The sequence below is a fragment of the Stutzerimonas stutzeri genome, assembly GCF_002909485.1.
Lineage (GTDB): Bacteria > Pseudomonadota > Gammaproteobacteria > Pseudomonadales > Pseudomonadaceae > Stutzerimonas > Stutzerimonas stutzeri_AH.
On sequence record NZ_PPXG01000005.1, the window covers coordinates 113,291 to 168,341 of the forward strand.

The 55,051-nt window shown below is 61.4% G+C and carries 58 protein-coding genes, 4 tRNA genes and 1 riboswitch (2 of these 63 cut by a window edge); of the genes, 47 read left to right on the forward strand and 15 right to left on the reverse strand.

The window, feature by feature from the left end; translation table 11 throughout:
- Positions 1-442: the 5' portion of a Yip1 family protein gene (locus CXK91_RS13180; protein ID WP_103456590.1), read on the reverse strand. Its footprint begins 158 nt before the window's first position; only the first 442 of its 600 coding nucleotides appear in the window; it begins with the start codon at positions 440-442; the stop codon falls past the left edge of the window.
- 139 nt (positions 443-581) lie between these two features.
- Positions 582-1,175, reverse strand: coding sequence for a DNA-J related domain-containing protein (locus tag CXK91_RS13185; RefSeq protein ID WP_103456591.1), 594 nt, complete (start codon positions 1,173-1,175; stop codon positions 582-584).
- 134 nt (positions 1,176-1,309) lie between these two features.
- On the opposite strand from CXK91_RS13185, the gene ttcA reads away from it, so the two are divergent.
- The 15 genes from ttcA to nhaD all read left to right on the forward strand — a co-directional run bounded on the left by ttcA (position 1,310) and on the right by nhaD (position 13,544).
- Positions 1,310-2,134, forward strand: a complete 825-nt coding sequence (ttcA, locus tag CXK91_RS13190) for a tRNA 2-thiocytidine(32) synthetase TtcA (RefSeq protein ID WP_103456592.1) — start codon at positions 1,310-1,312, stop codon at positions 2,132-2,134.
- Positions 2,135-2,686: 552 nt separating this feature from the next.
- On the forward strand, positions 2,687-3,763 hold the full coding sequence (locus CXK91_RS13205) for a 3-deoxy-7-phosphoheptulonate synthase (protein ID WP_103456594.1): 1,077 nt from the start codon (positions 2,687-2,689) through the stop codon (positions 3,761-3,763).
- 311 nt (positions 3,764-4,074) lie between these two features.
- Positions 4,075-4,746, forward strand: coding sequence for a DNA-3-methyladenine glycosylase I (locus tag CXK91_RS13210; RefSeq protein ID WP_103456595.1), 672 nt, complete (start codon positions 4,075-4,077; stop codon positions 4,744-4,746).
- Between the two features lie 58 nt (positions 4,747-4,804).
- Positions 4,805-5,173 (forward strand): DUF2946 domain-containing protein, encoded by a 369-nt coding sequence (locus CXK91_RS13215; RefSeq protein WP_103456596.1) that lies wholly within the window; start codon positions 4,805-4,807, stop codon positions 5,171-5,173.
- Positions 5,174-5,281: 108 nt separating this feature from the next.
- Positions 5,282-5,836 carry a putative natural product biosynthesis protein gene (locus tag CXK91_RS13220; protein WP_103456597.1) on the forward strand — a complete coding sequence of 185 codons (555 nt, stop codon included), beginning with the start codon at positions 5,282-5,284 and terminating at the stop codon, positions 5,834-5,836.
- A gap of 327 nt (positions 5,837-6,163) precedes the next feature.
- Complete coding sequence (gene cydP / locus CXK91_RS13225; RefSeq protein WP_003297961.1) at positions 6,164-6,343, forward strand: cytochrome oxidase putative small subunit CydP; 180 nt, start codon at positions 6,164-6,166, stop codon at positions 6,341-6,343.
- On the forward strand, positions 6,340-7,980 hold the full coding sequence (locus CXK91_RS13230; protein WP_103456598.1) for a cytochrome ubiquinol oxidase subunit I: 1,641 nt from the start codon (positions 6,340-6,342) through the stop codon (positions 7,978-7,980). Before cydP ends, CXK91_RS13230 begins: the two co-directional genes overlap by 4 nt.
- 10 nt (positions 7,981-7,990) lie before the next feature.
- Positions 7,991-9,133, forward strand: a complete 1,143-nt coding sequence (gene cydB / locus CXK91_RS13235) for a cytochrome d ubiquinol oxidase subunit II (RefSeq protein WP_103456599.1) — start codon at positions 7,991-7,993, stop codon at positions 9,131-9,133.
- Between the two features lie 46 nt (positions 9,134-9,179).
- Positions 9,180-9,284, forward strand: coding sequence for a cytochrome bd-I oxidase subunit CydX (gene cydX, locus CXK91_RS13240; protein WP_003292563.1), 105 nt, complete (start codon positions 9,180-9,182; stop codon positions 9,282-9,284).
- The gene (locus CXK91_RS13245) at positions 9,281-9,574 is read left to right on the forward strand and encodes a cyd operon YbgE family protein (RefSeq protein WP_103456600.1); all 294 of its coding nucleotides are present in this window, start codon (positions 9,281-9,283) and stop codon (positions 9,572-9,574) included. Before cydX ends, CXK91_RS13245 begins: the two co-directional genes overlap by 4 nt.
- 92 nt (positions 9,575-9,666) lie before the next feature.
- Positions 9,667-10,128 carry a group II truncated hemoglobin gene (locus CXK91_RS13250; protein ID WP_103456601.1) on the forward strand — a complete coding sequence of 154 codons (462 nt, stop codon included), beginning with the start codon at positions 9,667-9,669 and terminating at the stop codon, positions 10,126-10,128.
- 15 nt (positions 10,129-10,143) lie between these two features.
- Positions 10,144-10,743, forward strand: a complete 600-nt coding sequence (locus tag CXK91_RS13255) for a cytochrome b/b6 domain-containing protein (RefSeq protein ID WP_103456602.1) — start codon at positions 10,144-10,146, stop codon at positions 10,741-10,743.
- 122 nt (positions 10,744-10,865) lie between these two features.
- Complete coding sequence (locus CXK91_RS13260; protein ID WP_103456603.1) at positions 10,866-11,504, forward strand: C40 family peptidase; 639 nt, start codon at positions 10,866-10,868, stop codon at positions 11,502-11,504.
- A 76-nt stretch (positions 11,505-11,580) separates the two neighbouring features.
- A complete protein-coding gene (locus CXK91_RS13265; protein WP_103456604.1) occupies positions 11,581-12,105 on the forward strand; it encodes a C40 family peptidase in 525 nt (174 codons plus the stop codon).
- A 185-nt stretch (positions 12,106-12,290) separates the two neighbouring features.
- Complete coding sequence (nhaD, locus tag CXK91_RS13270) at positions 12,291-13,544, forward strand: sodium:proton antiporter NhaD (protein ID WP_103456605.1); 1,254 nt, start codon at positions 12,291-12,293, stop codon at positions 13,542-13,544.
- A gap of 24 nt (positions 13,545-13,568) precedes the next feature.
- Here nhaD and CXK91_RS13275 read toward each other — a convergent pair whose 3' ends face one another.
- Complete coding sequence (locus CXK91_RS13275) at positions 13,569-14,372, reverse strand: metallophosphoesterase family protein (RefSeq protein ID WP_103456606.1); 804 nt, start codon at positions 14,370-14,372, stop codon at positions 13,569-13,571.
- Between the two features lie 143 nt (positions 14,373-14,515).
- Positions 14,516-14,727: riboswitch (cobalamin riboswitch) on the forward strand.
- Between the two features lie 119 nt (positions 14,728-14,846).
- Here CXK91_RS13275 and btuB point away from each other — a divergent pair.
- From btuB to CXK91_RS13340, 13 genes are all read left to right on the forward strand, one after another.
- Positions 14,847-16,700 carry a TonB-dependent vitamin B12 receptor gene (btuB, locus tag CXK91_RS13280; protein ID WP_103456607.1) on the forward strand — a complete coding sequence of 618 codons (1,854 nt, stop codon included), beginning with the start codon at positions 14,847-14,849 and terminating at the stop codon, positions 16,698-16,700.
- A 46-nt stretch (positions 16,701-16,746) separates the two neighbouring features.
- Positions 16,747-17,316 carry a hypothetical protein gene (locus tag CXK91_RS13285; protein WP_103456608.1) on the forward strand — a complete coding sequence of 190 codons (570 nt, stop codon included), beginning with the start codon at positions 16,747-16,749 and terminating at the stop codon, positions 17,314-17,316.
- On the forward strand, positions 17,313-17,924 hold the full coding sequence (gene cobO / locus CXK91_RS13290; protein ID WP_058064131.1) for a cob(I)yrinic acid a,c-diamide adenosyltransferase: 612 nt from the start codon (positions 17,313-17,315) through the stop codon (positions 17,922-17,924). The genes CXK91_RS13285 and cobO overlap by 4 nt, the downstream gene beginning before the upstream one ends.
- A gap of 124 nt (positions 17,925-18,048) precedes the next feature.
- On the forward strand, positions 18,049-19,341 hold the full coding sequence (locus tag CXK91_RS13295; protein ID WP_103456609.1) for a cobyrinate a,c-diamide synthase: 1,293 nt from the start codon (positions 18,049-18,051) through the stop codon (positions 19,339-19,341).
- A complete protein-coding gene (gene bluB, locus CXK91_RS13300; RefSeq protein ID WP_103456610.1) occupies positions 19,338-19,985 on the forward strand; it encodes a 5,6-dimethylbenzimidazole synthase in 648 nt (215 codons plus the stop codon). The genes CXK91_RS13295 and bluB overlap by 4 nt, the downstream gene beginning before the upstream one ends.
- Positions 19,982-20,782, forward strand: coding sequence for a cobalamin-binding protein (locus CXK91_RS13305; protein ID WP_103456611.1), 801 nt, complete (start codon positions 19,982-19,984; stop codon positions 20,780-20,782). Before bluB ends, CXK91_RS13305 begins: the two co-directional genes overlap by 4 nt.
- Entirely contained in the window at positions 20,779-21,690 is a 912-nt protein-coding gene (gene cbiB / locus CXK91_RS13310; protein ID WP_103456612.1) for an adenosylcobinamide-phosphate synthase CbiB, read from the forward strand. Before CXK91_RS13305 ends, cbiB begins: the two co-directional genes overlap by 4 nt.
- The gene (gene cobD, locus CXK91_RS13315; RefSeq protein WP_103456613.1) at positions 21,683-22,672 is read left to right on the forward strand and encodes a threonine-phosphate decarboxylase CobD; all 990 of its coding nucleotides are present in this window, start codon (positions 21,683-21,685) and stop codon (positions 22,670-22,672) included. The genes cbiB and cobD overlap by 8 nt, the downstream gene beginning before the upstream one ends.
- On the forward strand, positions 22,669-24,129 hold the full coding sequence (locus tag CXK91_RS13320; protein WP_103456614.1) for a cobyric acid synthase: 1,461 nt from the start codon (positions 22,669-22,671) through the stop codon (positions 24,127-24,129). Before cobD ends, CXK91_RS13320 begins: the two co-directional genes overlap by 4 nt.
- A gap of 2 nt (positions 24,130-24,131) precedes the next feature.
- A complete protein-coding gene (cobU, locus tag CXK91_RS13325) occupies positions 24,132-24,650 on the forward strand; it encodes a bifunctional adenosylcobinamide kinase/adenosylcobinamide-phosphate guanylyltransferase (protein WP_103456615.1) in 519 nt (172 codons plus the stop codon).
- Positions 24,650-25,699, forward strand: a complete 1,050-nt coding sequence (gene cobT, locus CXK91_RS13330; protein ID WP_103456616.1) for a nicotinate-nucleotide--dimethylbenzimidazole phosphoribosyltransferase — start codon at positions 24,650-24,652, stop codon at positions 25,697-25,699. Before cobU ends, cobT begins: the two co-directional genes overlap by 1 nt.
- Positions 25,696-26,280: an alpha-ribazole phosphatase family protein gene (gene cobC / locus CXK91_RS13335; RefSeq protein ID WP_103456617.1), complete on the forward strand. Its 585-nt coding sequence runs from the start codon at positions 25,696-25,698 to the stop codon at positions 26,278-26,280. The genes cobT and cobC overlap by 4 nt, the downstream gene beginning before the upstream one ends.
- A 19-nt stretch (positions 26,281-26,299) precedes the next feature.
- Positions 26,300-27,031 (forward strand): adenosylcobinamide-GDP ribazoletransferase, encoded by a 732-nt coding sequence (locus CXK91_RS13340; protein WP_103456618.1) that lies wholly within the window; start codon positions 26,300-26,302, stop codon positions 27,029-27,031.
- On the opposite strand, the gene CXK91_RS13345 is transcribed toward CXK91_RS13340, so the two are convergent.
- Positions 27,028-27,963 carry a LysR family transcriptional regulator gene (locus CXK91_RS13345; protein ID WP_103456619.1) on the reverse strand — a complete coding sequence of 312 codons (936 nt, stop codon included), beginning with the start codon at positions 27,961-27,963 and terminating at the stop codon, positions 27,028-27,030. The genes CXK91_RS13340 and CXK91_RS13345 overlap by 4 nt on opposite strands.
- 131 nt (positions 27,964-28,094) lie before the next feature.
- Here CXK91_RS13345 and CXK91_RS13350 point away from each other — a divergent pair, with 131 nt between their 5' ends.
- The gene (locus CXK91_RS13350; RefSeq protein ID WP_103456620.1) at positions 28,095-28,499 is read left to right on the forward strand and encodes a RidA family protein; all 405 of its coding nucleotides are present in this window, start codon (positions 28,095-28,097) and stop codon (positions 28,497-28,499) included.
- 6 nt (positions 28,500-28,505) lie between these two features.
- Here CXK91_RS13350 and modC read toward each other — a convergent pair whose 3' ends face one another.
- Genes modC through modA form a run of 3 tightly spaced genes read right to left on the reverse strand, consistent with a single transcriptional unit; the run spans position 28,506 to position 31,043 of the window.
- On the reverse strand, positions 28,506-29,603 hold the full coding sequence (modC, locus tag CXK91_RS13355; protein ID WP_103456621.1) for a molybdenum ABC transporter ATP-binding protein: 1,098 nt from the start codon (positions 29,601-29,603) through the stop codon (positions 28,506-28,508).
- The gene (gene modB, locus CXK91_RS13360; RefSeq protein WP_103456622.1) at positions 29,600-30,280 is read right to left on the reverse strand and encodes a molybdate ABC transporter permease subunit; all 681 of its coding nucleotides are present in this window, start codon (positions 30,278-30,280) and stop codon (positions 29,600-29,602) included. Before modB ends, modC begins: the two co-directional genes overlap by 4 nt.
- Before the next feature lie 4 nt (positions 30,281-30,284).
- Entirely contained in the window at positions 30,285-31,043 is a 759-nt protein-coding gene (modA, locus tag CXK91_RS13365; protein ID WP_103456623.1) for a molybdate ABC transporter substrate-binding protein, read from the reverse strand.
- Positions 31,044-31,190: 147 nt separating this feature from the next.
- On the opposite strand from modA, the gene CXK91_RS13370 reads away from it, so the two are divergent.
- On the forward strand, positions 31,191-31,739 hold the full coding sequence (locus CXK91_RS13370) for a glutathione peroxidase (protein WP_103456624.1): 549 nt from the start codon (positions 31,191-31,193) through the stop codon (positions 31,737-31,739).
- Between the two features lie 45 nt (positions 31,740-31,784).
- On the opposite strand, the gene CXK91_RS13375 is transcribed toward CXK91_RS13370, so the two are convergent.
- Complete coding sequence (locus tag CXK91_RS13375) at positions 31,785-33,107, reverse strand: OmpP1/FadL family transporter (RefSeq protein ID WP_103456625.1); 1,323 nt, start codon at positions 33,105-33,107, stop codon at positions 31,785-31,787.
- Positions 33,108-33,302: 195 nt separating this feature from the next.
- Positions 33,303-34,148, reverse strand: coding sequence for a sulfurtransferase (locus tag CXK91_RS13380; protein WP_103456626.1), 846 nt, complete (start codon positions 34,146-34,148; stop codon positions 33,303-33,305).
- A 140-nt stretch (positions 34,149-34,288) separates the two neighbouring features.
- Here CXK91_RS13380 and rnd point away from each other — a divergent pair, with 140 nt between their 5' ends.
- The 11 genes from rnd to CXK91_RS13435 all read left to right on the forward strand — a co-directional run bounded on the left by rnd (position 34,289) and on the right by CXK91_RS13435 (position 43,632).
- Complete coding sequence (gene rnd / locus CXK91_RS13385) at positions 34,289-35,413, forward strand: ribonuclease D (protein WP_103456627.1); 1,125 nt, start codon at positions 34,289-34,291, stop codon at positions 35,411-35,413.
- The gene (locus CXK91_RS13390) at positions 35,410-35,703 is read left to right on the forward strand and encodes a YcgL domain-containing protein (protein ID WP_103456628.1); all 294 of its coding nucleotides are present in this window, start codon (positions 35,410-35,412) and stop codon (positions 35,701-35,703) included. The genes rnd and CXK91_RS13390 overlap by 4 nt, the downstream gene beginning before the upstream one ends.
- A gap of 103 nt (positions 35,704-35,806) precedes the next feature.
- Positions 35,807-36,256: a YcgN family cysteine cluster protein gene (locus tag CXK91_RS13395; protein ID WP_103456629.1), complete on the forward strand. Its 450-nt coding sequence runs from the start codon at positions 35,807-35,809 to the stop codon at positions 36,254-36,256.
- Positions 36,257-36,329: 73 nt separating this feature from the next.
- Positions 36,330-37,550: a hypothetical protein gene (locus tag CXK91_RS13400; protein WP_103456630.1), complete on the forward strand. Its 1,221-nt coding sequence runs from the start codon at positions 36,330-36,332 to the stop codon at positions 37,548-37,550.
- A gap of 49 nt (positions 37,551-37,599) precedes the next feature.
- Complete coding sequence (gene ltaE, locus CXK91_RS13405; RefSeq protein WP_103456631.1) at positions 37,600-38,616, forward strand: low-specificity L-threonine aldolase; 1,017 nt, start codon at positions 37,600-37,602, stop codon at positions 38,614-38,616.
- Positions 38,617-38,787: 171 nt separating this feature from the next.
- Positions 38,788-41,412, forward strand: a complete 2,625-nt coding sequence (alaS, locus tag CXK91_RS13410; protein WP_103456632.1) for an alanine--tRNA ligase — start codon at positions 38,788-38,790, stop codon at positions 41,410-41,412.
- A gap of 128 nt (positions 41,413-41,540) precedes the next feature.
- Complete coding sequence (locus CXK91_RS13415) at positions 41,541-42,779, forward strand: aspartate kinase (RefSeq protein WP_103456633.1); 1,239 nt, start codon at positions 41,541-41,543, stop codon at positions 42,777-42,779.
- Positions 42,780-42,959: 180 nt separating this feature from the next.
- On the forward strand, positions 42,960-43,145 hold the full coding sequence (gene csrA, locus CXK91_RS13420) for a carbon storage regulator CsrA (RefSeq protein ID WP_003283978.1): 186 nt from the start codon (positions 42,960-42,962) through the stop codon (positions 43,143-43,145).
- 61 nt (positions 43,146-43,206) lie between these two features.
- A tRNA-Ser gene (locus CXK91_RS13425) sits at positions 43,207-43,297 on the forward strand.
- 110 nt (positions 43,298-43,407) lie between these two features.
- Positions 43,408-43,484: transfer RNA gene (locus CXK91_RS13430), tRNA-Arg, on the forward strand.
- A gap of 71 nt (positions 43,485-43,555) precedes the next feature.
- Positions 43,556-43,632, forward strand: a tRNA-Arg gene (locus CXK91_RS13435).
- Between the two features lie 54 nt (positions 43,633-43,686).
- Here CXK91_RS13435 and CXK91_RS13440 read toward each other — a convergent pair.
- The gene (locus CXK91_RS13440) at positions 43,687-44,169 is read right to left on the reverse strand and encodes a DUF4124 domain-containing protein (protein ID WP_103456634.1); all 483 of its coding nucleotides are present in this window, start codon (positions 44,167-44,169) and stop codon (positions 43,687-43,689) included.
- A gap of 345 nt (positions 44,170-44,514) precedes the next feature.
- Here CXK91_RS13440 and mgtE point away from each other — a divergent pair, with 345 nt between their 5' ends.
- The 4 genes from mgtE (at position 44,515) to CXK91_RS13460 (ending at position 49,281) form a co-directional block, all read left to right on the forward strand.
- Positions 44,515-45,945: a magnesium transporter gene (gene mgtE, locus CXK91_RS13445; RefSeq protein WP_103456635.1), complete on the forward strand. Its 1,431-nt coding sequence runs from the start codon at positions 44,515-44,517 to the stop codon at positions 45,943-45,945.
- A 139-nt stretch (positions 45,946-46,084) separates the two neighbouring features.
- Positions 46,085-46,327, forward strand: a complete 243-nt coding sequence (locus CXK91_RS13450) for an OadG family protein (RefSeq protein WP_103456636.1) — start codon at positions 46,085-46,087, stop codon at positions 46,325-46,327.
- 22 nt (positions 46,328-46,349) lie between these two features.
- Positions 46,350-48,134, forward strand: a complete 1,785-nt coding sequence (gene oadA / locus CXK91_RS13455; RefSeq protein ID WP_103456637.1) for a sodium-extruding oxaloacetate decarboxylase subunit alpha — start codon at positions 46,350-46,352, stop codon at positions 48,132-48,134.
- Between the two features lie 10 nt (positions 48,135-48,144).
- Entirely contained in the window at positions 48,145-49,281 is a 1,137-nt protein-coding gene (locus tag CXK91_RS13460) for a sodium ion-translocating decarboxylase subunit beta (protein ID WP_103456638.1), read from the forward strand.
- A 392-nt stretch (positions 49,282-49,673) separates the two neighbouring features.
- On the opposite strand, the gene CXK91_RS13465 is transcribed toward CXK91_RS13460, so the two are convergent.
- Positions 49,674-50,000 (reverse strand): Arc family DNA-binding protein, encoded by a 327-nt coding sequence (locus tag CXK91_RS13465; RefSeq protein WP_058064152.1) that lies wholly within the window; start codon positions 49,998-50,000, stop codon positions 49,674-49,676.
- Positions 50,001-50,221: 221 nt separating this feature from the next.
- Positions 50,222-50,407, reverse strand: coding sequence for a PA3371 family protein (locus tag CXK91_RS23010; protein ID WP_103456639.1), 186 nt, complete (start codon positions 50,405-50,407; stop codon positions 50,222-50,224).
- Between the two features lie 538 nt (positions 50,408-50,945).
- Here CXK91_RS23010 and CXK91_RS13485 point away from each other — a divergent pair.
- Both CXK91_RS13485 and CXK91_RS13490 read left to right on the forward strand, forming a co-directional pair.
- A tRNA-Arg gene (locus tag CXK91_RS13485) sits at positions 50,946-51,022 on the forward strand.
- Between the two features lie 257 nt (positions 51,023-51,279).
- Entirely contained in the window at positions 51,280-51,873 is a 594-nt protein-coding gene (locus tag CXK91_RS13490; RefSeq protein ID WP_256055723.1) for a Crp/Fnr family transcriptional regulator, read from the forward strand.
- On the opposite strand, the gene CXK91_RS13495 is transcribed toward CXK91_RS13490, so the two are convergent.
- The 3 genes from CXK91_RS13495 to CXK91_RS13505 form a co-directional block, all read right to left on the reverse strand.
- Positions 51,841-53,577, reverse strand: coding sequence for an AMP-binding protein (locus CXK91_RS13495; RefSeq protein ID WP_103456643.1), 1,737 nt, complete (start codon positions 53,575-53,577; stop codon positions 51,841-51,843). The genes CXK91_RS13490 and CXK91_RS13495 overlap by 33 nt on opposite strands.
- A 316-nt stretch (positions 53,578-53,893) precedes the next feature.
- The gene (locus CXK91_RS13500; RefSeq protein WP_103456644.1) at positions 53,894-54,637 is read right to left on the reverse strand and encodes a flagellar brake protein; all 744 of its coding nucleotides are present in this window, start codon (positions 54,635-54,637) and stop codon (positions 53,894-53,896) included.
- Between the two features lie 62 nt (positions 54,638-54,699).
- Positions 54,700-55,051 carry the 3' portion of a flagella synthesis protein FlgN gene (locus CXK91_RS13505; protein ID WP_103456645.1) on the reverse strand. It continues 119 nt past the right edge of the window, so 352 of the gene's 471 nt are visible here — the last part of the coding sequence; the start codon falls outside the window, past its right edge — the gene reads right to left on this strand; it ends in the stop codon at positions 54,700-54,702.

The following is a 55,051-nucleotide window of genomic DNA, read 5'->3' on the forward strand; positions in this document are numbered from 1 at the left end:
GAAGATAGGCCGTGTAACAGACCGCCGCCGTACCCACCAGCATACCGAGCCACAGGTGTGGGTAGAGGCCAGCCAGCCCGCCGATGAATAGCGGGGTTGCGGTGTAAGCGGCGAAGACGATGCACTGGGTCAGTGTCGGGTTGGCGTCGTAAGTGCGTGCCATCCAGTGGATGAAGCCACCCATCACGGCAACTCCGGCCAGCATCGCAAAATACGCAAGTATCGCCAGCTGCATGCAGCTTGCCTGAGTCAGCTTGACCGGCTCTCCGCCGCCGATGCTCCACCCCACCTGGGTAGCGCCGATATACGCCGATACGGCCGGAATGGCCGCCAGCAACAGCACATGCGTGAGGTACATGTGGCTGACGGTTTCTTCCTCTCCGCGGATTTCGGTCCACTCTCGGCCAGGGTGGGTGAACAAACCCCAAACGTGATTGATCATGCCAGCGTCTCCTCAATTTATGGAGGGTCGCTTCGCCTGGCAGTCGTCATCGAGGACGGCGCGTGCGACCTTATGTCGCAGTATAGGAATACGCACCGCAGATGCACCAAAAGGGTTAGAGCGTTTCGAAGCTATGGGGTCAGCGGTAATAGCGCTCTAGTATTTCCATGGCCAGGTTGATCGATTGCAGGCGCTGGGTGCTACCACCGCGATCAGGGTGATGGAGGCCGACCAGCTGACGATAACGGCGTTTGATGACGTCGAGGTTCAGCGGCTGCGAGGAACGATCAAGTTCGAACAATTCGAGAGCGGCCTGCTTGTCATCGCTGCCCTGCATACGCGTCCAGAAACTGGCGAGCAGGCGTTCGACGTCGTCCTCATCGGTGTCCCTGAGGTTGGAGATATCCAGGTAATACTCGCGCAGTGCGTCCTGCTCGGTGAGGCCGGCGCTGGCACTTGCATAGGGCAGCAACTGGATGTGCAGAGGGCTGATCTGCAGGTGGCCGCTGGCTTCAGCCCAAAGGCGATCACGCAGCCGATAAAGTCCGTTGAAGACCAGAAAATGCGTGCGAAAGAGCACCAGTTTGTCGGTCAGCGGCAAATTGGGGACATGCGTGCTGTGCCGGCGCTTGAGCTGTTGGATCAGCTCATATTCGCTGCAGCCTTCGGGTTTGTCCTGCAGCAATACGAGCAGGTGGCCTGGCAAGTCCAGTGCGGGGGAAAGGTCGTCCATCTGGCGAGCCTAACACAGGGCCTAAGGCGGTCTTCTGGTGCTGGTTCACATCCGGGTATACGGCGAACGGGCTGCGGCCAGGCTTGCTTTGCGCGTAAAATGCGCGCCTTTCGCATCTCATCCGGACACCTGAAATGGGCAACCTCTCGGTCAACCAGAACAAACTGCAGAAGCGCCTGCGCCGCCTGGCGGGCGAAGCCGTTACCGACTTCAACATGATCGAGAATGGCGACAAGGTCATGGTCTGCCTGTCCGGCGGCAAGGACAGCTACACCATGCTCGACGTACTGCTTTATCTGCAGAAGGTCGCGCCGATCAAGTTCGAGATCGTTGCCGTGAACATGGACCAGAAGCAGCCGGGCTTTCCCGAGCACGTGCTGCCCGAGTACTTGAAGTCCATCGGTGTCGAATATCACATCATCGAAAAGGACACCTACTCGGTGGTGAAGGAGAAGATTCCGGAAGGCAAGACCACCTGCTCGCTGTGCTCGCGCCTGCGCCGTGGCACGCTGTACACCTTTGCCGACGAGATCGGTGCGACCAAGATGGCGCTCGGGCACCACCGTGACGACATCCTGGAAACGTTCTTTCTCAACATGTTCTACGGCGGCACGCTTAAGGCCATGCCGCCCAAACTGCTTTCCGATGACGGGCGCAACGTGGTGATTCGCCCGCTGGCCTACTGCAATGAGGCAGACATCGAGGCGTACTCCAAAATGAAGGAGTTTCCGATCATCCCGTGCAACCTCTGTGGTTCGCAGGAGAACCTGCAGCGCCAGGTGGTCAAGGAAATGCTGCAGGAATGGGAGCGCAAGTCGCCGGGTCGCATCGAAATCATGTTCCGCGCGCTACAGAACGTGGTGCCTTCGCAGCTGGCCGATCGCAACCTGTTCGACTTCAAAAGCCTGCGCATCGACAACGAGGCCACGCCGCGTTTCGTTGATGTGATGAGCCTGTAGATCGGAGTGCTTGCAGTGTCCGTAGGGCGGGCTCCAGTCCTCCGTTCCCTTTCAGTTCCTACCTTGGTGGACTGAAGCTCACCCTACGAGCTTTTTCGCGATGCAGGTTGAAAGCCGCAGGCCTGGCGGAGTATGGTTCAGCCATCTTCTGGAGATCAGCATGACCCTTAACCCCGTAGCTCTGAACGTTTCCGATGCCGGTGCCATTCGCGCCGCGGCCGGTCGTGGGCAGCAGGTTGCGGCTGCTGGTTATTATTTTGGGTATTGGTTTAGCCACAGGCGCGCCTGATACCCCACAGGCGCCCTAGCGAAGCAGGGTCGCCACCAGAGCAGTTTTCGAACCCCCGGTCGGCTACCCGACCGGGGGTTTTTTTTCGGCCACCAACGGCCTCAACGCAACGAGGAATACACCATGACCGCTTACCGCACCGACCGTTATTACCGCTACGACTGGCGATTTAGCCGCTTTGACGCCGAACAGACATCACACGCCCGAACACCCGATTAGCGCCGCCGCGGACCACCCGCGCCGGCAGAAGGAACCGCCAGATCATGAATGCCTCCGCCACCGTACTTGCCAAACAAACGGCCACCACCGCCCAAGCTTGCGTCACCCGCCGCAGCGCGCAGCCGCTGCCCAGCCCCGCCGTATTGCGCCAGCGTCTGCCCTTGAGCGACGCGCTTGCCGCCCGTATCCATGCCGACCGTAACGCTATCCGCGCCGTGCTCAACGGTCGCGATCCGCGCCTGCTGGTCGTCGTCGGACCCTGCTCACTGCACGATCCTGTCGCCGCGCTGGAATACGCCGAGCGCCTGGCCGCGCTCGCGCCCGAAGTCAGCGATCAGCTGCTGCTGGTCATGCGCGCCTATGTGGAAAAACCGCGCACGACCGTCGGCTGGAAAGGCCTGGTCTACGATCCGCATCTGGACGGCAGTGGCAACATGGCCGAAGGGCTGCACCTGTCACGCCGCCTGATGCTGGATATTCTCGAAACTGGTCTGCCGATCGCCACCGAGCTGCTGCAGCCGCTGGCTGCCGGGTACTTCGACGATCTGCTCGGTTGGGCCGCGATCGGTGCACGCACCAGCGAGTCGCAGATTCATCGCGAGCTGGTCAGCGGGCTGGACCTGCCGGTGGGGTTCAAGAATGGCACCGATGGCGGCCTGGGCATCGCCTGCGACGCCATGCGTTCAGCGGAACATCCACATCAGCACTTCGGCATCGACGATCTCGGCCATCCGGCACTGCTGCAGACCCGCGGTAATCCGGACACCCATCTGGTGCTGCGCGGCGGGCATGGCGCGCCCAACTACGAGGCGAACGATGTCGCTGCTGCGCGTCGGGCGCTGGAAAAGCAGGGCATCGCCCCGCGCATCATGGTCGACTGCAGCCACGCCAACAGCGGCAAAAATCCGCAGCGCCAGCCCGCGGTGCTGGAGTCGGTGATCGAGCAGCGCCTGGCCGGTGACTTGAGCCTGCGCGGTGTAATGCTCGAGAGTCACCTGTTCGATGGCTGCCAGCCGCTGTCCGGCGAGCTGCGCTACGGCGTGTCGATCACCGACGGCTGCCTGGGCTGGACGGCTACGGAACAGATGCTGCGCAGGGCGGCGCTGCGGCTGCGCGGCTGATATTTGGAGCCCGCTGCAACGTGGGAGCGGGCTCGCACGCGAACGACGTTCTGCTCGTAGGGTGGACAACGCCAAGCTTGTCCACCGTTTGCGCGCCTGGTGTCAGCGCAATGGGACGCGTGCCAAGCGGTGTCACCCAGCCTGCGCCGGCTTCACAGTGGAAGCGGGCTGGCCTGCGAATATTCGTCCAGACCAGCCTGCGCGAACGCCACCCGACCGCTGCCGCTCTGCTGCGTCGGCGTCGGCGGACTTGCGAGGCCGGCTCGTCATCGGCACCCTGTGCCGCTGCCGTCACCATCGGATGCTGAACCATGCATGACTACAAATGGCTGCACGAATATTGTCTCAACCGCTTCGGCTCGGCCGCGGCGCTGGAGGCTCGCCTGCCGCAGCCCCACAGCGCCGACCAACTGCGCAGCGTTTCGGATGACCGCTACCTCTCGCTAATCAGCCTGCGCATCTTTCGTGCCGGCCTAAAACATAGCCTGGTGGATGCCAAGTGGCCTGCGTTTGAGCAGGCTTTTTTTGGCTTCGATCCGGAAAAAGTAGTGCTGATGGGCGGCGAACATATCGAGCGGCTGATGCAGGACACCCGAGTGATCCGCCATCTCGGCAAGCTCAAGAGCGTGCCGCGCAACGCACAGTTCGTCCTCGATGTGGCGAAAGAGCGGGGCGGCTTCGGCAATCTGCTGGCCGACTGGCCGAGCAGCGATATCGTCGGCCTGTGGCGTTACCTGGCCAAACATGGCAGCCAGCTCGGTGGCCTGTCGGCGCCGCGCCTGTTGCGCATGGCCGGCAAGGACACCTTCGTCCCCAGCAATGACGTGGTAGCCGCGCTCAAGGCGCAGGAAATCGTCGACAAGGTGCCCAGCAGTCAGCGTGACCAGGCTGCGGTGCAGGCTGCGTTCAACCAGTGGCATGCTGAAAGCGGCCGCCCGTTGTGCCAGCTCTCGGCAATGCTGGCGTTCACCGTCAACCACTGAGATAGCTGCGACGGTTTGGCGCAGCGCCGCTTTGATGCGTGCGGTGTAAAGTCGAAACATGACCATAGTCAAAGACAAGCGTGCGCAGATCGTATGGGTGCTACTCACCTGCATCCTGCTCAATGCATTTGTCTGCAGCCTGAACCACGCCACTCATGTGGGTTTCGGGTTGGCCATGGGGCAGGACGCGTTCTGCGTGACTGGCGATGATGGCGGCCCAACCCTCGGCGCGCTTCCCACCGACGCACACGACTTGTCGCAGCATGCCCTCGACTGCCCGCTGTGCAGTTCGGTTTTCCTCGCCATCGTCGCATTGTTCGCCCTGGCCTGGCTGGGCCGCCGAACGGCGAACGCGACGCCCCTACCAGCGCTTGAGCGTCATGGCCCGCACCACCACTGGCCGGCACTGAATCCCCGCGCGCCCTGATATTGCCTGACTGACGCATTTCGTCCTCCTTCTGCCGCGCGTAGCGGCGGGCTGGACGGACAACTGTCGGAGCCTTCCGACGGCACGGTCAATTCAGGGGATTTCAGCATGACCATGATGGAGCGATTCACCCGCGCCGATAGCCGCGTGAGCTATCGGCTGCCTTTTCCCGACTACCCCAGCAACGCCCGCAGCTTCGTGCATCTGGATGCCAAGTTGCTGCCGTACTGGCATGCGCTGTTCGATGTCTGCCCGCGGCTGCTCAAGCTTGACCCGCCAGAGGGGCTGGAGATTTTCCGCCAGTTCATGACTTGGGCCTACGGCTGCCAGCTAGCGCTGGACTGGACGTTTCACCTCGGCGTTTGCCGCTGGTTGCTGGCGTCGGACTATCGCGAGCTGATCGAGCCGGAGCATATCGAGGCCATGATGCTCGCTGCCGCAGCACGCTGGGTCGCCAGTGATGACAGCCCGGCGATTGGCATCGTGCTCGGCTGGCGGGGTGGCAGCGAACACGTATTCGATTGGAAGCCGCGGGTACGTCATAGCGCACGTGCGCTTGCAGCGGAAGAAGAAGAGCTCCCGCCGGCACCCTGGGACTTCGCCTGGAGCCCGCTTGCAAGCACCGCGGGCAACGGATTTCGTCGTTGGTTGCGCGTGCCGTGAGTGCGACAGGCCGCCGCAGCGGCGCTGGCGCTGCCTGCAATGAACCGCCTCACCAGGCATTACCTCAATGCATGCAGGGCGAAGCGGTTGCCACGCACCGACCGCCGAGGTTGGGTGAGGCAGGCTGTCGCAGTTGCCGCTGTAGGAGGCGAACCCGACACTCTCTCTGCCTCGGGCCCGAGCAGCGCTTCCACGGGTAGGTTCGAGGTGAAGCGATTGAGCCGGGGCTGCAAGGCGCCGGTTTCGGCCCCCACCCCATTGGGGGCCTTCAATCGCCACATGCTGCCCGAGCATCAGGTGCTCGGGTGGTCACGCAAGGAGGTAGGCATGTTCAAGTCATCGCTCAGGCGAGACGTCGTGCTGGTAGTGCTGGTCAAGGTCGCGATCCTCATGATCATAAAAAACGTCTGGTTCGATGCTCCCAGCATTCCCGAGAACGGTTCGGTGCGCGTTGCCGACCATTTGCTTGATTCGCGGGGTTCGATCCCCGAGGGAGGGCCGAGATGATCTCGGAAAGCGTTGTCGATCTATCACGCCTGCAATTCGCCATGACGGCGATGTATCACTTTCTCTTCGTGCCGCTGACCTTGGGGCTGGCCTTCCTGCTGGCGATCATGGAATCGGTCTATGTAATGACCGGCAAGCAGGTCTATCAGGACATGACCAAGTTCTGGGGCAAGCTGTTCGGCATCAACTTCGCCCTGGGGGTCACGACCGGGCTGACCATGGAGTTTCAGTTCGGCACCAACTGGGCCTACTACAGCCATTACGTCGGTGACATCTTCGGCGCGCCGCTGGCCATTGAAGGGCTGATGGCATTCTTCCTCGAATCCACCTTTATCGGGCTGTTCTTCTTCGGCTGGGACCGGCTGAGCAAGGTACAGCACCTGGCCGTGACCTGGCTGGTGGCGCTGGGTTCGAACCTGTCGGCGCTCTGGATCCTCATCGCCAATGGCTGGATGCAGAACCCGGTTGGCTCTGAGTTCAACTTCGAGACCATGCGCATGGAGCTGGTGGATTTCGGCGCGCTGCTGTTCAACCCGGTCGCCCAGGTCAAGTTCGTCCACACCGTGTCCGCGGGCTACGTCACTGGGGCGATCTTTGTGCTGGCGATTTCTTCCTTCTATCTATTGAAGAAGCGCGACCTGGGCTTCGCCCGTCGTTCGTTCGCCATAGCCGCGGTCTTCGGTCTGGCTTCTACCATCTCGGTGATCATCCTCGGCGACGAGTCCGGCTATGAGATTGGCGATGTGCAGAAGGTCAAGCTGGCCGCCATCGAGGCTGAGTGGGAAACCCACCCGGCACCTGCGGGCTTCACACTGTTCGGCCTGCCCAATCAGCAGGAGATGCGCACCGACTACGAGGTGAAGATTCCCTACGCGTTGGGGCTGATCGCCACTCGTTCGGTGGACGAGGAGGTAAAGGGCATCAAGCAGCTGATCGCCGAGCATGAGCTGCGCATCCGCAACGGCATGCTTGCCTACGAGCGCCTGCAGGTGCTGCGTAGCGGCGACAAGTCGGCCGAAGCCATCGCCGCGTTCAATGAGGTCAAGCAGGACCTGGGTTACGGGCTGCTGCTGAAGAAGTACACCGCCGATGTGGTCGATGCCAGCGAGGAGCAGATCAAGCTCGCCGCGCTGGACACTATCCCCAATGTGTTCAGCCTGTTCTGGACCTTCCGCGTGATGGTCGCCGCTGGTTTCCTGATGTTGCTGCTGTTTGCTCTGGCGAGCTGGGCATCGATCAAGCGCAATGCCGAGACAAAGCCCTGGTTGCTCAAGTTCGCACTGTTCAGCCTGCCGTTGCCGTGGATCGCCGCGCAGACCGGTTGGTACGTCGCCGAGCATGGCCGTCAGCCCTGGTCGATCGCCGAGGTACTGCCGACCCATCTGTCCACCTCGACGCTGGCGGCAGGCGATATATGGGGCTCGCTGATCGCCCTGGTGGCTTTCTACAGCCTGCTGCTGGTGATCGAGATGTTCCTGATGATCCGCTTCGCACGGCTTGGCCCAAGCAGCTTGCACGCCGGGCGTTATCACTTCGAGCTCGAGGCGGCTGCCGCCAATCAGCTGCATCGGCTCCGAGAGGCAGTCGCTGTGCCGGCAATTACAAAAGACGCCCCCACTGAACCTACCGCCGTGTGAGGTAAACGAGATGTTCGATTACGAGGTTCTCAAGCTCATCTGGTGGGTGTTGATTGGCGTATTGCTGATCGGCTTCGCCCTGACCGATGGTTTCGACATGGGCGCCATGGCGCTGATGCCCTTTGTCGGCAAGACCGACAACGAGCGGCGCGTGGCGATCAACACTATCGCGCCGCACTGGGATGGCAACCAGGTGTGGTTCATCACCGCGGGCGGCGCGCTGTTTGCAGCCTGGCCAATGGTCTACGCGGTGGCCTTCTCCGGCCTGTACTGGGCGATGCTGCTGGTGCTGTTCGCGTTGTTCTGCCGGCCGGTGGGCTTCGACTACCGTAGCAAGGTGGAGGACCCGCGTTGGCGCAGCGCCTGGGATTGGGCGCTGTTTGTCGGTGGTGCGGTGCCTGCGCTGGTTTTCGGTGTGGCCTTCGGCAATCTGTTCCTCGGCCTGCCGTTCCAGCTGGATGAGCTGATGCGCTCTACATACCAGGGCTCGTTCTTCGCGCTGCTCAACCCGTTCGCGCTGCTCTGCGGCATCGTCAGTCTGAGCATGTTGAGCGCCCACGGTGGTGCCTGGCTGATGTTGCGTACCGACGGCGCACTGGCCGAGCGTTCGCGGCAGGCCACTCGCCTGTGCGCACTGGTGTTTCTGTTCGGCTTCGTTGCCGCCGGGTTGTGGCTGATCCTGGGTGTCCAGGGCTTCACTCAGCTGTCGGTTACCGATGTGGGTGGCGCGCTGAATCCGCTGCTGGACAAGCAGGTGGTGAGGGACAACGCTGGCTGGTTGGGCAACTACAGCCGTTATCCGCTCACCCTGATTGCGCCGGTCGCCGGTATCGTCGGTGCGCTGCTGGCCCTGCTCGGCTCCAGCCGCAACAGTGGCGGGGCGAGCTTCGTCGGTACCAGCCTGATGATCGTCGGCAGCATCTGTACTGCGGGCTTTGCGCTGTTCCCCTTTGTCTTCCCGTCGAGTCTGGACCCGGCCTCGAGCCTGACCATCTGGGATGCGGTGTCGAGTAAGAAGACGCTGGGCATCATGTTCGTCGTGGCCTGCATCTTCGTGCCGCTGATCCTCTGCTACACGCTGTGGAGCTACGTACGTATGTGGGGCCGGCTCACCCATGAAACCATCGAAGCCAATCCCCACGGGCTGTACTGACTGAGCGGGCGGGTCACCGTACCCGCCCTGCCAAGGAGCAACGACTATGTGGTACTTCACCTGGATTCTCGGCGTGCTGCTGGCGTGCAGCTTCGGCATCATCAATGCGCTTTGGCTGGAAGCCACGCAGGATCTGGACGCCGAGCCGTGAACGGCATTCTGTGCCGGCGCTTTTACGGGGCGGCCAGTCGGGTGCTGTCACTCCTGTTGGCGGCCCCGCTGGCTCTGGTCCTGCTGATCCACCCGGCTGCGATGCTCGACGGGCAGGGCGGCTACAGCCATCCGCAACTGATGCTGGTGATGTGGGGGATTTCTGTGGGCTTTGTGCATGGCGTTGGTTTCCTGCCGCACCATTGGCTATGGCGCCTGCTATTCCATCCGCTGATTGGCTGGCCGCTGATGGGGCTGGGTTACTTGATCCTGTGGCAGGCGCAGCTTTAGAGGTGGCAGCCGGCGAGTTTTAGATCGTCAGCGCACCAATGGTCGGGCGAGCTGGGCGGCCGGGTGCCATGACTCACGCAAGAGGTAATGTTATGAATACTTCCCTTGATCTCACTCCCTACCAACAGCTGGGTGGTGATGGGCCGCTGCGACAGCTGGTCGACCGTCTGTATGACGTAATGCTCAGCGAGCCCGGTGTTCGGGTGGTGCGTGACATGCATGGCGACGACACCACGGAGATCCGTGAGCGGCTCTTCGACTTCCTCTCCGGTTGGCTGGGCGGGCCTTCCCGCTTTATCGAAAAGCACGGACACCCGCGCTTGCGCGTCAGGCATCGCTTCTTCCGAATCGGTGAATCCGAGCGCAACCAGTGGATGTTCTGCATGCGCAGGGCCTTGGCGGACACGCCGATGGACGCCAGCTTGCGCGATCGCCTCGAGCAGGCGTTTGCGCAGATGGCCGATCATCTGCGAAACGATACGCAAAGCTCGCCTGGCTGTGGCGCGGCCAGCTGTGCAGCCGAGCAGCAGCCCGCCGAGCGGTGCGGTTGCTGAGCGGGCCGCGCAGGCATGACTGCTGGTTGGGATATCAAAGCGCGCCTGCTCCACTGGGCCATTGCGCTGACCGCTTGTTTTCAGCAGTTCAGTAGTCTGTGGATGTCCGACCCCGGCAGTCAGTACCTGTTTCCCTGGCATCGCCTGCTCGGTGCTCTGACGGCGTTGATCGTGCTGCTGTTCTGGCTTTACAGCTACGCCGTTTATAATCTTCAGCGCCTGTTCCCCTGGGGGCGTGCCGGCCGGCTGTTGGTACTGCACGAAGGGTTCGGCCTCTTACGCGGGCGTCTGCCAGCCAGCGGCCCGCGGCGGGGGCTTTCAAGCTTTGTGCACGGGCTAGGGCTGCTGGCGCTGAGTGGCTGCGCAGTCACTGGCGTGATTTTGTTCGCCATGATTCCGCCAGGGCACGTCGGGCCTCCGGCGGACGGGATGGCCTTCACGCGCTATACGCTGCAGCACAAGTTCTTCGGCCAATCGCTGTGGCTCTACTGGTACGGCCACGTGGCGGTTGCGGTGGTTCATCAGCTCAAGGGGGATAGTGTGCTCGGCGCCATCTTCGGGCGCCGTGTCCCGCGCGCAGCGTCGAGCGATCAGGCTGAATCGACCTCCGAATAAAAAACGGGCCGCAGACGTTTTGTCGCAGTTAATCCGTCACATTTCGTCCGATTGAATTTGATCATCGGGACGATAGAAGGCATAGTCGCCACCACTTTGAAATCACCGACACGGTCGTGCCCATGCACCAACGCTTCGCACCCCTCGTGCCTCTTGCACTTATCGCCTTGCTGACGGCATGTGCCGGGCAGCCCGTACAGACCGAGCAGCAGATCACATCGCCTCGGCTGTCGCACAATCATCCCCTGGCCGGATTTGACTTTTCTGCACTCGAAAAGAGCGAAGAGGAGTCGCTGACCGAGCTGTCAGACGAGCACGAGCACGAGTACCAGCTGCCGGAGCTAGCTGACAGTATTCTGGAGCGTGGCTTCACTCTGGTTGGCACGCCTTATCGCTTCGGCGGCAGCTCGGTGAAGACCGGTTTCGACTGCAGCGGTTTCGTCGGTTTTCTGTTCCGCAAGGAAGCTGGCCTCGAGCTGCCGCGCTCTACCCGCGAGTTGATCAACCTCGACGCACCAGTGGTCAAGCGTAATGATCTAGAGCCCGGTGACGTGGTGTTCTTCAACAACCGTGGTCGCGGGCGAGTCAGTCACGCTGGAATCTACATCGGCGATGATCAGTTCATTCACGCCTCCAGCAGCCGCAGCGGCGGCGTACGCGTTGACAGCCTGGACGACAAGTACTGGCGTGCCAGCTACATGGAAGCCAAGCGCGTGCTGGCGCTGGCTTCGGATCTGGTACCTCACACCGCTCAGCGTTGATTCGGCGACTTGCGGGGGTTGCGTCGACCGCCGCATGCCGGCAGAGTGATGGCTTATTTGCCTGGACCGCTCTGCGATGCATTACCTGGCCCGCCTTACGCTTGTCATTCTCTTCGCGCTGCTGACCGCATGTGCTGGTCAGCCGTCGGCGCCGCCAGTCATTCAGGAGCCAAGTACCTCTCATCCCGTGCCCGGTATTGCCGAGGACGTGCTTTTCAGTGCGCTCGGCCTGGTTGGCACGCCGTACCGCTGGGGCGGCAATACGCCCGATAGTGGATTCGATTGCAGCGGGCTGATCGGTTACGTCTATCGTGGCGCTGCCGGCATCAGCCTTCCTCGCACCACCCAGGAGATGAGCAATCTGCGTGGCCCTGCCGTGCGGCGCCATGCACTGCAGCCCGGTGATCTGGTGTTCTTCGCCACCAGCGGCGGCCGTCGCGTCAGTCATGCCGGCATCTATGTGGGCGAGGATCGCTTCGTCCATGCGCCGTCATCCGGGGGTACCGTGCGGTTAGACAGCCTGACCGCCAGTTACTGGCAGAAGAATTTCCTGGGTGCCAAGAGAGTCCTCGACCAGGAGCGTTTGGCCAGCAATCCCTAAGCTGGCCTGCTGTGGCGGTCTGCCTACGATCGCTGCGCACCTATTTAATATCCTGAAACAGTCTCCGTTTGACATGCGGTGATATCGCTCGTCTCAGCGTTTGGCTACCATGCGCATCCTCATTTCCTTCCGTGCCCAGCTTGCTGTGCACAAGCCCCTTTCCCTGTTTCTCCACTAGGTGAGTTATGCCTGAATTACTGACGTACGTGCTCATCGCGCTGGCGGTGGCGGCGCTGCTTGGCGTGGTGCTCGAAGAAATTACCCATGTGAACAAAGCCAAGGTGACGCTGTTCTTCGGCACCCTGGCCTGGCTGCTGCTGTTCATCTTCACGCCGGTGGGCGAGGCGCGGGAAACCGTGCTGGAAAGCCTCAACGAGAACATCGCCGAAATTGCCGGATTGTGGATTTTCCTGGTGGCGGCGATGACCTTCGTCGCGTACCTGAACAAGAAGGGCATGATCGAGAACCTGATCTACCTGGTGCTGCCCAAGCGGATCAGTGAGCGGGCCTTGCTATTTCTCACCGCGACCTTCTGCTTCGTATTCTCCTCGCTGGCCGACAACATCACCGCGACGCTGGTCTCCATCACGCTGATCCTCTCGCTGCAGCTGGATCGCGCAAAGACCATCAAGTTCGCCACGTTGGTGGTGTTCTCCGTCAACTCCGGTGGTGTGGCACTGATTACCGGCGACGTCACCACGCTGATGATCTTCCTGGCCGGCAAGGTGGCGATTCTTCAGCTGCTGGTGCTGGCTGTCCCGGCCTTTCTCGCGGTGATGGTGTTGGCCGCCATGTTGTCGATCGGCATGCGCGGCGAGGTGATGGTGCAGGGGCAGCGCAACGACGTGCGCGGGGTGGACGTAGCCATCGCCGTGATCTTCCTGTGCACCATCCTCAGCACCATCATCGGCAACTTCCTGTTCCAGATCCCGCCGGTGCTGACTTTTCTCTCTGGCTTGTCGGTGATGTTTCTGGTTGCGCGTTTCTTCAGTGACGACAACGACTCCGACCCGATCCTCGAATACGTACGGCAGGTGGAGTTCGAAACGCTGTTTTTCTTCCTCGGAATTCTGCTGCTGGTCGGCATGCTCAAGGAGATTCGCGTGCTCGACGGGCTGGTGCACATCTACGACCAGGTGCCGGCTGTCATGGCCAACTACCTGATGGGTGTGATGTCGGCGGCCATCGACAACGTGCCGCTGACCGCAGCGCTGCTGAAATCCGGGCTGGAAATGGGCGTGGCCGAGTGGATGGTGCTGACCTATGCGGTGGGCGTCGGCGGCTCGCTGCTGGTGATCGGTTCGGCCTCGGGCATCGTCGCCATGAGCAAGGTGCCGGGGCTGACCTTCGGCAGCTACCTGCGCTACATGCTCTACCTGTTCATCGCCTTCAACATCGGCTTCGCCGGTGTTTATCTGGTCGGCCTGTCGGTGGGCTGACCGCGCTTCGCGTGCGAGCGCGGGTCACCAGCTCAGGTTGAAGTGGGAACCCAGCACGAAGCGACCGTCGAGCAGGTCCCAGCGTTCGACGCAGACCTTCTTCTGTTCGCCGGGGTGCAGCTTCAGCCGGTTGAAGGAGTTTGGCGAGGTGCCACGCAGGCGGGTCGAGAGCGTGGTGCCGGCCTGCACCATCCAGATCTCCCGCGCGAGACCGCTGTACTGCTTGGACAACGGCAGCACGTAGGGCAGATGGATGTGCCCGCCCATGACCAGGTCCAGCCCGTGCTCGGCCCAGCGCTGCAGCGCGGGTTCGGCGCCGTGCTGCAGGTTGCTCAGGTCGCTCGGCACCATGGCGCCGAACGGCTGATGGGCCACCACGATGCGAATCTTGCCCGGGTCGCTTTCCTCCAGACGCCTCGCCACGCGCTCCACCTGCCGTGCCGTTACCACGCCGTCCTTGTGCCGGCGGGGATGGGTGGTGTTGAGCCCGATCACCAGCATCTGTTCGTTCTCGAAGACCGGCTCCAGATCGTCACCGAAATGCTGGCGGTAATTGCCGTAGGGTGTGAACAGGCGTGCGAAGAGGTTGTACAGCGGGATGTCGTGGTTGCCCGGAATCACCAGCGTATCGCCGACGCCGTCGGCCTCAAGGCGGCGGACGAAGGCGGCGGCACTGGCGAACTGGCCGCGGCGGGCGCGCTGGGTGATGTCGCCGGAGAACACCAGCAGGTCTGCTCGATGCTCGCGTACATGATCCTCCAGCGCCTGGACCACGGCGGGTTGCTCGGTGCCGAAATGGGTGTCGGAGATCTGCACGATGCTGGTCATGGGCGTCGGTTATGGTCCTGGCTGATCGGGGCATTGTTGCATTCGAAGCCTTTCGGCGTCCGCCGTTCCAAGCGGTGAGATGCAAGCGGAAATTGCAGGGCGCTGCGACAACCCTGCGGTTGCGTCACGTCCAGCCTTGGACTAACCTCCGCGTCGCCTCAGGTGCCCCCTGCAAAAGGGGGTGAAACAGGGAAGCCGGTCCATTCTTACGAAGATTCCGGCGCTGCCCCCGCAACGGTAGGCGAGTCGAGAAACCGTAATAGCCACTGTGCTCGCGCATGGGAAGGTGCGGTTTCGGGACGCCGCAAGGCGTACGCTCGCAAGCCCGGAGACCGGCCTGTCGCATTTCACTGACAGTGCGGCGGGCGCTGAGCGGGTGCGTACCCTTCGCGGTATTCACTTCTCTTCTGCAGTTCCTTCGTCTGTCTTCGTCGACTTTCAGTCGTGCGGGTGGGCACGACGGAGACCTGTACCTTGACTTGCAAGCCCCGTTTCAAGCCAGCGGCCTATGTGCTGCTCGGCAGCTTCTCCTTTTCCATTGGCCAGCTGGCCGCCGCTCCTCTCGACCTTGAACAGCAGGTGGTAACCGCTACGCGCACCGCGCAGACCGCTCGGCAAAGCCTGGCGGCAGTGACGGTGATCGACCGCGAGCGAATCGAGCGTAGTCAGGCGAGCTCGCTGCCCGAGCTTCTGAAGCAAGTGCCCGGCGTTTCGCTGGCGAACAATGGTGGGCTGGGCAAGTCCACCTCGCTGTATATGCGCGGCACTGAGTCCGACCATGTGCTGGTGATGATCGACGGCATCAAGATCGGCTCGGTGACCTCCGGTGGCTCGGCCCTGCAGGATCTGCCGCTGGAACTGATCGAGCGCATCGAGGTGGTGCGCGGGCCACGCTCCAGCCTGTATGGCTCGGAAGCCATCGGCGGGGTGATCCAGATATTCACCCGCAAAGGGCAAGGGCAGGGCGTCAAACCGTTCTTCTCGGCCGGCTACGGCACCCATGATACCTACACCGGTAGCGCCGGTGTTTCCGGTGGCGACGGTCGTGGCTGGTACAGCCTGGGCGTCAGCGGTTCGGATACTGATGGCATCAACGTCAAATCGGTGGGCACCAGCGGCTACGAAAACGACGCCGATGGCTATCGCAACCTGTCCGCGACGCTGAGCGCTGGCTATCGTTTCGACAACGGTCTGGAGCTGGACGCCAACCTGCTGCAGGCCAAATCCCATAACGACTACGACAGCGTGAACCGGGCTCGCACGTCCGGGTTCGGCGCCAATGCCGATGGTGTGTCGAAAGTTTTTGGCACCCGTGCACGCTTCAGTCCGCTGGAGCGCTGGCTGGTGACGCTGCAGGCCGGGCGCAGTGAAGACAAATCCGACGCCTATCAGGACGGGCAGTTCTATTCACGCTTCGACAGCCGCCGCGACACCCTCGGTTGGCAGAACGATATCCAGCTCGCCACTGGGCATACGCTGATCGTTGGGGCGGATCACCAGCGCGACGAGGTCAATGGCTCCACCGTTTATGACGTGGAATCCCGTGACAACAAGGGCTACTTCACCCAGTACCTGGGCGAGGTCGGTCGCCATGACTGGCAGCTGTCGCTGCGTCGTGACGACAACGACCAGTTCGGCCAACACGACACCGGCAACATCGGTTACGGCTATGCGCTGACCGACTGGCTACGTGGCACCATCAGCTACGGCACGGCATTCAAGGCGCCGACCTTCAACGAGCTGTATTACCCCGACTACGGCAACCCCGAGCTGGATGCGGAAACCTCCGAGAGCCTTGAGGTCGGCCTTGCTGGTCAGCATGGCTGGGGCCACTGGGCGGTGAATGCCTATCGCACCGTGGTCGATGACCTCATTGCCTATGACGCCAGCATTTCCGCACCGGCCAACGTGCAGCAAGCGCGTATCCGCGGGGTCGAGCTGGTGCTCGGCAGCCAATCGTTCGGTTGGGACTGGAACGCCAACTACAGCCTGCTGGAGCCGGAGAACCGCTCCGCCGGGGCCAACCGCGGCAACGAGCTGGCGCGCCGGGCAAAACAGCTGTTCAACCTCGACGTTGACCGTCGGCTCGGTGCCTTCAGCGTCGGCGCCAGTCTGCACGCCGAGGGCCAGCGCTATGACGACCTGGCGAACACCAAAGAGCTGTCCGGCTACGCCACTCTGGACCTGCGTGGCGAATACCGCATCACTCCCGAATGGCGCCTACAGGCGCGCGTCGCCAACCTGCTGGATGCCGACTACGAAACCGCCGAGGGCTACAACCAGCCCGGCCAGGCCGCTTACCTGACCGTGCGCTACCAGGCGCTGTAAGACCGCGGCGCAGGCATGTCGCCCGCGCCCACAGAAGGAGACTGCAATGATCAAGCTTGCCCCGAGATACCAGCTGCTGGTTGGCCTCGCGCTTGCCGCGCTGCTGGCCATGACCCGCGGACAGCACTTCGCCAGCGTCAACCTGCCGAGCGCGTCCTGGGCGGTGTTCTTTCTCGCCGGCGTGCTGGTGCGGCCGAAGTGGGTGTTTCCGGCACTGTTTCTCGAGGCTTCGCTGCTGGATTTCGCCGCCATCCAGTGGGCCGGTGTCAGCGACTGGTGCATGTCGCCGGCGTACTGGATGCTGGTGCCGGCCTACGGTTCGCTGTGGCTGGGCGGTCGACTCTACGCACGTCTGCATCGTGACCATTTCAGCAGCCTGGCGACCCTGGCGCTGTGCGTGATGGCGAGCGCCTTCGTTTGCTACCTGTTCTCCGGTGGCGGCTTCCTCTATTTCTCCGGGCGCTATCCCGAGCCGAGCCTGGCGCTGCTGGCCGAGCGCATCGCCACCTATTACCCGCGCTACCTGTCGACCCTTGCGCTGTATGTCGGTGCTGCCGTGGTGCTGTTTGTCGGCTTGCGGGTCTGGGCTGAGCAGCGTGATGAGGCGCGAGCATGAGCGAATCCAGCGAACGCGATGATCGCCACAAGGCACGCATGCAGCGCAAGAAAGCGCTGATCGACGAGAAGATTGCCGAAGCCCAGGACGAGTACGGCCTGCTACTGGTGCACACCGGCAACGGCAAGGGCAAGAGCAGTTCGGCCTTCGGCATGGTGGCGCGTGCGCTCGGCCATGGCATCAAGGTCGGCGTGGTGCAGTTCATCAAAGGTGCGGCCAGTACCGGCGAGGAGGCGTTCTTCCGGCGCTTCCCGGACGAGGTTCGCTACCACGTGATGGGCGAGGGCTTCACCTGGGAAACTCAGGACCGGCAGCGCGACATCGCCAAGGCCCGCGAGGCCTGGGCGGTGGCGGCCGAACTGCTTGCCGACCCTGAGATCGGCCTGGTGGTACTGGATGAGCTGAACATCGCGCTGAAGTACGGCTACCTGGAGCTGGAGCCGGTGCTCGCCGACATCGAGTCGCGGCCGCTGTTGCAGCACGTGGTGGTCACTGGGCGCGGAGCGCCGGCCGGTTTGATCGAGGCAGCGGATACGGTTACCGAGATGGGCCTGATCAAGCATGCGTTCAAGGCCGGGGTGAAGGCGCAGAGAGGAGTGGAGTTTTGATGCCAGCGCTCAAGGCATTCGCGGACCGTTGCGTAGGGGGGATGACGCCTATTTCGTCCACCGTCAGCGTGGTCGGTGGATTGGTAAAGCGTCATCCATCCTACTCTGCCGACGAGAGGCCGTGATGACCAGTAGACGCTGTCCAGCGCTGCTGATCGCCGCGCCCGCATCCGGGCAGGGCAAGACCACGGTCACCGCGGCGCTGGCGCGACTGCACAGTCGTCAGGGCAAGCACGTGCGGGTGTTCAAGTGTGGGCCGGACTTTCTCGACCCGATGATCCTGGCCCGCGCCAGCGGCCGGCCGGTCTATCAGCTCGACTTGCGGATGGTCGGTGAGGAGGAGTCGTGCCGGTTGTTGTGGGACGCGGCGGGTGAGGCTGATCTGATCTTGATCGAAGGCGTGATGGGGCTATTCGACGGTTCGCCGTCGGCGGCCGATCTGTCCCGGCGCTTCGGCGTGCCGGTAATGGCAGTAATCGACGGCTCCGCCATGGCGCAGACCTTCGGCGCCGTGGCTCACGGAATGAGCAGCTTTCAGCCGGATTTGCCGTTCGATGGTGTGCTAGCCAACCGGGTGGGCAGTGTTCGGCATGGCGATATTTTGCGCGATAGTCTTCCGCCTTCGATCCGCTGGTACGGTGCATTACCGCGCAGCGCCGAGGTGGAGTTGCCAAGCCGGCACCTGGGCTTGGTCCAGGCCGAGGAACTGGCCGATCTGGACACTCGTCTGGATGCTGCAGCCGATGCCTTGGCGCTTAGTGCAGATACAGATTTGCCCCCATCGGTCAGCTTCGCTGCGCCGCTCAGTACGCCACTCGAGCCGCTGCTCAAGGGCGTGCGCATCGGTGTTGCACGCGATGCCGCCTTTGCTTTTCTCTATCAGGCCAATCTGGACTTGCTGCAGGCGCTGGGTGCCGAGCTGCTGTTCTTTTCGCCGCTGCGTTTCACCCGGCTGCCGGCCGTGGATAGCTTGTATCTGCCAGGGGGCTACCCGGAGCTGCACCTGCGCGGCTTGTCGCGTAACCGAGCCATGGCCGACGCCATACGCGCCCACCACGAAGCCGGTAAACCAATTCTCGCCGAGTGTGGCGGCATGCTCTATCTATTTGATGGTTTGACCGATCTGGGCGGGGAACGTACACAAATGCTCGGTCTGCTGCCTGGCGAGGCGCGCATGCAGAAGCGCCTGACCGCTTTGGCGCTGCAGGAAGTAGCACTGCCTGAAGGGCGTCTGCGCGGCCATACGTTCCATCATTCGGAGCTGGAGTCGCCGCTCGAACCACTGGCCCGTGGCGAGTGCCCGAACTACAAGCGCACTGCCGAAGCGGTCTATCGCAAGGGGCGGCTGACGGCGTCCTACATTCACTTCTACTTGCCGTCTGATCCAGCAGCGGCTGCAGCGCTGTTGCGGCCATGAACGAACATGCTTTCAGCGCGCAAGAACGCGCCGCGGTCTATCGCGCCGTCGGCGAGCGCCGCGACATGCGCCATTTCATTGGTGGCGAGGTGGCGCCGGAGCTGCTGTCGCGGCTGCTGCAGGCCGCGCATCAGGCACCCAGCGTTGGCTTGATGCAGCCGTGGCGCTTTATCCGTATTACACACCCCGAGTTGCGCACGGCCATTGCCGATCTGGTCGGCGAGGAGCGCCAGCGCACGGCCGAGGCACTCGGCGAACGTTCCGCCGAGTTCATGCGGCTCAAGGTCGAGGGCATCGAGGATTGTGCTGAGTTGTTGGTCGCCGCGCTGATGGAAGACCGTGAGCAGCACATCTTTGGCCGCCGCACGCTACCCGAAATGGACCTGGCGTCACTGGCTTGCGCGATCCAGAATCTCTGGCTCGCTGCGCGGGCGGAGGGCTTGGGTATGGGCTGGGTTTCACTGTTCGATCCAGCCGCGCTAGGGACGCTGCTTCGCATGCCAGTTGGCGCGAAGCCCGTGGCGATTCTCTGCCTGGGGCCAGTCAAAGCCTTCTATCCGGCACCGATGCTGGCGCTTGAGGGCTGGACGCAGCCGCGGCCGCTGCACGAACTGGTTTTTGAAAACGGATGGGAGTCGGCATGAGTAAAGGGCCGCAGCGCATCGTCTGTTTATCCACGGAAACCTGCGAGACGCTGTATCTGCTGGGTGAGCCGGCGCGCATTGTCGGCATCTCCGGCTTCACCGTGCGCCCACCGCAGGCACGCAAGGAGAAGCCCAAGGTCAGCGGTTTCACCAGCGTCAAGCACGAACAGATACTTGCTCTCGAGCCAGACCTGGTGCTCGGATACAGCGACCTGCAGGGCGATATGCTCGCTGAATTGGCGCGCGAAGGGCTGGAGGTGCATTTGTTCAACCAACGCGATGTTGCCGGCATTCTGCGCATGATCGAGACCCTCGGTGCGCTGGTGCACGCCGGCGAGCGTGCCCTGGCGCTGATCGATGAGTTGCAGGCGGGGCTGGACGCTATTCGCGCCTGCGCGGCGACTTTGCCGCGCCGGCCGCGGGTGTATTTCGAGGAGTGGAACGAGCCGCTGATATCCGGCATCGGCTGGGTCGGCGAGCTGATCGAACTGGCCGGTGGCGAGGACTGCTTCGCCGAGCTGGCGCAATTCAAGCGCGCCAAGGACAGGATCATCGAAGATCCGCAGGAAGTGGTGCGCCGCGCGCCGGAGCTGATCATCGGGTCCTGGTGCGGGCGGCGCTTCCGCGCGGAACAGGTCGCGGCCCGAGCTGGCTGGCAGGCAATTCCGGCCGTGCGCGATGGTCAGCTGCATGAGATCAAGTCGCCGGAGATCCTCAACCCCGGTCCGGCGGTGCTCACCGACGGTGTACGTCAGTTACATGCACTGATTCGCGCCTGCGCGCAGAGGTCTGAGTGAGTCTATTCCTCACCGTTGCCGCGGCCCTGCTGCTGGATGCGTTGCTCGGCGAGCCGAAACGGGCGCATCCACTGGTAGCCTTTGGCCGCCTGGCCGATCGTCTGGAGCAGCATTTCAATGGTGCGGCGGCGCGCGGTTGGCGCAGCCATGGGGTAACCGCCTGGTGCCTGGCGGTGCTGCCGCTGACGCTGCTGGCCTGGCTGCTCAGCCTGTTACCCAGCGTCGGCTGGCTGGTTGAGATTGTGCTGCTCTACCTGGCACTTGGGCTGCGCAGCCTTGGCGAACATGTGTTGCCGGTGGCCCACGCCTTGTGGCGAAACGACCTGCCCGAGGCGCGACGCCGCGTTGGCTGGATCGTCAGCCGTGACACCACGCAGCTGGACGAGGAGGGCGTGGCCCGTGCGGCTACGGAGTCGGTGCTGGAAAACGGCAGTGATGCCGTGTTCGCCGCACTGTTCTGGTTCATCGTCGCTGGCGCGCCCGGTGTGGTGCTGTATCGCCTGAGCAACACGCTGGACGCCATGTGGGGCTATCGCAACGCGCGTTTCGAGCGCTTCGGCTGGGCCGCGGCGCGCATCGATGATGTGCTCAACTATGTGCCGGCCCGGCTGGTCGCCCTGACCTATGCGCTGCTCGGCAGAACTCGCCGCGCATTGCGTTGCTGGCGCACCCAGGCCCCGCTCTGGGACAGCCCCAATGCGGGGCCAGTAATGGCTTCTGGAGCTGGGGCGCTGGGTGTGGTGTTGGGCGGCTCCGCTATTTATCACGGTGAAGTTCATGCGCGTCCCGAGCTGGGTCGTGGCAAGCCAGCGCAAGCGCGTCATATCGAGCATGCCCTCGACCTGGTCTGGGGTGGCGTCGGCGTCTGGCTGCTGGCTTTGCTGTTCGGGGGCTGGCTGTATGCTTGAGCACGGCGGACGTCTACGAGCAGCCGCACAGCGTTATGCCATCCCGCTATCGGATTGGCTCGATCTATCCACCGGCCTAGCACCGTACCATCCGCCGTTGCCGAGCATTTCCAGTAGCGCCTGGGCGCGCCTGCCGGAAACCGATGATGGTCTGGAAACTGCGGCCCGGGACTATTACGGCGCGCGTGCGGTATTGCCCGTGGCCGGTTCGCAGAGCGCCATCCAGGCGTTGCCACGGCTGCGCGGTTCGGCGCGGGTCGGCATCATCTCTCCCTGTTATGCCGAGCACGCCGAGGCCTGGCGTCGCGCCGGTCATCGCGTTGTCGAACTCTGCCAGGCCAGCGTGCCGCGTGCCCTGGACCACCTCGATGTGCTGGTGGTGGTCAACCCGAACAATCCCACCGGTCAACTGATCGCGCCCCAGCACTTGTTGGAGTGGCGCAGCGAGCTGGCGGCCTTTGGTGGCTGGCTGGTCGTGGACGAGGCGTTCATGGACTGCACGCCGCAGCATAGTCTGGCCGAGCATAGCCACCTGCCTGGGCTGGTCGTGCTGCGCTCGTTCGGTAAGTTCTTCGGCTTGGCGGGGGCTCGGCTGGGCTTCGTTCTGGCTCATGCCGGCCTGTTGCGAGCCCTTGCCGAGCTACTTGGGCCTTGGACGGTGAACGGTCCGACAAGACAGCTGGGCGCCGCATTACTGGCCGACAGGTCTGCGCAGCAGCGCCAGCGCGAATGCCTGCACTGCGATGGCCAGCGTCTGACCGACCTGCTGCGGCGTCACGATGTGGCGCCGCTGGGCGGTTGTGCGCTGTTCCAATGGTGGGTCAGCGCCGATGCGGCGTTGCTGCACGACTTCCTCGCCCGTCGGGGCATTCTCACGCGTCTTTTCGCTCAGCCTTCCAGCGTGCGCTTCGGCCTGCCCACCGATGTCGGCTGGGCGCGACTGGATCAGGCCTTGCAGAGTTTCAGGGAGCAGCATCCATGACCACGCTGATGGTGCAGGGCACCACTTCCGACGCTGGCAAGAGCACCCTGGTGACCGCGCTGTGCCGCTGGCTTGCACGCCAGGGCGTTGCGGTGGTGCCGTTCAAGCCGCAGAACATGGCGCTCAACAGCGCGGTGACCGCCGATGGCGGCGAGATCGGTCGGGCCCAGGCGGTGCAGGCTCAGGCTGCCAGGTTGGCGCCGCACACGGACATGAACCCGGTGCTGCTCAAGCCCAACAGCGACATCGGCGCCCAGGTGATCATCCACGGCCGCGCGGTGACCAGCATGGACGCAGTGGCCTACCACGACTACAAGCGCGTGGCGATGCAGGCCGTGCTCGACTCGCATCGACGGCTGTCCGCGGCGTACAGCGTTGTGATGGTCGAGGGCGCAGGCTCGCCCGCCGAGATCAACCTGCGTGCCGGCGACATCGCCAACATGGGGTTTGCCGAGGCGGTGGACTGCCCGGTGATCCTGATCGCGGATATCGACAAGGGCGGCGTCTTCGCCCATCTGGTCGGCACCCTGGCGCTGCTCTCTGAAAGCGAGCAGGCGCGGGTGCAGGGCTTCGTCATCAACCGTTTTCGCGGCGATATTGCGTTGTTGCAGCCTGGCCTCGACTGGTTGGAACAACGCACCGGCAAGCCGGTACTCGGGGTGCTGCCTTATCTGATGGATTTCCATCTGGAGGCAGAGGATGCCATCGACACGCGCCAGTCCAGCAAGCCCAGCGAGGCGTTGAAAGTAGTTGTGCCGGTGTTGCCACGCATCAGTAATCACACCGATTTCGACCCTCTGCGCCTGCATCCGCAGGTCGACCTGCAGTTCGTTGGTCCCGGTCAGGCGGTACCCGCCGCGGCGGATCTGATCATCCTACCCGGCTCGAAAAGCGTGCGTGCCGACCTCGCCTGGCTGCGTGCCAATGGCTGGGACACAGCGATCCAGAGGCACCTGCGCTACGGCGGCAAACTGCTGGGCATTTGTGGCGGGTTGCAGATGCTCGGTACGCGCATTGCCGACCCGCTCGGGCTGGAAGGCCCGGCCGGAACCAGCGAAGGACTCGGCTTGCTGGATTTTGAAACCCTTCTGGAGGCGGACAAGCAGCTGCGCAACGTCACGGGCTGGCTGCTGCCGGAAGGCGCGCCGGTCAGCGGTTATGAGATTCATGCTGGCGTCAGTAGTGGGCCAGCTCTTGAGCAACCTGCGGTGCAGCTGGACGACGGCCGCCGCGATGGCGCGATAAGCGCCGACGGACAGCTGCTCGGTACCTACCTGCACGGGTTGTTCGAGGAACCCGAGGCCTGTGCCGCGCTGTTGCGCTGGGTCGGGGTTCGTACCGTGGAAATCGTCGATTATCACGCACTACGCGAGCGCGACATTGAGCGCCTGGCCGATCTGGTCGAAACGCAGCTGGACACGGGGCGGCTGCGTGCGCTTTGTGGCCTGGGAGGCTGAACATGTTGGAACTGATTCTTGGCGGCGCCCGTTCGGGCAAGAGCCGATTTGCCGAGCGACAGGCTGCCGAAAGCGGCCTGGCGGTTACCTATATCGCCACCAGTCAGGCACTCGATGGCGAGATGGCCGAGCGTATCGCGCATCACCGTGAGCGGCGTCCGTCGCACTGGGGGCTGATCGAGGAACCACTGCAGCTGGCTCAGGTGCTGCGTGAACGGGCGGCGACGGATCGCTGCCTGCTAGTCGACTGCCTGACCCTCTGGCTGACCAATTTGCTGATGCTGGACGAACCAACGCGCCTCGCCGAGGAGCGCGATGCCTTCCTGGAATGTCTGGCTGAGCTGCCGGGGCGGATCGTGCTGGTCAGCAACGAAACCGGTCTCGGTGTCGTGCCGCTAGGCGAATTGACCCGGCGCTATGTGGACGAGGCGGGCTGGTTGCATCAGGCCGTTGCGGAGCGGGCGCAGCGGGTGACCTTCATGGTCGCCGGGCTGCCCATGGCATTGAAGGGAGCGCAGTAATGCACGATTGGTGGAACGAGTCTTGCCAGGCGTTGAACGAAACCGTGCGCGTCCAGGCGTTGGCGCGGCAGGATCAGCTGACCAAACCGCGTGGCGCACTCGGCCACCTCGAGGGCCTGGCGGTGGGGCTGGCGGCCATGCAGGGCAGTGAGCGGCCACAGGTCGAGCGTGTGCACGTCAGTGTGTTTGCCGGCGACCACGGAGTGGTGCAAGAGGGTGTTTCGGCTTTCCCTCAATCGGTGACAGGTCAGATGCTGCGCAACTTCGTCAACGGCGGTGCGGCGCTGAGCGTATTGTCGCGCCGCCTGAATGCACCTTTGGAGGTGATCGACCTGGGCACTGTGGAATCGCTGCAATTGGACGGCGTAAGCCATCTGCGCCTCGGCCCTGGCACGGCGAATTTCGTTCGCGAAGCGGCAATGAGCGACGAGCAATTGCACCTGGCCCTTGCTGCCGGCCGCGACAGTGCGCAGCGTGCAGCGGAGCGTTCGGCCCATCTGTTTATTGGCGGGGAAATGGGCATTGGCAACACCACTAGTGCAAGCGCCTTGTCGGCCGTGCTCCTGCCACGCTCACCGTTGACACTGGTCGGCCCGGGCACCGGGCTCGATCTAAGCGGTGTTCGCCACAAGGTTCAGGTTATCCAGAGTGCCGTTCGGTTGCACGCCGAGCACTGCGTCGAACCGCTCGAAGCCCTGCGTCGCCTGGGTGGGTTCGAGATTGCGGCTCTCGTAGGTGCATACCTGTGCTGCGCGCAACTGGGCGTTCCGGTATTGGTCGATGGCTTTATCTGTAGCGCTGCAGCGCTTTGCGCGGTGCGGTTGAACCCGGCATGTCGGCCATGGCTGATCTTCGCCCATCGCTCCGCTGAACCTGGCCATCTGGCAGTGCTGGAAGCGCTCGGTGCCGTGCCGTTGCTCGACCTCGGCCTGCGGCTGGGCGAGGGCAGCGGGGCGGCCTTGGCAGTCCCGTTGTTGCAGCAGGCCTGCGCCCTGCACAACGAGATGGCGACGTTTGCCGAAGCGGCCGTATCGGATCGCTCCGCATGACGGCGAGCATCGATCTGCTACGCCATGGCGAGACCGAGCAAGGTGGCGGCTTTCGCGGCAGCCTCGACGATGCGCTGACTGCACACGGCTGGCAGCAGATGCGCGATGCGGTTTGCGCCGTCGGCCCCTGGGACATGCTGGTCAGCTCGCCACTGCAGCGCTGTGCCGCCTTCGCCCACGAACTCGCGGCGCAACGCGGCCTGCCGCTGCATCTGGAGTCTGACCTGAGCGAACTGCATTTCGGCGACTGGGAAGGGCGCAGCGCGGCCGAGCTTATGCAGTGCAGCGCCGAGGCGCTCGGCCTGTTTTGGGCCGACCCATACGGATTTACACCGCCTGGCGGTGAGCCGCTGGTGCAGTTCGAGGCGCGCGTTCTGGCCGCTATCGAGCGGTTGCAACAGCGCTGCGCTGGACAGCGCTTGCTGGTCATCTGTCATGCCGGCGTGATGCGCCTGTTGCTGGCGCGCGCGCGCGGCCTCCCACGCGAGAGGCTGCTCGAGGTAGTAGTCGCACATGGTGAGTTGCTGCCGCTGGATCTGTCGCGCTGCCATGAAACAAACGTAAAAGCGCTCACGCCATGATTCCTGCCCCGGAACAGCCATGCTGCCGCTATTGATCGCCCTGCAATTTCTCACCAGTCTGCCGATTCGCTTGCGGGTAATGCCGGAGCCAGAACAGCAGGGGCGCTCTTTGCTGTATTACCCAGTCGTCGGGCTGTTACTGGGCGTATTGCTCTGCCTGGCCGCGCTCATGCTAGAGAGCGCGCCGCCGCTATTGCAGGCGGCGCTCTTGCTGACGTTGTGGGTCGCACTGACCGGCGCGTTGCACCTCGATGGTTTGGCCGACAGCGCCGACGCCTGGCTGGGTGGCTTCGGCGACCGGGAGCGTACGCTGCAGATCATGAAAGATCCGCGCAGCGGCCCCGTGGCAGTGGTGGTGTTGGTCCTGCTGTTGCTACTCAAGTTCGCGGCGCTGCTGGCTTTGTTGCAGGCCCAGCACTATGTGGCGCTTCTGTTGGCACCCCTGTTGGGACGCGCGGCGCTGCTGGCGCTGTTTCTCGGCACGCCGTATGTGCGGCCCAATGGCCTTGGCCATGCTTTGGCAGCGAATCTGCCGCGCACCTGGGCGAAGGGCGTTCTGCTCCTGGTGGCAATCGGATGCCTGCTGTTCGGCAGCAGCGGGCTGATAGCCCTGGCGTTGACTGCCGTCGCGTTCTTGCTGGCGCGCCGTGCCATGCTTCGCCGGCTTGGCGGTACGACCGGCGATACCGCCGGTGCGCTGCTGGAGCTGGTGGAGTGTGCGGTGCTGGTGGGGCTGGCGCTTCAGCTTTAGCCGCCGGCTGCAGGGCGGCGGTCGAGCACGGGCGCATGCAGCGCCATCAGCTCGACTACCCAATCGATGAACACCCGTAGCTTGGCACTGACATGTCGATTCGGCGGGAATGCCAGATACAGCGGCATGTCATCGAGGCGCCAGTCTTCCAACAGTGGCAACAGCTCGCCGTCTGCCAGGTGCGTTCTGACCATGTAGTCCGGCAGCCAGATCACGCCCAGTCCGGCCAACCCCGCAGCCAGGCAGGCGTTGCCATCATCCACTGCGAGCACGTAGCGGCCGTGCACCTGAACCTGCTCGTCCTGCCGCTGCATGACGTACGGTGTGGGTTTGCCGGTGCGGCCCCAGAGAAAGCCGACGACGCGGTGGTGGCTGTTTTCCAGCTCGCTCGGGTGTGTCGGCACGCCAGCGCGTTCGAGGTAGCCAGGGGCTGCGTAGACGCCAAGGCGTAGGTCGCCAACGTGGCGGGCGATCAGCGACTGGTCGGTGATCTCGCCACCGCGCACCACGCAGTCCACGTTCTCCCCGATCAGATCCACCCGCCGATCACTGACGCCCATGTCCAGCTGGATGTCCGGATACTTCGCATAAAAGGCCGGCAATGCCGGAATCAGGATCATCCGCGCCAATGGGCTGGGAACGTCCACGCGCAAGCGTCCCCGGGGCACTGCCGCGGCACCGGACAAGCTGGTTTCGGCGTCGTCCAGATCGGCCAGCAGGCGCAGGGCACGCTCGTAATAGGCCGCACCGTCGGCGGTCACGTTGACCTTGCGCGTGGTGCGGTTGAGCAGCCTGACGCGAAGCCGCGCCTCGAGTTGCTGGACCTGCTGGGTGACGCTGGTCTTGCTGATGCGCAGGGTCTCGGCGGCCTTGGTGAAGCTGCCGGTCTCCACCACGCGAACGAAGGCCTGCATCGCATCGAAACGGTCCATCTGAACTCCCGCGGATTGTTTGGATTATGCAAATAGTGTTGAGCGACCTGGCGCGTTTATCCAGCGCCTTGCGACTTCTACAGTGAGGCCTTCATTCAACGGGTCGCTCCGACCCTTGCTGGAGGTTGCACATGACACCGCGTGACGTTGTTTTTCCGCCTGGCCGCCAGGCGCTCTACGAGCGCAATCGTTATTCCCCGGCCATCCGTGCCAATGGCTTGCTGTTCGTCTCCGGCCAGGTCGGCAGCCGCGAGGACGGCTCACCCGAGCCGGAGTTGGAGGCGCAGGTCCGGCGCGCCTTCGATAACCTGAACGCGATTCTGCAGGCGGCTGGCTGCACCTTTGACGACGTCATCGATGTCACCGTGTTCATGGTCGATCCGCAATCAATCTTTGAGCGGGTCTGGAGCGTCGTGCCCGAATACTGGGGCGCTGCACCGCATCCGACGCTGACGGCCGTTGGGGTCACCTGGCTTTACGGCTTTCAGTTCGAGATCAAGGTGATCGCCAAGCTGCCGGAGTCGACCGAGACTTGATCCGCCTCAGCCCAGCAGCGCCACCGTCTTGATCTGCGCCCAAAGCGCCTGACCGGGCGTAATGGCCAGCTGATCGGCCGAACGTCGGGTGATGCGTGCCAGCAGCGGCGTGCCGCCGGCATCGAGGCGGATCAGTACGTGGGCCGGCGTATCGGCCGCGACCATCGCCTCGACCCGAGCGGGGAGCAGGTTTGTGATGCTGCTACCTTCGGCTCGTTGCAGCGCCAGGCTCACGTCCCGCGCATGCACGCGGAAGCGCAGGCGTTGGCCCAGGGCTTCCGGTCGCCGCGACACCAGCACTTCGCCGCCGGGAAAGCTCAGTCGGGTCAGGTGATACTCGGCATCATGCCCGGCAATCTCGCCATCGATCACCACACCGGCGTCATCGCTGAAGGCGGTCGGCAGGTCAAGTCGCGCCAGCGTCTCGCGCAGTTCGCCCTGCGCGATGGCTCGGCCCTGTTCCAGCAGCACGACGTGATCGGCCAGCCGCGCCACTTCGTCCGGCGAGTGACTGACGTAGAGCACGGGAATATCCAGCTCGTCATGCAGCCGTTCCAGATACGGCAGAATCTCGTTCTTGCGCTTGAGGTCGAGTGCGGCCAGTGGTTCGTCCATCAGCAGCAGGCGCGGGCTGGTCAGCAGTGCGCGGGCGATGCCGACGCGCTGGCGTTCGCCGCCGGACAGCCGGTCGGGCATGCGTTCGAGCAGATGGTCGATACCCAGCAGCGCTACCGCCTGATCCAGCGCCACACGGCGCTCCGCCGCCGCCACGCGACGCATGCCGAACTCCAGATTGCGCCGCACCGACAGGTGGGCGAATAGGTTGGCCTCCTGAAACACATAACCGATTGAGCGGCGATGCGGTGGCACGAACAGGTTCTGCGCGTTGTTCTGCCAACGTTCGCCATTGACGGTCAGCTGGCCCTGACCTGAGCGCTCCAGGCCCGCCACGCAGCGCAACAGGGTGGTCTTGCCCGAGCCGGAATGGCCGAACAGCGCGGTCACCCCGCGGCCGGGCAGCTGCAAATCGACATCCAGGCTGAAGTCGGCATAGTCGAGGCGAAAACGTGCCTGGATTCCGCTGTTGCTTGCAGCGTCGCTCATCCGCGCCACCCTTGCTTCAACCGGCTGCCATAAAGTACCAGCAGCACCAGAAATGAGAACAGCAGCATGCCGCCAGCCAGCCAGTGCGCCTGGGCGTACTCCATGGCTTCGACATGATCGTAGATCTGCACTGAGACCACGCGCGTTTGGCCAGGAATGTTGCCGCCGATCATTAGCACCACGCCGAACTCGCCGACGGTATGGGCAAAACCGAGGATGCTGGCGGTGATGAACCCGGGGCGGCCGAGTGGCAGAACCACACTGAAGAAGGTGTCCCAGGGGCCGGCGCGTAGCGTAGCGGCGGCTTCCAGCGGGCGCTCGCCAATGGCTTCGAAGGCGTTCTGCAATGGTTGCACCACGAACGGCAGCGAGTAGAACACCGACCCTACCACTAGTCCGGCAAAGGTGAAGGGCAGGGTGCCCAGGCCAAGACTCTGGGTGAATTGGCCGATGAAGCCATTAGGTCCCATCGCCACCAGCAGGTAGAAGCCGAGCACCGTCGGCGGCAGTACCAGCGGTAACGCGACCACAGCCCCGATCGGACCCTTCATGCGCGAGGTGGTGCGTGCCAGCCACCATGCGATGGGTGTGCCGACCAGTAGCAGGATCAGCGTGGTTACGCTGGCCAGTTTGAAGGTCAGCCAGATTGCTGCAAGGTCCACGCTATCCAGCGGCATGCCGCTACTCCAGCCCGTAGCCGTAGGACTGGATCAGCTCGCGGACCTGCGGCTGGGCCAGGTAATCCATCAAAGCCCTGGCAGCCGGATTGTCCTTGCCCTTGGTCAGCAGCACGGCGTCTTGACGAATCGGCGAGTGAAGGTCGGTGGGCACGATCCAGCCCGAGCCGGCGGCGATCTCGCCATTCTTAGCCACCTGCGAAAGCGCGATGAAGCCGAGCTGCGCGTTGCCACTGGCGACGAACTGGTAGGTCTGGGCGATGTTTTCACCCTGCACCAGTCGGCTGCGCAGTTTATCGGCGAGGCCCAGATGGACCAGCGTTGACTGAGCGGCAGCGCCATAGGGCGCCGTCTTTGGGTTGGCTACGGCGAGGTGGCGGAAATCGCCGGCCTTCAGCCGCTCAGGACCATCCTTGATCAGCCCGGCAATGGCCGACCACAGTACCAGCCGACCCACGGCATAGGTAAAACGACTATCGGGTACGGCCGCGCCTTCCTGCTCAAGCCGTTGCGGCGTGGTGTCATCCGCTGACAGCAGGACCTCGAACGGTGCGCCATTGCGAATCTGGGCGTAGAACTTGCCGCTAGCGCCGAAGGCAAGGCGTGCCTGATGGCCTGTGTCGCGCTCGAAGCGTGCTGCAATCTCCTGCATCGGGGCGGTGAAATTAGAGGCGACCGCTACCTGTACTTGCGCCGCGAAGGCATCGCCGAAGGGCAGCAGGAGGAGAAACAGTGCATAACGGAGTGCTTGAGATAAATACATGCGGCCTCGTTCGGTGCATAGCGACTGGGCGCATCATATTGCAGTTTGGCCGTGCAGTGATTGACCGGACGCGCCTCAGCCTGCAAGACCATTGTCGTCGGCACGGGTGCGGAGTAGCGTTGTGAGCCCGCGACCGGAGAACTGGCCATGAATATCACTCGTCCACTGGCGGCACTGATGCTGGCCTTTGCCGGCGCCTCGGCAGTTGCCGCCGAATGCCCGGCCCTGCTGCAGCACGAACTGCCCAAGCTTCGTTCCAAGGAAACCGTCGATCTGTGCAGCCAGTTCAAGGGCAAGGCCCTTGTTGTGGTCAACACCGCCAGCCATTGCGGATTCACCGGGCAATTCAAGGGGCTCGAAGCGCTCTATCAACGCTACAAGGATGACGGATTGGAGGTGCTCGGCGTGCCCTCGGACGACTTCTTCCAGGAGGCCGACGACGAGGCCGAGACGGCAGAGGTCTGTTACGTGAACTACGGCGTGACCTTCACCATGACACAGACTCAGCCGGTGCGAGGGCGAAACGCTACACCGTTGTTCCGCGAGCTTGCCGAGCAAGCAGGCAAGGCGCCGCGCTGGAATTTCTACAAGTATGTGGTCGATCGTGAGGGGCGCGTCGTGGCGCATTTTTCCAGCAAGGTAACGCCGGATGATCCCCGCCTGATCGCTGCGGTCGAGAAAGCGTTGGCGCGCTAGAACGAAAAAGCCCCGGCGAACCGGGGCTTTTTTGTCATTGCTACGTTAGAAGCGGTAGCTCAGAGCTGCGCCGAAGCCGTGGGCTCGGTTCTTGAAGGTCGAATCGTAGTTCGCTTCAAGGGCGCCGCCCTGATAGGTGCGGCTACGGTTGATGTCCACTTCTTCCTCCCGCAGATAGGAGTAGGCCAGATCCACTGTGACGTCGTCACTTGGACTCCAGGCCAGGCCGAAGCTGATCGCGGTGCGATCGCCAGTCGGGATGCGCGGCGAACGATGCAGGTTGTTGGTCGGGCTTTGGTCGAAAGCCAGGCCGGTACGCAGGGTCCACTCACGATTCAGCTTGTAGGCTGCGCCGATGGCGTAAGACCAGGTGTCATGCCAATCCTGCTCTTCGACGATGGGCGCAAGGTTGCCTTGTAGCGGGCCAGGAATGCCGTCGTTTTCGATGATGATGGCTTCGAAGCGGCTCCAGCGCGTCCACATGGCACCGCCATACAGCGTCCATTGGTCGTTGAGTTCGTGGGTCAGCGAGACGTCCACCGACTCCGGGGTGTCGAGATCAAGGGATGCGTCATATTTGCCCGATGCACCGGCTACATCGAAGCCTGCGCCGGATAGCTTGGTATCGCCTTCGAGTGTGTAGGCAACCTTGGAATGATAGGTGATACCTGCACGAGTCTGCGGAGTGAACTCGTAGAGCAAGCCTGCGTTGAAGCCAAGCGCAGTATCGTTACCGGTAACTTTCACGCGCCCGTCGTTGGAGCCCAGAGGGCCGACAGGGTTTGGCGAGTTGCTTTGCAGTTCGCCATCGATGCGGTTGATAGTCGGGCCGAAGCCGATCGACAAGTGATCATTGAAGCGGTAGCTGACCGTGGGCTGCACGGTGATCACGCGCACTTCACTGTAGTTGCCGAAATAGCGCCCCTGATAGCCGCTCTCGTAATCAGTGACCAAGCCGAACGGCACGTAGATGCCAACCCCGACGGCCCACTTATCGTCGATCGGTTTGACGTAATAGCCCATCGGCACGGCAGTGAACGGGACCATGTCTCCGTCATTGCTACCGCTGTAGGGCAACGTATTGCCCCCTAGTGCCGGGCCGGAAAACGAACCGGAATTGTTCTTGATATCCGTCTTCGCATGAATCGCCGCCATACCGAAGCTGACTTCTTCGCGCTTGAGACGAGACATGCCGGCCGGGTTGCCAAAGAGGGTGGTGGCGTCGTCGGCGGAAGATGAGCGGCCTGCGAAAGAGGTCCCCATGCCGCTGATGCTCTGTTCATTGAGGGCAAAACCGGCCGACATGGCCTGGGTGGACAAGGCGCCTACGGCTACCGCGAGCGCGGTCTTCAACCATGTTGTTTTCATTGTTCTACTACTCCGGGATGAAAGCGGGTCGGAACCTAGCAACTTTTTCGGACAGGTAGCAAGACAATGAATTGCAATTTTTCGTAAAGATGACGACTAACGGTCGTGAAAACAAATGTAACGTCGCTGAAACTGTTCGGGCGTTTTGTGACTGGCTGGACACGCTGCGCATGGGCGCAGCGGGGTGCTCGGTTATCAGGCGCGAGGGCGGTCCGGATTGGTTATCCACTCGCTCCACGACCCTGGATACAGCCTCGCCAGCGGGTAACCGGCCAGGCACAGTGCAAATAGGTTGTGGCAGGCGGTGACGCCGGAGCCGCAATAGGCCACAGCGGCTTCGGGCGGGTTGCCGCCGAGCTGCTGAGCGAACCTGTCTTGGAGTTGCTCGGTCGAGAGAAAGCGACCCTTGGCGTCCAGGTTCTCGGTGAACGGTACGCATATCGCGCCAGAAATATGCCCGGCAACCGGGTCGATGGGTTCCACTTCGCCGAGAAAGCGTGGCAGTGCACGGGCATCGAGCAGTGTCAGCTCGGGGCTATCCAAATGCTCCTGCAGCCATCTGGCATCCACGGTCATGCTGGTGTCGGCAGTACCGGAAAAAGTGCCGGGCTTGCTCGCTGGTATCGCGTCGTCCTGCCGCAAACCGGCTTCCTGCCAGGCTTTCAATCCGCCGTCGAGAAGGTAGATACCGTCGCGTTTACTCAGCCACATCAGCAACCACCACGCTCGCGCCGCGAATGCGCCAGGCCCGTCGTCATAGAGCACCACGTCACTGTGCTCATCGAGCCCCCATTGCCGCAAGCGTGTCAGCAACCGCTGTGGGTCGGGCAGTGGATGCCGGCCAGTTACGCCAGGAACCACCGGGCCGGACAGGTCCTTTTCCAGATCGGCGAAGTGGGCGCCGGGGATATGACTTTCCTGATAGCTGCGTTCGCCATAGGCCGGATCTTCCAGGGCGAAGCGGCAATCGAGGATCAGCAGGTCGGGCTCATGCACGCGCTGGGCGAGCTCTGCGGCGGTAATGAGTTGGGCGAGTGGCATCGAACGACTCCGGAGCGGATTGTTGCTCAACACTACCAGCGTGTGCGCCGGCCATGAATGCCCCGGTGGATCGGATGCTCGATATATACTGCGCGCCTCGTTCGGCCGCGCGCCGGTCGTCAGCCGAAAAGGAGGGCCGTGTGGCCATCGAAACTCAATGGGTTCTGGATGATGAGCATCTGACCCGCCTGTGCGCCGAATGGCGCCAGCTGCCCTATGTGGCGGTGGATACCGAATTCATGAGGGTCGATACCTTCTATCCCATTGCCGGGCTGGTGCAGGTCGGTGATGGGCGGCGCGCCTATCTGATTGACCCACTTAGCGTGCGTGATTGGTCTGCGTTTGCCGGCGTACTGCAAGATCCGGCCGTAGTTAAGGTGCTGCATGCCTGCAGTGAGGATTTGGAAGTGCTGCTGCGCCTGACAGGCAGCCTGCCACTGCCGCTATTCGATACACAGCTGGCGGCTGGCTACCTGAATATTGGCTTCTCCATGGGCTATTCACGGCTGGTGCAGGCGGTTCTTGGCATCGAGCTGCCTAAAGGCGAGACGCGTTCTGATTGGCTGCAGCGGCCCCTGAGCGAAATGCAGGTGCAGTACGCCGCCGAGGATGCCCAGCATCTGGCTGAGCTGTACGAAGCGTTGTTGCCGAAGCTGTCCGACGACAAGCGCGCCTGGGTGCTGGAGGATGGTGCGGAGCTGGTGGCCAATTTGCAGCGTGAGTCCGATCCGGAAGAGGCCTATCGCGACGTCAAGCAAGCCTGGCGACTCAAACCCCAACAGCTTGCTGTACTTAAAGTGTTGACCGCCTGGCGCGAGCGCCAGGCGCGCATTCGCAACCAGCCGCGTAATCGCGTGCTGCGCGAGGCCAGCCTATGGCCGCTGGCGCGTACGCAGCCACGTGATCTGGTGGCGCTCGCGCGAATTGAAGACATGCATCCGCGTACCGTGCGTCAAGACGGCGAGGCGTTGCTGGAGATGATCCGGCAGGCGGCAGCGACGCCCGAGCAGGACTGGCCGGCTCCGCTGCCGGAGCCGTTGCCGCTGGAGGTGTCGTCCATATTGAAGAAGCTGCGTGCGGTCGGTCAGCGCGAAGCGCAGACGCTGGATATTGCACCGGAGCTGATGCTGCGCAAGAAAACGCTCGAAGCGCTGCTCAAAACTGGCTATCCCGACGGCCCCTATCAACTGCCTGATTCGCTGCGTGGCTGGCGCCGTGAGCTGATGGGGCAGGCTCTGCTCGAAGTTCTGGAAAAACAATCATGAAGTTGATCTGCTCCATCTACAAAAGCCCGCGCAAGGACGGCATGTACCTTTACGTGGAAAAGCGTGAGGCGCTCAAACGTGTTCCTGAAGGGCTGCTCGTCGCATTCGGTCCGCCGCAGTTGGCATTCGAAATGGTGTTGACGCCTGCGCGACAGCTGGCACGCGAAGATATTGCCACGGTGCTTGCCAACATCCAGACGCAGGGTTATCACCTGCAGATGCCGCCGGCCGAGGATGACTACATCGAGCATCTGCCGGAGGAACTGCTGCGTCGTAATGATCCGATGTAACCCGCTGCCCGACGGGCCGGTCTGGTACGGTCCGCCTGCCGGCTATTGGCCGGGTATCCGCCAGTAGCTAGACTTGCCCGTTTTATCGGTAGTGACATCCCTCATGGCAGCAAAAGTCGAACCCTTCTGGAAGCGCAAGTCCCTTGCCGAGCTCGACCCTGGCGAATGGGAGTCGCTGTGCGATGGATGCGGCCTCTGCTGTTTGCAGAAGCTAGAGGACGAGGAGGACGGTGCCGTGTATTACACGCGTATCGCCTGCAAGTTGCTCGATCTGAAGACTTGTCAGTGCAGCGACTATCCCAATCGACGTGCCAGCGTGCCGGATTGCATTCAGCTCAATGCCTCCGACGCGGCGCAGTTCAAGTGGCTACCGCCCACCTGTGGCTATCGCCTGGTGGCAGAGGGCAAGGATCTGCCGCTTTGGCATCACCTGGTCTGTGGTGATCGCGAAGCGGTTCATGTCGAGCGGATTTCCCAGGCGGGCAGAATGCTGGCCGAGGGCAGCGTGCCTGAGGAGCACTGGGAAGATCACCTGATTTTTCGTGCCGGTTGAATCTAAACTTCGTTCGCATCGTCTCAAGACCAGCGTACCCCTCGCGCTTATCCGATCCGTGGAGTTCTTTTCGATGCTTGCTCGACTGCTGTCGCTGTTTGTCCTTGTCCTTTTTTTCAATGCTCACGCCCAGGCAGCCAAGCGCGTCGATCTGGACTATCACGTTCGCTTTCTACCGGAAGAAGATCAGGCCGTCGTGCAGCTGATCCTGGAGAAAGGCGAGGTGGTCCGGCGCCTGGAGTTCAACCTGGGTAAGGACGGTTACTACAGTGACTTTGAAGCGGACGGTCAATGGCAGCAGGAGACGCCGGAGCGGGGCACCTGGAGGCCGTCTGAGGGCAAATCGCGACTGAGCTACCGCGTACGCATCAGTCACCCCCGTAGCAACGGGCGCTACGATGCGCGGATGACCAGCGATTGGGCGCTGTTTCGCGGGGACGACCTGGTCCCCGCGGCGCGGCTGGATCAGGTCGATGGTGTAACCCTGGTGTCACGCATCACCTTCGAACTTCCCGAGGGCTGGAAGAGCATCGAAACCGGCTGGCCGCGGATCGGCAAGAACCGCTTTCGCGTGGACAACCGTGAGCGCTTGTTCGACCGTCCGACCGGCTGGATGTTGGCGGGCAAGCTCGGTACCCGTCGCGCCCGTCTGGGCGAAACCGACGTCACCATCGCCGCGCCGATTGGTGAGGGGGTTCGAAGGATGGATATGCTCACCATGCTGACCTTCGTCTGGCCCCAGGTGCAGAACGTTTTTCCTCGCGATCCGGCAAAGCTGCTCATTGTCGGTGCGGGCGATCCGATGTGGCGTGGCGGTCTCTCCGGCCCCAACTCGCTGTACATGCATGCCGACCGCCCGATGGTCAGCGAGAATGGCACCAGCTCGTTGGTGCACGAGCTGGTTCACGTCTTCAGTCGCATCAAGGATAAGGATCGTAGCGACTGGATCAGCGAAGGGCTGGCGGAGTATTACGCCATTGAGCTGGTAAGGCGTGCCGGCGGCATGAGCGAGGACCGGTATCAGGCCGTACGTGAACACCTGACCAAGTGGAGTCGCAAGGTGGACAGCCTGCGCACCGAGCATTCCACCGGCCCGGTAACGGCGCGAGCGGTGCTGCTGTTACAGGAGCTGGACAAGGAAATTCGTCAGCGCAGCAAGAGCCGCCATTCGCTCGACGATGTCAGTCGAGGGCTGATGCGCATGGATGCGGTCAGCACCGATGACTTCATCGAAATGACCGAAACATTGCTAGGTGGCGGCTCCAAGGTACTCAACACGCGTCTGTTACGCTGACCGCCACATAGCATCGTCGCGGCCCTGACCTGCTTCTCGAGGAGATTTCATGACCGTCATCGATCTGCGTAGCGACACCGTTACCCAGCCCTCTGTCGAGATGCGCGAAGCGATGCTTGGCGCCGACACCGGGGACGATGTCTATGGTGAGGACCCGACCGTACGCCGGCTCGAAACGCAGCTCGCTGGTGACCTGGGCTTCGCCGCGGGAATGTTCGTGCCGTCCGGTACCATGAGCAACTTGCTGGGGTTGATGGCGCACTGCGAGCGTGGCGACGAGTACATCGTCGGGCAGCAGGCGCATACCTACAAATACGAAGGTGGCGGCGCCGCCGTGCTCGGCTCGATCCAGCCTCAGCCCATCGAAATGGAGGTCGACGGGACGCTGGATCTAGCCCGTGTTGAGGCAGCGATCAAACCCGATAATTTCCACTTCGCCCGCAGCCGCTTGCTGGCGCTGGAAAACACCATGCACGGCAAGGTTCTGTCGCTGGACTATCTGGCTGCTGCACGCGAGTTCACGTGCCAGCGCGGCCTGGCGCTGCATCTGGATGGGGCACGGCTGTTCAACGCTGCGGTGAAGCTTGGCTGCGATGCGCGCCAGATTACTCGGCATTTCGATACGGTGTCGGTGTGCCTGTCCAAGGGCCTGGGCGCGCCAGTCGGTTCGGTACTATGCGGCAGTGATGCGTTCATCGCCAAGGCTCGGCGCCTGCGCAAAATGGTCGGCGGAGGCATGCGCCAGGCCGGCATACTCGCTGCTGCTGGCCTCTACGCGCTGGAGCACAATGTCGAGCGGCTCGCCGATGATCATCGGCGCGCAGAAACGATTGGCCGCGGGCTGACAGCGCTCGGCTTTGCGGTCGAGCCGGTCCAGACAAACATGGTCTACGTTGAAATGGGAGGGCAGGCAGCGGCACTAAGCGCATTTTGCGCGCAGCGTGGCATTCGCCTGGCACCGGCGGCGCGGCTGCGCCTGGTCACGCATATGGACGTGCATGACGAGCATGTTCCAGTAGTGCTGAGCGCATTCGCCGAATTTGCCGGCAACAGCGCTCGTAGTTGACGTCCAATTGCTTGATTCAATCGCCTTAATCCCCTATACCCGGCGCGTGGGCCCGATATAATGCGGCCCTTTGCCGGCTATCCGTTTGGGTAGTTGCGAACCGGCTTTCGGTGGTCCCGCTTCGCCGTGTCGTTTTGCAGCCGTTCGGCCGCAGTCCTCTGGAAGAAATCTATGAAAAGCGCAGAAATCCGTGAAGCCTTCCTCCGCTTCTTCGAAGAGAAGGGCCACACACGCGTGGCCTCCAGTTCGCTGATTCCGGCGAACGACCCGACCCTGCTCTTCACCAACGCCGGCATGAACCAGTTCAAGGACTGCTTCCTTGGCCTGGAGAAGCGCGCCTACACGCGCGCCACCACCAGCCAGAAATGCGTACGCGCAGGTGGCAAGCACAACGATCTGGAAAACGTCGGCTACACCGCGCGTCACCACACCTTCTTCGAGATGCTCGGCAACTTCAGCTTTGGCGACTATTTCAAGCGCGATGCGATCACCTATGCCTGGGAATTTCTCACTTCCGAGAAATGGCTGAACCTGCCGCAGGAAAAACTATGGGTCACCGTCTATGCCAGCGACGACGAGGCCTATGACATCTGGACCAAAGAGGTCGGCGTGCCTGCCGAGCGCATGGTCCGCATCGGCGACAACAAGGGCGCCCCGTACGCGTCGGACAATTTCTGGGCGATGGGCGACACCGGCCCGTGCGGCCCGTGCACCGAGATCTTTTTCGACCACGGCGAGCACATCTGGGGCGGTCCGCCCGGCTCGCCGGAGGAAGATGGCGATCGCTACATCGAGATCTGGAACAACGTCTTCATGCAGTTCAACCGCACCGCTGATGGCGTAATGCATCCGCTGCCGGCACCGAGCGTCGACACAGGCATGGGGCTCGAGCGCGTCAGTGCGGTCCTGCAGCACGTTAACTCCAACTACGAGATCGACCTGTTCCAGAGCCTGCTCAATGCGGCGGCTGATGCCATCGGCTGCACCAACGACGGCCAGGCTTCGCTGAAGGTCGTCGCTGACCATATTCGCTCCTGCGGCTTCCTTATTGCCGATGGCGTAACCCCATCCAACGAAGGTCGCGGCTATGTGCTGCGCCGCATCGTTCGCCGCGCCTGCCGCCACGGCAACAAGCTGGGCGCCAACGGCAGCTTCTTCCATCGTATCGTCGCCGCTCTGGTTGCGGAGATGGGAGATGCCTTCCCCGAACTCAAGCAACAACAGGCGCACATCGAACGCGTACTGAAGAACGAGGAAGAACAGTTCGCCAAGACTCTGGAGCAGGGCCTGAAGATTCTCGAGCAGGATCTGGCCGGACTGAGCGGTAGCGTCATTCCTGGTGATGTGGTGTTCAAGCTGTACGACACCTACGGTTTCCCGGTCGACCTGACCGGCGACATCGCTCGCGAGCGCAATCTGACGCTCGACGAAGAAGGCTTCGAGCGCGAGATGCAGGCCCAGCGCGAGCGTGCGCGCTCGGCCAGCGCCTTCGGCATGGACTACAACAGCCTGGTCAAGGTCGAAGGCGAAACGCGCTTTATCGGCTATCAGGGCACATCGGGCAGCGGGAAGGTCCTGGCGCTGTTCAAGGAAGGCATGGTGGTCGAAAGCCTGAGCGCCGGGGAGGAGGGCGTCGTGGTGCTCGACCAGACGCCGTTCTACGCCGAATCCGGCGGTCAGATTGGTGACTGTGGTTATCTCGAAGCGCAAGGCTTGCGTTTCGATATTCGTGATACCAGCAAGGCCGGCGGCGCGTTTCTACATCACGGCATCGTCGACAGCGGCACGCTGCGCGTGGGTACTGATGTCGAGGCTACTGTTGACGCCTCGGTGCGCCAGGCCACTGCGCTCAACCATTCGGCAACCCACCTGCTGCATGCAGCGTTGCGCGAGATTCTTGGCGAGCACGTCAGCCAGAAGGGCTCGCTGGTGGACAGCCAGCGCCTGCGCTTCGACTTCAGCCACTTCGAGGCGATCAAGCCCGAGCAGCTCCGCGCGCTGGAAGATCGGGTAAACGCCGAGATTCGCCGCAATTCCGCTGTGGAAATCGAGGAGACCGATATCGATACGGCCAAGGCCAAGGGCGCGATGGCACTGTTCGGCGAGAAGTACGGTGACTCCGTACGGGTGCTGACAATGGGTGGAGGATTCTCGGTCGAACTCTGCGGCGGTACCCATGTAAGCCGTACCGGCGATATCGGTCTGTTCAAGATCACCAGCGAAGGTGGCGTGGCTGCCGGCGTACGGCGCATCGAGGCGGTTACCGGAGCGCCTGCGCTGGCCTACCTCAATGCCGCCGATGAGCAGCTGAAAGAGGCGGCAAACCTGGTCAAGGGCAGCCGCGACAATCTGCTGGACAAACTTGGCGGCCTACTCGAGCGCAACCGTCAGCTGGAAAAGGAGCTCGAGCAGCTCAAGGCCAAGGCCGCCAGCGCAGCCGGCAACGACCTTGCGACCTCCGCGGTCGAGGTCAAGGGCGTGCGCGTGCTTGCCGCGCGCCAGGATGGTCTGGACGGCAAGGCATTGCTGGCGCTGGTCGACCAGTTGAAGAACAAGCTGGGTAGTGCCGTCATTCTCCTTGGTGGTGTTCAGGACGATAAGGTGGTGCTCGTCGCTGGTGTGACACAGGACCTGACTTCTCGCCTTAAAGCCGGCGACCTGATGAAACAGGCAGCTGCGGTTGTGGGCGGCAAGGGTGGCGGTCGTCCGGATATGGCGCAGGGGGGCGGAAGCGACCCGGCCAGGCTGGACGAAGCGCTTGCATTGGCCCTGCCATTCGCAGAGCAGGCCCTCTAAGCAGCTCTGCCAGGTGTCGTTGACGCGCCCCATGGCGAGGATAGGCCATCCACGGCGCGTTGGGGCGTTTGGCAGTTTTCGGATTATGTGTTTAATGATCGCCCTTCACGGGCTCTAGGCGGCTAACAATGGCTTTGATCGTACAGAAGTTTGGGGGTACCTCGGTCGGCACCGTCGAGCGTATCGAGCAGGTGGCCGAAAAGGTCAAGAAATTCCGCGAGCGTGGCGATGACATCGTTGTAGTCGTCTCGGCAATGAGCGGCGAAACCAACCGACTGATCGATCTTGCCAAGCAGATCAGCGAACAGCCGGTAGCCCGTGAGCTGGATGTGATGGTATCCACCGGCGAGCAGGTGACCATTGCCTTGCTGGCGATGGCGTTGATCAAGCGTGGCGTCCCTGCGGTGTCCTACACTGGTAATCAGGTACGTATCCTTACCGACAGCGCACATACGAAGGCGCGTATCCTGCAGATCGATGCTCAACGTATTCAGCGCGATATCAAAGCTGGGCGCGTTGTGGTGGTGGCTGGATTCCAGGGCGTCGACGAGAAGGGCAACATTACGACCTTGGGGCGTGGCGGTTCCGACACCACCGGTGTGGCTCTGGCCGCCGCGTTAAAAGCTGACGAGTGCCAGATTTACACTGACGTGGATGGTGTCTACACGACCGACCCTCGAGTGGTGGCGAAGGCTCAGCGACTGGACAAGATCACCTTCGAGGAAATGCTGGAAATGGCCAGCCTCGGGTCCAAGGTGTTGCAGATCCGAGCGGTCGAGTTTGCCGGCAAATACAGCGTACCGCTGCGGGTACTGCACAGTTTTCAGGAGGGTCCGGGTACCCTCATTACCCTTGATGAAGAGGAATCCATGGAACAGCCCATCATTTCCGGCATCGCCTTCAATCGTGACGAGGCCAAGCTGACAATCCGTGGGGTGCCTGATACGCCCGGTGTGGCTTTCAAGATCCTAGGGCCGATCAGCGCTGCGAACGTTGAAGTGGACATGATCGTGCAGAACGTCGCGCACGATAACACCACTGATTTCACCTTCACGGTGCATCGCAACGACTACAACAATGCGCTTCAGGTTTTGCAGAGTATCGCTGCCGAGATGGGCGCTCGAGAAGTGATAGGCGACACTGACATTGCCAAGGTTTCCATCGTCGGGGTTGGCATGCGCTCTCATGCAGGGGTTGCCAGCCGAATGTTCGAGGCGTTGGCCAAGGAAAATATCAACATTCAGATGATTTCCACTTCGGAGATCAAAGTCTCGGTAGTCATCGAGGAAAAGTATCTGGAGCTCGCCGTGCGCGCATTGCACACCGCATTTGAATTGGATGCTCCGGCCAGCAATACTGCGGAATGACTCGCAGAAGGCGCGCTAGTACGCGCCTTCTGTCGTATTGGGCCGGGCGAAAAGGAACTTTATGTTGCAGCGCGCGGGTCAATAGCTGTTGAAAGGCTCTAGCTTCATGTTTTACGGACACTTTCCGTATTTATCTTTGCAGACTGTTTACTGAATTGAATCCGTTTTAAGGAGAAAGGAATGCTGATTCTGACGCGCCGGGTTGGAGAAACCCTGATGGTGGGTGACGATGTGACTGTCACTGTGTTGGGTGTGAAGGGAAACCAGGTACGTATCGGCGTCAACGCGCCCAAGGAGGTGGCGGTGCATCGCGAGGAGATTTACCAACGGATCCAAAAAGAGAAGGACCAGGAACCAAGCCACTAATTTTTCTGTGATTTTTGGTTTGCAAACGGGGTAAAGATGGGTATGATGCGCCCCGTGTTGCGGAGAGGTGGCCGAGTGGCCGAAGGCGCTCCCCTGCTAAGGGAGTACACCTCAAAAGGGTGTCGGGGGTTCGAATCCCCCCTTCTCCGCCATTTTGTATTCTAGGGTTTTGGTTCTCGCGACAGCCTGCTTTCATGTTAGAAAGCGCCTCGGCAAAGTGCTTGACCGTCGATCTCAACTCCCTATAATGCGCACGCTCAGCGCACTCATAGCTCAGCTGGATAGAGTACTCGGCTACGAACCGAGCGGTCGGAGGTTCGAATCCTCCTGAGTGCGCCACATTTCGAACGATTCACAGTGATACGGATCGTTCAAGTAACCAGCGGTGATCTGGTCTACCAAGCGCTTACGCACTCATAGCTCAGCTGGATAGAGTACTCGGCTACGAACCGAGCGGTCGGAGGTTCGAATCCTCCTGAGTGCGCCAAACAAGAAAGGGCCTGCAGCGATGCAGGCCCTTTTTTCGTTTCCGCTACGCTAGCTAGCGCCTGCCCAGGACGCAGCCGTGCTCGTCGAAACTGACGGTGCGTACCTGCCCGCTGCTGTCGCGGAAGCGCAGACGGTCTCGGCCGTTGCTGCTGGTGATGCTCTCCGGTTTACCCAGTGCGCTCTCAACATCACTTCGGGTCATGCCTGAGCGGATATTCCGGCCGATGATTGCGCTACGACGCTCGCTGCCGGTCACCCTGTTACCGCAACCGTCATCTTTCTCCGCCACAATGGCTAGCTCATCGCTGCGCTTGCGCGCCGTGGCCCTGTTCGCTGTAGGGGAGGCCATGGGTACTGCCTTTCCCGAACTGGGCGTCGGATTCGTTGCCCGCTGGCGTTGCTGGCTTTGCTCCACAGGGCAGCCTTGCTGGCTGAAAGTAATGTGCCCGTGCTCGTCGACGCAGCGAAACACGCTCGCCGAAAATGCGGGGTTCGCCAATAGCAGCAGGCTTGAACAAACAAATAGTGCTTTCATTCTTGTCCTCCGTGACTGAACAACTGCCTGCTCAGGCTACTCAATAAAACTGCTCGATCCATGCGTGTCTTGTCGCAGCGTGAAGACGTCGACAGATTGTCTGATCGGCTTTGGCCAGATGGGCTGCGTTTTCCGCGTGTGTGCTCGCAAGTCGCTGTAATGGCAGCACTTGAGCGCGTCTCGCTAGCCGGCGCGATGTTATGATTGCCAATCTGCCCCTGAGGGTTTGTGGAACAACCTTTCCTTATGGACTTACCCAGTAGTCGTTCACGTTTCCCGGTTGCCGATCACGTACTGATTGATTGATTTCCCCTGGCGCGCTCCCGGCCGGGGGTGGAGTGCGCCATGACAGAAGTAGAAGCAAAAAAGCCACAAGAAACCCTGCAGGACCGCCTGGCGCAGGTGGTCGAACTGCTGCAACGCCACCACCGCCTGGGTGAAGAAGACGGCCAGCAGGTGGTGCTTGGCGGTAACGAGGACCAGAGACGGATCCTCGTCGAACTGCAGCGTAAGCTCGAAGAACTGCACCCTGCGGATGTCGCCCATATCCTCGAAGCGTTACCGCTTGATGAGCGATTGACGGTCTGGCAGCTCGTCAAGGCTGACCGCGACGGCGACATCCTGCTCGAAGTATCCGACGCCGTTCGAGAAACGCTGATCGCCGACATGGACGATCACGAGCTGCTCGCCGCGGCTAAGGAAATGGATGCCGACGAGCTGGCCGACTTGGCGCCCGAGTTGCCACGCGACGTCGTTCACGAGCTGATGGAAAGCCTCGATGCGCAGCAGCGCGAGCGGGTGCGCTCGGCCTTGTCCTATGAGGAGGATCAGGTTGGTGCACTGATGGACTTCGAGATGGTGACCATTCGCGAGGACGTCAGTCTGGAGGTAGTGCTGCGCTACCTTCGCCGGCTCAAGGAGCTACCCGGTCATACCGACAAGCTCTTTGTTGTCGATTATGACGGTGTTCTCAAGGGGGTCCTGCCGATCAAGCGTCTGCTGGTGAACGATCCGGACAAGCAGGTCGCGGAGGTTATGGCCAGTGATCCGGTGACATTCCATCCTGACGAAGATGCTTACGAGGCCGCTCAGGCTTTCGAGCGTTATGACTTGGTCTCTACGCCGGTTGTCGACAAGAGCGGCAAACTGATCGGCCGTCTGACCATTGATGAAATGGTCGATCTGATTCGCGAGGAGAGCGAGAGCGAAGTCCTCAATATGGCCGGTCTGCGGGAGGAGGAGGATATCTTTGCCTCGGTCTGGAAATCCGTCCGCAACCGCTGGGCCTGGCTGGCTGTAAATCTGGTCACCGCGTTCATTGCTTCACGGGTAATTGGCCTGTTCGATGGGTCGATCGAGAAGCTTGTAGCGCTGGCTGCCCTGATGCCAATTGTCGCAGGCATTGGTGGTAACTCGGGTAATCAGACCATCACCATGATCGTGCGCGCCATGGCGCTGGATCAGGTAGGGACTGGGAACACTGCTCGCCTGCTGCGCAAGGAGGTCGGTGTCGGGCTGGTCAATGGCGTTGTGTGGGGCGGCGTCATTGGCGCTGTGGCCTGGTGGCTGTACGGCAGCTGGTCTCTGGGCCTAGTGATGACTACAGCGATGACCCTGAATCTTTTGCTGGCGGCCCTCATGGGGGTGCTGATTCCAATGACGCTCACTCGGCTGGGTCGTGATCCGGCATTGGGCGCAAGTGTCATGATTACTGCTATGACCGATAGTGGCGGATTCTTCATTTTCCTCGGTTTAGCGACAATTTTTCTCCTGTAACGGCAGTTTTCGCGCTTTATTGGGGTTTGCCTTGTTTCGTTGTTTCGAGCTAAGGTTCGGCCGTTTCGCGTGTCGCGAAACGAGTCCGAACTAACGCAGCGAATAACAAGCGGCTTGAGCTGCTGACAAGGGAACTCCGATGACCTCCAGCCAACTCCTGCTCGAAGGCGTCGAACTCATGCTATTCGGCATCGGTTCCGTTTTCGTCTTCCTCATTCTGTTGATCCTTTGCATTCGCCTGATGTCTTACCTGACCGGTCGCTTTGTCACTGCGCCGGTGCCTCAGGTAGTGGCTGCGCCTACCACAAGCGCCGCAACAGATGCGGATACTCTTGCAGCCATCCAGGCCGCGATTCATCAACACCGCGCGCGACGCGGTTGACTCTGGAAAGGGAGTTCCTTCCATGACCATTGCTAAACAGCCGCTCGGTATAACCGATGTGGTGCTGCGTGATGCGCACCAATCCATCCTGGCCACCCGTGTCCGCCTGGAAGACATGCTGCCCATCGCAGCAAAGCTCGATCAGGTAGGTTTCTGGTCGGTTGAGAGCTGGGGGGGCGCGACCTTCGATGCCTGCATTCGCTATTTGGGGGAAGACCCCTGGGAGCGTATCCGCGAACTCAAGAAAGCGATGCCCAACACGCGCCAGCAGATGTTGCTGCGTGGTCAGAATCTGCTGGGCTATCGCCACTATGCGGATGACGTGGTGGAAAAATTCGTTGAGCGAGCTGCCGTCAATGGCGTGGATGTGTTCCGCGTGTTTGACGCGATGAACGACCCACGTAACCTCGAGACCGCGCTTCGTGCCGTCAAGCAACAAGCCAAGCATGCGCAAGGCACAATCTCGTACACCACCAGTCCCGTGCACACGCTTGAAATGTGGGTCGATCTGGCCAAGCGTATCGAAGACATGGGTGCCGATTCGGTAGCAATCAAGGACATGGCTGGGATTCTCACGCCCTATATGGCGTTTGAGCTGGTGTCGCGATTGAAGAGTAGCCTCGCCATCCCGATCCACATGCAGTGCCATGCCACTGCTGGGTTGTCTACTGCCGCGATCCTGAAAGCAGTGGAGGCAGGCATCGACAACGTCGATACCGCCATATCTTCTCTATCGATGACGTACGGCCACTCGCCGACTGAGTCTGTTGTGGCGATTTTCCAAGGTACGGAGCGCGATACCGGTCTGGACCTTGAGTTGCTGGAAGAAATCGCAGCGTACTTCCGTGAGGTGCGCAAGAAATACGCAAAGTTCGAGGGCACGCTGCGCGGGGTCGACTCCCGCATCCTCGTGGCCCAAGTACCTGGCGGGATGCTGACCAACATGGAGGGCCAGCTGAAGGAGCAGGGTGCTCTGGACAAGTTCGACGACGTACTGGCGGAGATTCCGCGTGTTCGTGAAGACCTTGGCTTTATTCCCCTAGTGACACCGACCTCGCAGATCGTTGGTACCCAGGCCGTGATCAACGTGCTGATGGGCGAACGCTACAAATCGATTACCAAGGAGACAGCTGGAGTACTCAAGGGTGAGTACGGTGCAGCGCCCGCGCCCTTCAATGCAGAACTGCAGGCATGCGTGCTCGATGGAGCCGAAGTGATTACCTGCCGCCCAGCAGACTTGTTGCAGCCGGAAATGGATCGTCTGACCAGCGAGTTGAATGAAATTGCGCGGGATAAAGGCATCAAGCTGGCCTCGGGCGCGATCGACGACGTGCTGACATACGCATTGTTCCCGCAAATTGGTTTGAAGTTTCTGGAGAACCGCGGCAATTCAGCGGCATTTGAGCCTGCACCGACCGGCAATGATCTGCCGCCACGGGAGGCTGGAAAAGCCGAGGTGTATACCGTTGAGGTCAACGGCAAGTCCTTCGTCGTTCAGGTCTCGGAAGGCGGCGACATTGAAGGCATCAAGTCCTTGGGGGGGGATGCTGCCGCGCCTGCCACAGGTGGCGCCGGATCGGCACTGCCGACTAGCGGCGAGGCGCAGGTAGCGCCGTTGGCGGGCAACATCTTCAAGGTCTTGGTGCAGCCGGGCCAGCTGGTTCAAGAAGGTGACCTGGTGATAATCCTCGAAGCCATGAAGATGGAGACCGAGATTCGCGCGTTCAAGGCCGGCACCGTCGCCTCGGTCAACGTCAAGGTTGGCGATGCGGTCTCGGTCGGCGACAGCCTGCTGAGCATCGCTTAAGGGGAGTCGCATGGAAAAGTTGCTCAAGCTGTGGCAGGGAACCGGTCTGTATCATCTGGAGCCCGGGCAGGCGTTGATGATCGTGATCTGCCTCGGGCTGATCTACCTGGCCATCCGCAAGGGGTTCGAGCCGTTGTTGCTGATACCGATTGGTTTCGGCGGCATTCTGGCGAACATTCCGGTGGCCAACATGGCGGAGGGGGCGGGAATCCTCCATCTGTTCTATGAGGTGGGCCTGCCAACCAGTGTTTTCCCGTTGTTGATCTTCATGGGGGTAGGTGCGATGACGGACTTTGGTCCGATGCTCGCTAACCCCAAGACGCTGCTGCTCGGTGCTGCAGCTCAATTTGGCATTTTCGCCACCTTACTTGGTGCGCTGGCACTTACCGCTGCCGGGATTCCAGGAATGGAATTCACGCTGCGAGAAGCGGCTTCAATCGCCATCATCGGTGGTGCGGACGGCCCAACGTCGATTTTCGTGACGTCCAAGCTAGCACCCGAACTGCTTGGCCCTATCGCCGTGGCAGCTTACTCCTACATGGCATTGGTACCACTGATCCAGCCGCCGATCATGCGTGCGCTAACCACGAAGGAGGAGCGGGCAATCGTGATGACGCAGCTGCGTCATGTCGGCCAGGTCGAGAAGATCGTCTTTCCGTTAGTGCTCTGCCTGCTGGTGGGCATGCTACTGCCGGATGCTGCTCCGCTGATAGGTATGTTTGCGTTTGGCAACCTGCTGCGTGAGTGTGGCGTAGTTGACCGATTGGCCGACACTTCGCGCAATGCACTGATCAACATTGTCACCATTGCACTGGGTTTGACGGTTGGCTCCAAGTTGTCCGCAGAGGCCTTCCTGCAAATGAAAACCCTTGGGATTCTAGTGCTTGGGATGGTCGCTTTCTGCGGTGGCACCGCGGCTGGAATTATCATGGCCAAGATAATGAACCGCTTTAGCCATAACAAAATCAATCCGCTCATAGGTTCGGCGGGCGTCTCGGCGGTACCCATGGCTGCTCGGGTTTCGAACAAGGTCGGACTGGAGGCCAACCCGCAGAACTTCCTGCTCATGCACGCAATGGGGCCAAACGTGGCGGGGGTTATCGGTTCGGCAGTAGCTGCAGGGGTACTGCTTAACTTTGTAGGTTGACTACCGTGCCCGCAGGTGCTGCTTAAAGTACACCTGAACTGTCTGCCGCCGCAGTGGGCTCAAGCCCCTGCGGCGTTTTTGCGCTATGTGCTGGCGCCTGTGGCGTCGTGTAATTTCCAGGCCTGCTCCCCGCTTGGAGAGCGTAAGATGTGCTTTGTGTAGAGCAATAGCGCTGGGATTGATCGCTGCGGGGAAGTGTCTTTATCGAGCTGAAGCGAGCAGAAAGCTGGGGCGCTCGAGCTTGTTGGGGCGAGGCGCGATTTGACTATAGGGCTATAGATTGGAGCTTCCCGTAAGGAAGGTCGTGACATGCCTATTAGCTTGCGATAAACCGCTCAAAGGCGTCTGGAGGGTGGCTTAGGACCCTGCAGGCAGGGTCCTAGCGGTGAGGATCAGCTGTCCTCTTTTGCCAGCTCGGTGTCCTGCGCAATCAGTGCGATCAACGCGTTCTGCTGGCGATGGGCAAGTTGACGAAAGCGTTGAAGAAGCTCTCGTTCATGCAGCGATAGCTCCGGGCTATCTAGGCGCATACTCAGATCGTCATCTAGAGCGCCTTCCTGCAAAAGGCTTTGCTCGAGTCTGGCGATGATCTCTGAGTTCATGCTGCGATGATGGTTGCGCGCCACTTCAGCAATGCGCTCGCGCATACCGTCGGGAAGTCGAACCACAAATTTGTCAGCCGTACGGCTGGAGTAAACTGCCTGTTTCATAGGGCGCATAATTAACCGGTAGTCAAGTGGGCGTGCTGGCGTATTGCCGGGGTAGTCACCGGTCTGACAACCACCAGTACCTACTGTTCCGCCCTCAACAGAAAAATGTGAGGACGGCTTGCTGGCGCCAATTGTACGACGATAATGAAATTAGTAAAGATGCTGTGCTATCAAAGTGCCTTTACTGTGATGCAGTCCCTGCTCAGGCGTTAGCCCACCCACTAAAAGCTCTACCGCAGTACCGGGTCGAATTTGATTTTGCGCCCAACCATCATGCTGAAAAGGAAAAGCACACCGGAGATGGCAGAGCCTGCCTTGCAAATTGCATTGAGGGTGCCGGTCTCGTAAGGGCTGAGGAACGCTCCGTACGCGCAAGCGGCTGTAAGCAGCAACAGCGAAAATGCGATTCTCGACATGGTTATAACTCCTTTGCGGAACGATCCGCGGTAAATCCGATCCTTAGAAGACCCAGCGCTGTGGTTGAGATAGGACGCTGGTGTCTGTTGCGCTTAGAGTGGTAATTCGGACGCTCTGTGCAGCACTGCTGGGCTGCAACGACAATTGAGGTGATGACTCGTAGTGATTCGGTTGCGTTTCGGCCGAAGAGAACTGCAGGGCAGTCAGTGCGACAAAGGCAAATCCAGCGCTGAGAAGAGAAACCGGCTTATTCATGAGCGTGATCCTTCGCGTCACGTTAGGTTGGTTCTCATATTGCAGCTGTTGTGCCAACTTCTTTTTAGCAATTAATCCTTATAAATCAATGAGTTAATTCGGATGATTTCCACCATAGGCTTGCGCTTTGCACGGATGCCCCTGGTCGGCCGTGCAATTTGCATTGAGGAGGCCCGCGCACTTACTTGCTCGGCAGCGGTCTCAAAAATCTGATGCTGGGATGTAACGTCGCTACGCATGACAAATCCCGCTTGGCTCGCTAACATTCGCGCCGCGCGACACGTCCCAGTAGCTCAATTGGATAGAGCATCCCCCTCCTAAGGGGAAGGTTGGTGGTTCGAACCCACTCTGGGACGCCATGCACTAGGCGCTTCGCAGTGCTACGCCCCCGACGGGCGTGCTAGGAGCTGCAACCGCCAGCCGGCTTCAGTCATCACCCTCTGCGGCTACGCCATTCTGGCCATGCCGGGTGTCGAGTGGCGAGTCATCGGTCTCTTCGATTCAACTTCAACTCAAGCCCGTCCCGTGTGGTTGGTGCTCGCCTTCAGTTTGTCGAATGCGCTACGTTGCAGATCAGATAAAACGTCTGCCTTGTAAAGATGGATCGCCGCCCACCGTGAATGTACTTGATGAGTCTCGTGAGGCGCTTCGGCTTCAGCTGCAGACGCTAGGTATCACTGATGAAGCGCTTCTTTGTGATTTGTCCAAGCTTGCGAAATTCCGCGACGTTCAAAAAGACGAGGTCATAATTGGTGCAGGGCAACTGCCCACCCAGTTTTTCGTCGTGCTCAAAGGTCTGGTCCGCTACTACTACCTGTCGCCAAACGGAAAGGAGTGGAATAAAGCGTTCTTCCACGAAGGGCGGCTGATTGGCTCGCTGAGCTCTTTCCTGCGGCGTAAGCCGTGCACCTACACGATTGCGGCGCTGGAGCCATCTTCTCTAGCAGCATTTCCAGTCAGTATTTTCGAGACCGGATTCCAGGCGAACGCCCAGCTTCAGCAGCTGCTCAATCGCTACGTGCAAGACATCATGCTACGCAATGAGCAGCGCGAGGCCGTGTTGCTGACCTGTGACAGCGAGGCCCGTTACCTGTGGTTGCTTGAGCATCAGCAATGGCTGGTCGCGCGCGTGCCGCAATATCACCTCGCAAGCTATCTGGGGATGGAGCCAGCTTCGCTATCCAGATTGAAGCGGCTCATCGACCGTTAGCTCTTCTGGTCGTAGATTCAACTGCCTGAGCTGCTCCCTGCACCATTCTTCTTCGCCTGAGGGTATGTTCCACAACCTCACGACGAGCTCGCCGGTATCGGTATGACGGCACGCGACCCCTGCCTGTTTTATCCGCTGGCTAAGTAGGTCGTGAAGCAGTAGCTCAGTGATGTTCTCTCGCAGTTTGGGCTTGAAGATTTTTCCAACGGCCGTAAGTGGTAGTGCCTGAAGAATAACTACCCTCTTGGGGCAGGCGGGACGCTCTGCTATGTGCTCGGAAGTGTATTGCAGAAGCTCTTCGCATGTCGCTTCGGCTCCCGCGCGGAGCTGTACGTAGGCAACGGGTAGCTCGCCTGCATATGCGTCAGGCGCTCCAATTGCAGCGGCCATTCCGACGCTTGGATGCTGCTCCAGGCAGCTTTCGATCAATGCCGGATCAATGTTATGACCGCTACGAATGATGAGGTCCTTGGCGCGCCCGGTGATGAAGAGGTTGTCTTCGGGATCAATGTGCCCGAGGTCGCCGGTTCTAAACCAGCCTTCGGCACTTACAGGTGATTCGAGGCCGAGGTAACCCTGGAACAACATGGGGCTGCGAACGCATATTTCACCCGCATCAATACATGCTTCAACAGGCGCCTTGATATGGCCAACGCTTCCCCAGACTGCCGGCTTGCTTAGATCGGGAAGTGCGATGACGCCGCTGCATTCGGTCATCCCGTAAGCTTGATAGAGGTCCCGCCCCACGTTCTTTTGCGCAAGCTCGTGGAGTTTTACAGGGACGGGGGCGCCACCGGAAAGCAGAAATCTCAGGGTGCTGATGTCGGCGCCTCTGGTCGGCGCATCTAGCATTGCCGCCATGGAGGTTGGAATGCCGCTGCTGATCGTTACGCCCAATCTTTCGACCAGGCCCCAGTGACACTGGATTACCTCAGGATTTCTGAAGCCGGCGAGGGTTGGGAGTACCAGGTCGGCTCCAGCACCGAGGATGGCAAGGCTGTTCACAATGGCGCCAGCAACGTGAAAGATGGGCAAGCCGTTAATCGCGATATCAGCGCCGGTCAGCCGCATGCTATCGATTACAGCGGCTGCAGCGGATAACTGATTGGCGTGAGTATGGCAGGCCAGCTTTGGCGTGCCGGTAGTTCCGCCGGTGTGGTAGTAAGCAGCAATGTGCTCGGCGGCAGGTGCGCCCGTTTCGCTTAGAGGTTCGTCATTGTAGTGAGGGACCAAGGAGTCGTAGTGTAGCTCGCCGGCGGGGTCGTACACCGAGACACACATTGGTGTATCTGGCAGGCGTTTGGATACCCGGACGGCTTTTTCCCAGAGCTCGAAACCTCGGCTTGGGCCCAGCGCAAAGATGATGTCCGTCTGTGCTTTGGCCATTAGCTGGAAAAGCGCCTCGTCACTCAACAGGGGGTTGAGAGGGTTTGCGATTCCTGCTGTTTCTGCCGCCCAGAGAAGTGTCTGGGCTTGCGGGATATTTGGGAGCAGCAGAGAAGCGACAGGGCGTGCTTTGCCTGTCAGCCCCCTGATCATGTTCACGGTCTGGTGGAGCCTGGACAGTAGCTGGCTGTACGTCTGGCGGCTGGGTGGCTCGATGCCGTGGAGATCCTCCACAAAGGTTATCGCGGTTGATTGTGGGGCTCGCTCGGCAGAGGCTACGAGCAGTTCGTAGATGGTGCGGGGGCGATTTTTGTTCATTGTTATGCGCTTTTTAGGGGGGAAGAAGAGCGCAGATAGTGAATTGCGATCAGCGAGCGCTCATTAACATTTATCAACTGAGCATTAATGGGTGCTGATCGGTGTCAGTCGAGCGAGCCTGGATCTGTTGACTCTTTGGAGTGGTGAGGCGGCGGGTCCTGTAGAGCGATTCGACGGCGAGCAGCCTGAACCCATTCGCAGGTTGTCATCGGGTTATGGGCGAAGGTTGCGTATCGCAGAATCGACCATGACGGTTCCCAGGCCAGAAGGGAATCGGAGCGATCGGCGCCGCGTGCTGCGCCCCGATGCTTATCAATCAAAAAGGGCTGTCGGTGTTCTCACGACGCGCGTCGCGCTGCAATTGATACACGAGCCGTTCGATCTGACGCTGGGTGAGCCCGCTGAGGCGATGGAAGCGCAGGCCGCACATCGAGGTATCCAGCTTTTCATCGATGACCAAGTGGCGAAGTTCGACTTCGGTCTGAATCGCTCCAATGGGTAGCTTGGCTGAGAGTTCGTAGACCTGCCCGGTTTGCAAACTGCCCTGTAGGTTGCCCTTGATGCTCAGTTTGCATCCTGTAGCAGATATGTCGAGCAGCCGGCCTTCGAGTGCTTTTCTCGCCGCTGTGCCGCTGAGTTGTGCCGCTACGGCGATCTCTTTGAGTTGCGCACGGTATGCATTGCGCCGCTGGTGATAGGTTAGCGCCGCTGGCGTAGGTATCCAGTAGCAACGCGCGCCGTCGATCTCACCCACATGTACCGATTGGTCGCTGGTCCAGGAGATGCGCGCCCCTTCGTGGAAGCCCTCGATATGAATCGGCTCGCCTTGCACGAGAAGACGCTCCCCATCATTGGGAATCAATTCGTCGAGTGCTATCCAGCCGGTTTCACGATTCATCTCCACCAGATAGCTCTGATAGCGCTGACTGCGCTCAGCGAAGCGAAGGGTTAGCGGGATGTTGTTATCCAGAAGAGGGCGTAAGTTGGCGTAGATTTCGAGTGGTGCCGTCAATACCTTGGGAGGCTGCGGTCCTTCATCGCCTAGGAATGGGCTAGACACGGTCCGGTGCTCTCCGGCGCATTGTTATCACCATCGCGTTGCGTCCTTGTGCAGTCGATCGTTCAGGCTTGGCTCAAAGGCCGCTGCTGCGTGGTTTTGGCTGCGCTGCCCCGATTGTCGTAGAGATCGGGTGTGTCGTCTTTACCCTGCAGAATATTCAGCATGCCGCCAAGGGCACTCTGGTTGGCACGAATAAGACGGCCGTTTCGCTCGTTGGCGCTGCGGCAGCTCTCAAGTTCAGCTTCCAGTAGCTGAGCCTGCTCGAGAATGGTCGCACCGCTATCAGATTTGCTCGCGGCGGCTTCCAGTCCTGTACGGTCTGGGCTCAGCTGCTGTCCGATCAGCCATTGGCTGCGCTGCGCGCCATGCTGGCCGAGGAGGGCGAGCAACGGTTGCTTCTTCGCCAGAATGGCT

Coding starts and splice junctions, on each gene's coding strand:
- CXK91_RS13185 (WP_103456591.1), bottom strand. CDS start 1,175: ATGGACGACCTTTCCCCCGCACTGGACTTGCCAGGCCACCTGCTCGTA.
- ttcA (WP_103456592.1), top strand. CDS start 1,310: ATGGGCAACCTCTCGGTCAACCAGAACAAACTGCAGAAGCGCCTGCGC.
- CXK91_RS13205 (WP_103456594.1), top strand. CDS start 2,687: ATGAATGCCTCCGCCACCGTACTTGCCAAACAAACGGCCACCACCGCC.
- CXK91_RS13210 (WP_103456595.1), top strand. CDS start 4,075: ATGCATGACTACAAATGGCTGCACGAATATTGTCTCAACCGCTTCGGC.
- CXK91_RS13215 (WP_103456596.1), top strand. CDS start 4,805: ATGACCATAGTCAAAGACAAGCGTGCGCAGATCGTATGGGTGCTACTC.
- CXK91_RS13220 (WP_103456597.1), top strand. CDS start 5,282: ATGACCATGATGGAGCGATTCACCCGCGCCGATAGCCGCGTGAGCTAT.
- cydP (WP_003297961.1), top strand. CDS start 6,164: ATGTTCAAGTCATCGCTCAGGCGAGACGTCGTGCTGGTAGTGCTGGTC.
- CXK91_RS13230 (WP_103456598.1), top strand. CDS start 6,340: ATGATCTCGGAAAGCGTTGTCGATCTATCACGCCTGCAATTCGCCATG.
- cydB (WP_103456599.1), top strand. CDS start 7,991: ATGTTCGATTACGAGGTTCTCAAGCTCATCTGGTGGGTGTTGATTGGC.
- cydX (WP_003292563.1), top strand. CDS start 9,180: ATGTGGTACTTCACCTGGATTCTCGGCGTGCTGCTGGCGTGCAGCTTC.
- CXK91_RS13250 (WP_103456601.1), top strand. CDS start 9,667: ATGAATACTTCCCTTGATCTCACTCCCTACCAACAGCTGGGTGGTGAT.
- CXK91_RS13255 (WP_103456602.1), top strand. CDS start 10,144: ATGACTGCTGGTTGGGATATCAAAGCGCGCCTGCTCCACTGGGCCATT.
- CXK91_RS13260 (WP_103456603.1), top strand. CDS start 10,866: ATGCACCAACGCTTCGCACCCCTCGTGCCTCTTGCACTTATCGCCTTG.
- CXK91_RS13265 (WP_103456604.1), top strand. CDS start 11,581: ATGCATTACCTGGCCCGCCTTACGCTTGTCATTCTCTTCGCGCTGCTG.
- nhaD (WP_103456605.1), top strand. CDS start 12,291: ATGCCTGAATTACTGACGTACGTGCTCATCGCGCTGGCGGTGGCGGCG.
- CXK91_RS13275 (WP_103456606.1), bottom strand. CDS start 14,372: ATGACCAGCATCGTGCAGATCTCCGACACCCATTTCGGCACCGAGCAA.
- CXK91_RS13285 (WP_103456608.1), top strand. CDS start 16,747: ATGATCAAGCTTGCCCCGAGATACCAGCTGCTGGTTGGCCTCGCGCTT.
- cobO (WP_058064131.1), top strand. CDS start 17,313: ATGAGCGAATCCAGCGAACGCGATGATCGCCACAAGGCACGCATGCAG.
- CXK91_RS13295 (WP_103456609.1), top strand. CDS start 18,049: ATGACCAGTAGACGCTGTCCAGCGCTGCTGATCGCCGCGCCCGCATCC.
- bluB (WP_103456610.1), top strand. CDS start 19,338: ATGAACGAACATGCTTTCAGCGCGCAAGAACGCGCCGCGGTCTATCGC.
- CXK91_RS13305 (WP_103456611.1), top strand. CDS start 19,982: ATGAGTAAAGGGCCGCAGCGCATCGTCTGTTTATCCACGGAAACCTGC.
- cobD (WP_103456613.1), top strand. CDS start 21,683: ATGCTTGAGCACGGCGGACGTCTACGAGCAGCCGCACAGCGTTATGCC.
- CXK91_RS13320 (WP_103456614.1), top strand. CDS start 22,669: ATGACCACGCTGATGGTGCAGGGCACCACTTCCGACGCTGGCAAGAGC.
- cobU (WP_103456615.1), top strand. CDS start 24,132: ATGTTGGAACTGATTCTTGGCGGCGCCCGTTCGGGCAAGAGCCGATTT.
- cobT (WP_103456616.1), top strand. CDS start 24,650: ATGCACGATTGGTGGAACGAGTCTTGCCAGGCGTTGAACGAAACCGTG.
- cobC (WP_103456617.1), top strand. CDS start 25,696: ATGACGGCGAGCATCGATCTGCTACGCCATGGCGAGACCGAGCAAGGT.
- CXK91_RS13340 (WP_103456618.1), top strand. CDS start 26,300: ATGCTGCCGCTATTGATCGCCCTGCAATTTCTCACCAGTCTGCCGATT.
- CXK91_RS13345 (WP_103456619.1), bottom strand. CDS start 27,963: ATGGACCGTTTCGATGCGATGCAGGCCTTCGTTCGCGTGGTGGAGACC.
- CXK91_RS13350 (WP_103456620.1), top strand. CDS start 28,095: ATGACACCGCGTGACGTTGTTTTTCCGCCTGGCCGCCAGGCGCTCTAC.
- modC (WP_103456621.1), bottom strand. CDS start 29,603: ATGAGCGACGCTGCAAGCAACAGCGGAATCCAGGCACGTTTTCGCCTC.
- modB (WP_103456622.1), bottom strand. CDS start 30,280: ATGCCGCTGGATAGCGTGGACCTTGCAGCAATCTGGCTGACCTTCAAA.
- modA (WP_103456623.1), bottom strand. CDS start 31,043: ATGTATTTATCTCAAGCACTCCGTTATGCACTGTTTCTCCTCCTGCTG.
- CXK91_RS13370 (WP_103456624.1), top strand. CDS start 31,191: ATGAATATCACTCGTCCACTGGCGGCACTGATGCTGGCCTTTGCCGGC.
- CXK91_RS13375 (WP_103456625.1), bottom strand. CDS start 33,107: ATGAAAACAACATGGTTGAAGACCGCGCTCGCGGTAGCCGTAGGCGCC.
- CXK91_RS13380 (WP_103456626.1), bottom strand. CDS start 34,148: ATGCCACTCGCCCAACTCATTACCGCCGCAGAGCTCGCCCAGCGCGTG.
- CXK91_RS13390 (WP_103456628.1), top strand. CDS start 35,410: ATGAAGTTGATCTGCTCCATCTACAAAAGCCCGCGCAAGGACGGCATG.
- CXK91_RS13395 (WP_103456629.1), top strand. CDS start 35,807: ATGGCAGCAAAAGTCGAACCCTTCTGGAAGCGCAAGTCCCTTGCCGAG.
- CXK91_RS13400 (WP_103456630.1), top strand. CDS start 36,330: ATGCTTGCTCGACTGCTGTCGCTGTTTGTCCTTGTCCTTTTTTTCAAT.
- ltaE (WP_103456631.1), top strand. CDS start 37,600: ATGACCGTCATCGATCTGCGTAGCGACACCGTTACCCAGCCCTCTGTC.
- alaS (WP_103456632.1), top strand. CDS start 38,788: ATGAAAAGCGCAGAAATCCGTGAAGCCTTCCTCCGCTTCTTCGAAGAG.
- CXK91_RS13415 (WP_103456633.1), top strand. CDS start 41,541: ATGGCTTTGATCGTACAGAAGTTTGGGGGTACCTCGGTCGGCACCGTC.
- csrA (WP_003283978.1), top strand. CDS start 42,960: ATGCTGATTCTGACGCGCCGGGTTGGAGAAACCCTGATGGTGGGTGAC.
- CXK91_RS13440 (WP_103456634.1), bottom strand. CDS start 44,169: ATGAAAGCACTATTTGTTTGTTCAAGCCTGCTGCTATTGGCGAACCCC.
- mgtE (WP_103456635.1), top strand. CDS start 44,515: ATGACAGAAGTAGAAGCAAAAAAGCCACAAGAAACCCTGCAGGACCGC.
- CXK91_RS13450 (WP_103456636.1), top strand. CDS start 46,085: ATGACCTCCAGCCAACTCCTGCTCGAAGGCGTCGAACTCATGCTATTC.
- oadA (WP_103456637.1), top strand. CDS start 46,350: ATGACCATTGCTAAACAGCCGCTCGGTATAACCGATGTGGTGCTGCGT.
- CXK91_RS13460 (WP_103456638.1), top strand. CDS start 48,145: ATGGAAAAGTTGCTCAAGCTGTGGCAGGGAACCGGTCTGTATCATCTG.
- CXK91_RS13465 (WP_058064152.1), bottom strand. CDS start 50,000: ATGCGCCCTATGAAACAGGCAGTTTACTCCAGCCGTACGGCTGACAAA.
- CXK91_RS23010 (WP_103456639.1), bottom strand. CDS start 50,407: ATGTCGAGAATCGCATTTTCGCTGTTGCTGCTTACAGCCGCTTGCGCG.
- CXK91_RS13495 (WP_103456643.1), bottom strand. CDS start 53,577: ATGAACAAAAATCGCCCCCGCACCATCTACGAACTGCTCGTAGCCTCT.